General features: G+C 69.8%; 56 protein-coding genes, 1 pseudogene and 1 riboswitch (1 of these 58 running past the window's edge). Of the genes and pseudogenes, 30 read left to right on the top strand and 27 right to left on the bottom strand.

All coding sequences use genetic code 11. From position 1 onward, the window contains the following. On the bottom strand, positions 1-456 hold the start of the coding sequence (locus tag VKV26_18505; GenBank protein HLZ71899.1) for a glucosidase. 2217 nt of this gene lie to the left of the window's left edge; the window shows 456 of its 2673 coding nt (coding positions 1-456); it begins with the start codon at positions 454-456; its stop codon lies off the left edge, out of view. Between the two features lie 288 nt (positions 457-744). Between VKV26_18505 and VKV26_18500 the strand changes: the two genes are divergently transcribed. From VKV26_18500 to VKV26_18490, 3 genes are read left to right on the top strand one after another with little or no spacing between them, the layout of a single operon-like run. Beyond that, positions 745-1104 carry a hypothetical protein gene (locus VKV26_18500; protein HLZ71898.1) on the top strand — a complete coding sequence of 120 codons (360 nt, stop codon included), beginning with the start codon at positions 745-747 and terminating at the stop codon, positions 1102-1104. After that, positions 1105-1809, top strand: a complete 705-nt coding sequence (locus tag VKV26_18495; protein ID HLZ71897.1) for an RHS repeat-associated core domain-containing protein — start codon at positions 1105-1107, stop codon at positions 1807-1809. It begins immediately after the preceding gene. Continuing rightward, positions 1809-2123, top strand: a complete 315-nt coding sequence (locus VKV26_18490) for a hypothetical protein (GenBank protein HLZ71896.1) — start codon at positions 1809-1811, stop codon at positions 2121-2123. Before VKV26_18495 ends, VKV26_18490 begins: the two co-directional genes overlap by 1 nt. Before the next feature lie 174 nt (positions 2124-2297). Here the strand turns inward: VKV26_18490 and VKV26_18485 are convergent, their stop codons facing one another. From VKV26_18485 to VKV26_18475, 3 genes are all read right to left on the bottom strand, one after another. Then, entirely contained in the window at positions 2298-2690 is a 393-nt protein-coding gene (locus VKV26_18485) for a type II toxin-antitoxin system death-on-curing family toxin (GenBank protein HLZ71895.1), read from the bottom strand. Further along, a complete protein-coding gene (locus VKV26_18480; GenBank protein ID HLZ71894.1) occupies positions 2687-2980 on the bottom strand; it encodes an AbrB/MazE/SpoVT family DNA-binding domain-containing protein in 294 nt (97 codons plus the stop codon). The genes VKV26_18485 and VKV26_18480 overlap by 4 nt, the downstream gene beginning before the upstream one ends. 65 nt (positions 2981-3045) lie before the next feature. Next, positions 3046-3816, bottom strand: a complete 771-nt coding sequence (locus VKV26_18475; protein ID HLZ71893.1) for an SDR family oxidoreductase — start codon at positions 3814-3816, stop codon at positions 3046-3048. Positions 3817-4118: 302 nt separating this feature from the next. Between VKV26_18475 and VKV26_18470 the strand changes: the two genes are divergently transcribed. The 5 genes from VKV26_18470 to VKV26_18450 all read left to right on the top strand — a co-directional run bounded on the left by VKV26_18470 (position 4119) and on the right by VKV26_18450 (position 10841). After that, a complete protein-coding gene (locus VKV26_18470; GenBank protein HLZ71892.1) occupies positions 4119-5573 on the top strand; it encodes a nicotinate phosphoribosyltransferase in 1455 nt (484 codons plus the stop codon). Positions 5574-5835: 262 nt separating this feature from the next. Next, complete coding sequence (locus tag VKV26_18465) at positions 5836-6093, top strand: type II toxin-antitoxin system HicB family antitoxin (protein HLZ71891.1); 258 nt, start codon at positions 5836-5838, stop codon at positions 6091-6093. Between the two features lie 168 nt (positions 6094-6261). Then, positions 6262-7263, top strand: coding sequence for an LLM class flavin-dependent oxidoreductase (locus tag VKV26_18460; protein ID HLZ71890.1), 1002 nt, complete (start codon positions 6262-6264; stop codon positions 7261-7263). A gap of 447 nt (positions 7264-7710) precedes the next feature. Next, entirely contained in the window at positions 7711-9450 is a 1740-nt protein-coding gene (locus VKV26_18455) for an ABC transporter permease subunit (protein ID HLZ71889.1), read from the top strand. Between the two features lie 47 nt (positions 9451-9497). Next, positions 9498-10841 (top strand): nitrate/sulfonate/bicarbonate ABC transporter ATP-binding protein, encoded by a 1344-nt coding sequence (locus tag VKV26_18450; protein HLZ71888.1) that lies wholly within the window; start codon positions 9498-9500, stop codon positions 10839-10841. A gap of 41 nt (positions 10842-10882) precedes the next feature. Here VKV26_18450 and VKV26_18445 read toward each other — a convergent pair whose 3' ends face one another. Together VKV26_18445 and VKV26_18440 are read right to left on the bottom strand one after the other, a co-directional pair. Then, a complete protein-coding gene (locus tag VKV26_18445; protein HLZ71887.1) occupies positions 10883-11668 on the bottom strand; it encodes a class I SAM-dependent methyltransferase in 786 nt (261 codons plus the stop codon). 47 nt (positions 11669-11715) lie between these two features. Beyond that, positions 11716-12204, bottom strand: a complete 489-nt coding sequence (locus tag VKV26_18440; protein ID HLZ71886.1) for a hypothetical protein — start codon at positions 12202-12204, stop codon at positions 11716-11718. Positions 12205-12314: 110 nt separating this feature from the next. Here VKV26_18440 and VKV26_18435 point away from each other — a divergent pair, with 110 nt between their 5' ends. Continuing rightward, positions 12315-13151, top strand: coding sequence for a GNAT family N-acetyltransferase (locus VKV26_18435; protein HLZ71885.1), 837 nt, complete (start codon positions 12315-12317; stop codon positions 13149-13151). A 4-nt stretch (positions 13152-13155) separates the two neighbouring features. Then, positions 13156-14331 carry an FAD-dependent monooxygenase gene (locus VKV26_18430; protein HLZ71884.1) on the top strand — a complete coding sequence of 392 codons (1176 nt, stop codon included), beginning with the start codon at positions 13156-13158 and terminating at the stop codon, positions 14329-14331. Here the strand turns inward: VKV26_18430 and VKV26_18425 are convergent. The 9 genes from VKV26_18425 to VKV26_18385 form a co-directional block, all read right to left on the bottom strand. Next, positions 14328-15119 carry a CbtA family protein gene (locus tag VKV26_18425; protein HLZ71883.1) on the bottom strand — a complete coding sequence of 264 codons (792 nt, stop codon included), beginning with the start codon at positions 15117-15119 and terminating at the stop codon, positions 14328-14330. The two genes, VKV26_18430 and VKV26_18425, sit on opposite strands and share 4 nt — an antisense overlap. A gap of 72 nt (positions 15120-15191) precedes the next feature. Beyond that, positions 15192-15428 (bottom strand): CbtB domain-containing protein, encoded by a 237-nt coding sequence (locus tag VKV26_18420; GenBank protein HLZ71882.1) that lies wholly within the window; start codon positions 15426-15428, stop codon positions 15192-15194. Positions 15429-15482: 54 nt separating this feature from the next. Continuing rightward, positions 15483-15570: riboswitch (cobalamin riboswitch) on the bottom strand. A 333-nt stretch (positions 15571-15903) separates the two neighbouring features. Beyond that, positions 15904-17664, bottom strand: a complete 1761-nt coding sequence (locus VKV26_18415; GenBank protein HLZ71881.1) for an ABC transporter substrate-binding protein — start codon at positions 17662-17664, stop codon at positions 15904-15906. A gap of 183 nt (positions 17665-17847) precedes the next feature. Beyond that, positions 17848-18750, bottom strand: a complete 903-nt coding sequence (locus VKV26_18410; protein HLZ71880.1) for an ABC transporter permease — start codon at positions 18748-18750, stop codon at positions 17848-17850. Further along, the gene (locus VKV26_18405) at positions 18750-19697 is read right to left on the bottom strand and encodes an ABC transporter permease (GenBank protein ID HLZ71879.1); all 948 of its coding nucleotides are present in this window, start codon (positions 19695-19697) and stop codon (positions 18750-18752) included. The genes VKV26_18410 and VKV26_18405 overlap by 1 nt, the downstream gene beginning before the upstream one ends. A 271-nt stretch (positions 19698-19968) precedes the next feature. Further along, the gene (locus VKV26_18400) at positions 19969-20898 is read right to left on the bottom strand and encodes an ABC transporter permease (GenBank protein ID HLZ71878.1); all 930 of its coding nucleotides are present in this window, start codon (positions 20896-20898) and stop codon (positions 19969-19971) included. A gap of 48 nt (positions 20899-20946) precedes the next feature. Then, positions 20947-21897, bottom strand: a complete 951-nt coding sequence (locus VKV26_18395) for an ABC transporter permease (protein ID HLZ71877.1) — start codon at positions 21895-21897, stop codon at positions 20947-20949. A gap of 51 nt (positions 21898-21948) precedes the next feature. Beyond that, on the bottom strand, positions 21949-23733 hold the full coding sequence (locus VKV26_18390) for an ABC transporter substrate-binding protein (protein ID HLZ71876.1): 1785 nt from the start codon (positions 23731-23733) through the stop codon (positions 21949-21951). 150 nt (positions 23734-23883) lie between these two features. Next, entirely contained in the window at positions 23884-25623 is a 1740-nt protein-coding gene (locus VKV26_18385) for an ABC transporter substrate-binding protein (GenBank protein ID HLZ71875.1), read from the bottom strand. 513 nt (positions 25624-26136) lie between these two features. Between VKV26_18385 and VKV26_18380 the strand changes: the two genes are divergently transcribed. The 3 genes from VKV26_18380 (at position 26137) to VKV26_18370 (ending at position 29880) form a co-directional block, all read left to right on the top strand. Further along, positions 26137-28770, top strand: coding sequence for a LuxR C-terminal-related transcriptional regulator (locus tag VKV26_18380; protein HLZ71874.1), 2634 nt, complete (start codon positions 26137-26139; stop codon positions 28768-28770). A 154-nt stretch (positions 28771-28924) separates the two neighbouring features. After that, the gene (locus tag VKV26_18375) at positions 28925-29137 is read left to right on the top strand and encodes a hypothetical protein (GenBank protein HLZ71873.1); all 213 of its coding nucleotides are present in this window, start codon (positions 28925-28927) and stop codon (positions 29135-29137) included. A 149-nt stretch (positions 29138-29286) separates the two neighbouring features. Beyond that, positions 29287-29880: a hypothetical protein gene (locus VKV26_18370; GenBank protein HLZ71872.1), complete on the top strand. Its 594-nt coding sequence runs from the start codon at positions 29287-29289 to the stop codon at positions 29878-29880. A 109-nt stretch (positions 29881-29989) separates the two neighbouring features. Here VKV26_18370 and VKV26_18365 read toward each other — a convergent pair whose 3' ends face one another. The 4 genes and pseudogenes from VKV26_18365 to VKV26_18350 all read right to left on the bottom strand — a co-directional run bounded on the left by VKV26_18365 (position 29990) and on the right by VKV26_18350 (position 32895). Then, on the bottom strand, positions 29990-30844 hold the full coding sequence (locus VKV26_18365) for an SDR family oxidoreductase (protein HLZ71871.1): 855 nt from the start codon (positions 30842-30844) through the stop codon (positions 29990-29992). A gap of 87 nt (positions 30845-30931) precedes the next feature. Continuing rightward, positions 30932-31912: a hypothetical protein gene (locus tag VKV26_18360; protein HLZ71870.1), complete on the bottom strand. Its 981-nt coding sequence runs from the start codon at positions 31910-31912 to the stop codon at positions 30932-30934. 232 nt (positions 31913-32144) lie between these two features. After that, positions 32145-32594: a nitroreductase/quinone reductase family protein gene (locus VKV26_18355; GenBank protein ID HLZ71869.1), complete on the bottom strand. Its 450-nt coding sequence runs from the start codon at positions 32592-32594 to the stop codon at positions 32145-32147. A 149-nt stretch (positions 32595-32743) separates the two neighbouring features. Continuing rightward, positions 32744-32895 (bottom strand): annotated as a pseudogene (locus VKV26_18350) (transcriptional repressor). Between the two features lie 768 nt (positions 32896-33663). On the opposite strand from VKV26_18350, the gene VKV26_18345 reads away from it, so the two are divergent. The 4 genes from VKV26_18345 (at position 33664) to VKV26_18330 (ending at position 38318) form a co-directional block, all read left to right on the top strand. Continuing rightward, complete coding sequence (locus VKV26_18345) at positions 33664-34194, top strand: DinB family protein (protein HLZ71868.1); 531 nt, start codon at positions 33664-33666, stop codon at positions 34192-34194. Between the two features lie 38 nt (positions 34195-34232). Beyond that, positions 34233-35873, top strand: a complete 1641-nt coding sequence (locus VKV26_18340) for a thiamine pyrophosphate-binding protein (GenBank protein HLZ71867.1) — start codon at positions 34233-34235, stop codon at positions 35871-35873. 109 nt (positions 35874-35982) lie between these two features. Then, positions 35983-36717 carry a GNAT family N-acetyltransferase gene (locus VKV26_18335; protein ID HLZ71866.1) on the top strand — a complete coding sequence of 245 codons (735 nt, stop codon included), beginning with the start codon at positions 35983-35985 and terminating at the stop codon, positions 36715-36717. Between the two features lie 647 nt (positions 36718-37364). Next, positions 37365-38318, top strand: a complete 954-nt coding sequence (locus VKV26_18330) for an alpha/beta hydrolase (GenBank protein HLZ71865.1) — start codon at positions 37365-37367, stop codon at positions 38316-38318. Between the two features lie 118 nt (positions 38319-38436). Here VKV26_18330 and VKV26_18325 read toward each other — a convergent pair whose 3' ends face one another. From VKV26_18325 to VKV26_18300, 6 genes are all read right to left on the bottom strand, one after another. Next, the gene (locus VKV26_18325) at positions 38437-38586 is read right to left on the bottom strand and encodes a hypothetical protein (GenBank protein ID HLZ71864.1); all 150 of its coding nucleotides are present in this window, start codon (positions 38584-38586) and stop codon (positions 38437-38439) included. 125 nt (positions 38587-38711) lie between these two features. After that, positions 38712-39374 (bottom strand): HNH endonuclease, encoded by a 663-nt coding sequence (locus tag VKV26_18320; protein ID HLZ71863.1) that lies wholly within the window; start codon positions 39372-39374, stop codon positions 38712-38714. Then, positions 39374-39733, bottom strand: a complete 360-nt coding sequence (locus VKV26_18315) for a hypothetical protein (GenBank protein ID HLZ71862.1) — start codon at positions 39731-39733, stop codon at positions 39374-39376. Before VKV26_18315 ends, VKV26_18320 begins: the two co-directional genes overlap by 1 nt. A 192-nt stretch (positions 39734-39925) precedes the next feature. Beyond that, complete coding sequence (locus VKV26_18310; protein ID HLZ71861.1) at positions 39926-40681, bottom strand: hypothetical protein; 756 nt, start codon at positions 40679-40681, stop codon at positions 39926-39928. 44 nt (positions 40682-40725) lie between these two features. Further along, positions 40726-41478, bottom strand: a complete 753-nt coding sequence (locus tag VKV26_18305; GenBank protein HLZ71860.1) for a hypothetical protein — start codon at positions 41476-41478, stop codon at positions 40726-40728. A gap of 91 nt (positions 41479-41569) precedes the next feature. Then, positions 41570-42595 (bottom strand): M48 family metalloprotease, encoded by a 1026-nt coding sequence (locus VKV26_18300; GenBank protein ID HLZ71859.1) that lies wholly within the window; start codon positions 42593-42595, stop codon positions 41570-41572. 177 nt (positions 42596-42772) lie between these two features. Here VKV26_18300 and VKV26_18295 point away from each other — a divergent pair, with 177 nt between their 5' ends. From VKV26_18295 to VKV26_18285, 3 genes are all read left to right on the top strand, one after another. Beyond that, positions 42773-44062 carry an LLM class flavin-dependent oxidoreductase gene (locus VKV26_18295; protein ID HLZ71858.1) on the top strand — a complete coding sequence of 430 codons (1290 nt, stop codon included), beginning with the start codon at positions 42773-42775 and terminating at the stop codon, positions 44060-44062. 376 nt (positions 44063-44438) lie between these two features. Then, positions 44439-44660 (top strand): DUF951 domain-containing protein, encoded by a 222-nt coding sequence (locus VKV26_18290; GenBank protein ID HLZ71857.1) that lies wholly within the window; start codon positions 44439-44441, stop codon positions 44658-44660. Positions 44661-44815: 155 nt separating this feature from the next. Beyond that, positions 44816-45346, top strand: coding sequence for a bifunctional nuclease family protein (locus tag VKV26_18285; protein ID HLZ71856.1), 531 nt, complete (start codon positions 44816-44818; stop codon positions 45344-45346). A 293-nt stretch (positions 45347-45639) separates the two neighbouring features. Here the strand turns inward: VKV26_18285 and VKV26_18280 are convergent, their stop codons facing one another. Both VKV26_18280 and VKV26_18275 read right to left on the bottom strand, forming a co-directional pair. Beyond that, positions 45640-46113 (bottom strand): SRPBCC domain-containing protein, encoded by a 474-nt coding sequence (locus VKV26_18280; GenBank protein ID HLZ71855.1) that lies wholly within the window; start codon positions 46111-46113, stop codon positions 45640-45642. Between the two features lie 94 nt (positions 46114-46207). Continuing rightward, a complete protein-coding gene (locus tag VKV26_18275; GenBank protein ID HLZ71854.1) occupies positions 46208-46933 on the bottom strand; it encodes an SDR family NAD(P)-dependent oxidoreductase in 726 nt (241 codons plus the stop codon). Positions 46934-47072: 139 nt separating this feature from the next. On the opposite strand from VKV26_18275, the gene VKV26_18270 reads away from it, so the two are divergent. The 10 genes from VKV26_18270 (at position 47073) to VKV26_18225 (ending at position 56017) form a co-directional block, all read left to right on the top strand. Beyond that, on the top strand, positions 47073-47531 hold the full coding sequence (locus VKV26_18270) for a helix-turn-helix domain-containing protein (GenBank protein ID HLZ71853.1): 459 nt from the start codon (positions 47073-47075) through the stop codon (positions 47529-47531). Between the two features lie 392 nt (positions 47532-47923). Next, on the top strand, positions 47924-48922 hold the full coding sequence (locus VKV26_18265) for a F0F1 ATP synthase subunit A (protein ID HLZ71852.1): 999 nt from the start codon (positions 47924-47926) through the stop codon (positions 48920-48922). 166 nt (positions 48923-49088) lie between these two features. Continuing rightward, positions 49089-49316, top strand: a complete 228-nt coding sequence (gene atpE / locus VKV26_18260; protein ID HLZ71851.1) for an ATP synthase F0 subunit C — start codon at positions 49089-49091, stop codon at positions 49314-49316. 110 nt (positions 49317-49426) lie between these two features. Then, a complete protein-coding gene (gene atpF / locus VKV26_18255; protein ID HLZ71850.1) occupies positions 49427-49945 on the top strand; it encodes a F0F1 ATP synthase subunit B in 519 nt (172 codons plus the stop codon). A gap of 30 nt (positions 49946-49975) precedes the next feature. After that, positions 49976-50521 (top strand): ATP synthase F1 subunit delta, encoded by a 546-nt coding sequence (gene atpH / locus VKV26_18250; protein HLZ71849.1) that lies wholly within the window; start codon positions 49976-49978, stop codon positions 50519-50521. A gap of 151 nt (positions 50522-50672) precedes the next feature. Then, positions 50673-52196, top strand: a complete 1524-nt coding sequence (gene atpA / locus VKV26_18245) for a F0F1 ATP synthase subunit alpha (GenBank protein ID HLZ71848.1) — start codon at positions 50673-50675, stop codon at positions 52194-52196. A gap of 81 nt (positions 52197-52277) precedes the next feature. Further along, positions 52278-53162, top strand: a complete 885-nt coding sequence (gene atpG, locus VKV26_18240; GenBank protein HLZ71847.1) for an ATP synthase F1 subunit gamma — start codon at positions 52278-52280, stop codon at positions 53160-53162. A gap of 7 nt (positions 53163-53169) precedes the next feature. Continuing rightward, complete coding sequence (locus tag VKV26_18235) at positions 53170-53847, top strand: HAD family phosphatase (protein ID HLZ71846.1); 678 nt, start codon at positions 53170-53172, stop codon at positions 53845-53847. Positions 53848-54121: 274 nt separating this feature from the next. Further along, the gene (atpD, locus tag VKV26_18230; GenBank protein ID HLZ71845.1) at positions 54122-55567 is read left to right on the top strand and encodes a F0F1 ATP synthase subunit beta; all 1446 of its coding nucleotides are present in this window, start codon (positions 54122-54124) and stop codon (positions 55565-55567) included. Between the two features lie 3 nt (positions 55568-55570). Further along, positions 55571-56017 carry a F0F1 ATP synthase subunit epsilon gene (locus VKV26_18225; GenBank protein ID HLZ71844.1) on the top strand — a complete coding sequence of 149 codons (447 nt, stop codon included), beginning with the start codon at positions 55571-55573 and terminating at the stop codon, positions 56015-56017. Positions 56018-56159 lie beyond the last annotated feature (142 nt).

Below are 56159 nucleotides of genomic sequence, written 5' to 3'. Positions count from 1 at the left end.
GTACTCGGGCGCGGCGCGGCCGCGGCGGCGGTTCTCCTCGAGCAGGTCGGTGTAGGGGAAGGCGCGTTGTGGGTACTTGTACAGCGCCTTCATGTAGGAGTGCGTGGGCGTGCTGTCGAGGAAGAAGTAGCACTCCTTCACGTCTTCGCCGTGGTTGCCCTCCGGCCCGCTGAGGCCGAACAGCCGCTCCTTGAGGATCGGGTCGGCGCCGTTCCAGAGGGCGAGGGCGAAGCAGAGCAGGCCGTGGTCGTCGCAGATGCCGAGCAGGCCGTCCTCGCCCCAGCGGTAGGCGCGCGAGCGGGCGTGGTCGTGGGGCAGGTAGTCCCAGGCGGCGCCGAACTCGGAGTAGTCCTCGCGCACCGTGCCCCACTGGCGCTCGGCAAGATACGGCCCCCAGCGCTTCCACGGCGCCGTGTGCTGGCGCGACTCTTCCAGCCGGTCGTGCTCCGCCATCATTGGACTCTCCTGCCGCCGCCTCGATCGCGTGTGCCCGGCGCCGCGCCCGCCCGCGGGCTGGCGTGCCGCGCGAGCGCCGTGTCCAGTCCATAGTAGCCGCTCGGCCGCCGGGCGTGACGCGGAGCCGCGTCGCGAGCCGGCAAGCGAACGGCTTTCAGAGAACGTCGCCGCCGGCCGCGCATGACAACTCTGTTGCATTTTCTGATGCGTTCCCGTCGCCGCGTGCACGATTTTGCGGGGGTAGGCTTCCCGGCAACGGTCGCGTTGAGAAGTGTTCGAGGGGGTGCGATGCCGCTGCCCCGCCGGCGCATAGTCCTGATCCTCGCCGCGGGCGCCGCCCTCCCCGACGGCGCCGCGGTGGCCGTCTCCGCGGCCCATCAGGGGGCGGCGACGTCGGCCGCGCCGCACCGCTCGCCCACCGTGCCGCCGCACGGCCTTCCCGGCCTGGTCGAACGCATCACGCCCGCCGGCACGTACTTCTCCCTCACCGACAGCCAGGGCTCGGTGCTGGCGATCGTGAACAGCAGCGGCGCGGTGGTGCAGAACTACGCCTACGACGTCTTCGGCGCGGTGACCAGCCAGAGCGGCGGCCTGGGCAGCGAGCCGCAGTTCGCCGGGCAAGAGACCGACCCCGACGGCCTGCAGTAGCTGCGGGCGCGGTACTATGACCCCGCCACCGGGCGGTTCTTGAGTCGCGACGCGTGGAGCGTCTCAGACACGACCGTCTACCACCCCTACGTCTACGCCCGCAACAACCCGGCGAGCGTCATCGACCCGTCCGGGCATTCGGGCTGCCAGGATCCTGATGATCCCAACGACGCCCTGGACTGCCCGCAGCTGGTCGGGCCAGGCAACGCGTCGATCGAGGACACGGCCGGCCAGGGTCCCACGGAGGCCCAGATCGCTGCGGCGAACGCGGCCGAGACGGACGCCGCCGCAGCCGGCGAGAGCGGCGTCGAGCGGCCCGGGTCCACGAGCGCAGAGGGCACGGAAACCGCGACGCTCGACCTGAGCAGCGCCACGCGTCTCACGCCCAACGAGATTTCAACAGCTGAGCGGCTGGCCGCGCTTCCGCAAATGGCGGGAAGAACCCTCACAGAAAGCCCGCACGAGGGCGCCGAGTTGGCCGACGATCAGGGCCGCAGTTACGACCTGATGGGTCAACCACAGGCCTCGAAGCACTGGAACGAATCGGAATTCTTGGGCTCGATCAACAGCCGCCTCTTGAAAGAGAACGATTTCTCCGTTATAGATCTGACAGGATTCACAGCCGACCAAGTAGACACCGTCCGAGACTATGTGGACTCGCTTCCGCAAGAGGATCAGGACAAAATCATCAGGATTGGCTTCTGATGGCCGGCGTTATAGCGACGCCTCAACGAGATCCATGGAAGGTCGCGAATTGGGCGTTTCAACTGCTGCTCACGCGCGTGTCGGATGAATCTGACGACGAAAGCGATCGTTTTGTCCTTCAAAGAGCGATGATTTTTCAAACACTGGACTTAGGGCGTTTCGATCCAGTTCAGCGGACGCGGCTGGCTCGAGCAGTCGCTCGCAGCGCTGAGAAGCTGCGCCCGGAACTCCTGCTGAGTGATGACCCTCGCGACCAAGGATTTGCCACCCGGCTTACCACTCTTGCACTGGCTCTAAACGAAGACTTCGGGTGATCGGTCGCCGCAGAAGCCGCAGCGAACGACGCGCCGAAGTCATTTCACAAAGGGCCCAGCGCGTTGGAAAAGCCGGAGCAGTTCTGGTCGCCGGCCAGAACCAGACAAACGTCTATAACGGCGACGGCCTGCGCCAGAGCTGGACGGCAGGTGGCCAGGGCCTGTCGCGGGCGCTCAGCGGGCGGGCGCGAGGCAGGCGCGGATGCGCTCGGCCAGCGCCGCGGCCGTGGCGCCTTCGGCCAGGCTCAGCATCCACTCCATGCGCTCCTGCTGTGAGGCGGTTACCCGGTAGCCGTTCAGGTCCAGGAAGAGCGCGAGGCACGCGAGGGCAGTGCGCTTGTTTCCCTCGATGAAGGGCTGTGTTTCGGCGATGCCCTGTGCCAGCACCGCGGCTTGCATCGCCAGGTCGGCATCCTCGTAGTGGCCGTAGAACTGCGCACGTGCGAGGGCGGACTCAAGCCCGGCTCGGCTGCGGAGTTGGTGGGCCGCCTGCTGCTGCGTACACTCGAAGATCGCGCTGTAGAGTGTGAATACTTGCTCGGTGGTCAGGTAGACCACTTCGCTCATGATCGAGCCTTGCGTTTCGCCGATGTCACGGTGGAACCATCGTGCCGCACCTGTTCGCCCCGGTCATACGCCGCGAGCAGATCAAGCGCCTCCCGATTTTCCGCCACCACACGCCGGGCACGGGCCTGAAAGTCCTCCTGAACGGGACGCGCCGGCAGAATGTGTAGACCGCCATCCGCCGTTCGATCCAGCACCACCTCGTCACCCGCCGAAAAGCCCAGTTCCTCGAATTCGCGCGGCAGTGTGATCACGTTGCTGTTGCCCACGCGGCGAATCTTGACGATCTTCATTGCACACCTTCACGTAGCTACGAGTATATACGATGGACGGGGAGGCTGCCAACCCCCGCTGCCACTCAGCGCCGCGGCGCCAGGCCCACGCCGCCGTCCACCGAGTAGAGCATGCCCGTCACCCAGGCCGCCTCGTCGCTCGCCAGGTGCACCGCCGCCTTCGCCACGTCCTCCGGCTGGCCCACGCGGCCCAGCGGCGTGGCGCGGGCATAGCGGCCCTTCATCTCCTCCTCGCGCCCCGGCCCCGCCATCGCGTAGATCGCCTGCGCCAGCGCCGTGTCGATCAGGCCGGGGCAGAGCGCGTTCACGCGGATGCCCTGCTGCGCGTGGTCCAGCGCCATCGCCTTCGTCATGCCCGCCACCGCATGCTTGCTCGCCGTGTACAGCACCGCACCGGCCGTCGCCGTGATGCCGGCCAGCGAGCAGAGGTGGATGATGCTGCCGCCGCCCGCCGCCGCGATCGCCGGCACCGCGAACTTGCTGCACAGAAAGACGCCCTTGACGTTTACGGCCATCAGCGCGTCCCAGTCCGCTTCGCTCGTCTCCTCGATCGTGCCGCTGCGCCAGATGCCGGCGTTGTTCACCAGCACGTGCAACGCGCCGAAGCGCCGCACCGCCGTCTGCACGAGCCGCCGGCAGTCCTCGGCGCGGCTCACGTCCGCGCTCAGCGCCACGGCCCGCTCGCCGATCAGCCCCGCCGTCGCGCGCGCGGCGGCCTCGTCGATGTCGCTCACCACCACGCTTGCGCCCTCCGCCGCGAAGGCGCGGGCGATCGCGCGGCCGTTCCCCGCACCCGCGCCGGTGACGATCGCGACCTTGTCGCTCAACCGTGTCATGGGTTTTGGCCTCCATCTATTTCGTGCTTCGAATAGTGCCGCCATTCTGTCGGGTGTGCCGCTTATCGTCACTGCTGCCGGTGAGAGCAGGCCTTACTATCTGGCTCCATGAGGCGTCGTCGCCTCATGGAGCGCGGCTGGCCGGCAAGATGCCGCCGCGTCATTTCCGCTTTCGAAAGTCTTATGCGACGGTTGAAGCCGGCGCAGATCGCGGCGCCTTGTCAGCCTGCCGGCCGGCCGAAGGGCGCGCGCACGGACGATATACTGATCAGCAGTCTCACGCGGGGGGGGGCGAGTGCGTGGTGCGCAGCCTACTGACCTATCATCCCGGCCTCAGCACCGATCTCTATCATCCCGACGCCGCCTACGTCGCCTGGCGCACGGGCCATCGCGGCCTGGCCACCTTCGACCTCTACAGCCGGCGGGCGCCTTTCGGCGGCGCCTACATGCTCACCGCCGGGCTGGAGCCGGCGCTCGAGTTCCTGCAGGCCTTCCGCTACGCGGCCGACGACCTCGCCTATTTGGAGCAGATCCGTGACTACGACCCCGCTTTCCTCTCCTACCTCGCCAACCTGCGCTTCAGCGGCGAAGTGCTGGCGATGCGCGAGGGCACCGTCGCCTTCCCCAACGAGCCGATTCTGCGCGTCACCGCGCCCTACGTCGAGGCGCTGCTGATGGAGAGCGGCCTGCTGCAGGCGGTGAACGGCGGCACGGTAGTCGCGACGAAGGCGGCGCGCATCGTCTACGCCGCCCGCGGCAAGCGCGTGGCGGAGTTCGCGCTGCGCCGGGCGCTGGAGCCGTTCACGGTGGCGCGCTCGTCGTTCATCGGTGGCTGCACCTCGACCTCGTTCCTGGCCGGCGCCTTCCGCTTTCGCCTGCCCGCCACCGGCTCGATTCCGCACGCCCTCGTCCAGCTCTTCGACACCGAGGAAGAAGCGTTCCGCGCCGTGGCCGAGACCTTCTCGCGCTACACGCTGCTGCTCGACACCTACGACCCGCGCCGCGCCGTGCACACGGCCGTGCAGGTGGCGCACTGGGCGCAGGAGACGCTCGGGCACAGCCTCGCGGCCGTGCGCATCGACGCGGGCGACTTCCTGGCGCTCTCGCAGGAGGTGCGCCGCGTGCTGGACGCGGGCGGCCTGATGGAGACGCGCATCCTCGTCTCCGGCGACATGGACGAGTACAAGATCGCGGAGCTCTTGGAGCAGGGCGCGCCGATCGATGCCTTCGGCGTGGGCACGGCGCTGGGCGCGGCCAGCGGCTCGCTGGAGCACGGCGTCGAGGGCGGCGCCCTGGGCGGCATCTACAAGCTGGTCTGGTACGAGGAGAACGGCGAAGGCCGGCCCGCGGTGAAGATCGCCGGCGACAAGAGCACCTGGCCGGGCAAGAAGCGCGTCTACCGCGCCGGCGCCTACGAGCGCGACATCATTACCCTGGAGAACGAGCCGGCGCCGGCCGGCGCCCATCGCCTGCTGATCCCCGTGGTGCGCGGCGGGCAGGTGCTGCCCGGCAGCCTGCCGCCGATCGGCGAGGTCTGGGAGCACGCCCGCGAGAGCCTGGCCGACCTGCCCGAGATCTTTCAGCAGCTTTCCGGCGCCCCGGCCTACCCGGTGGAGATGAGCCACGCACTGCAGGAGCTGCGCCGCCAGGCGATCGACGGCGAGCAGGCCGGTAACGGCGCCCACCCTCCTGCGGCTCCGGCAGAGCAAGACATAGCCATTCAGGCGAGAGAAGCCACGCGATCGCTGGAAACGTAGCGCGGCGCTATCTCCAGGGCGATGTGGAGAAGGCGTGCTGATGTGGCTCCGCGGCGGCGGCGGGCGCAACGGCCGAACGCCGTGCGCTTCGAGGAACTGCGGCGCTACCTGGAGTTGTGCGGCTACAACCTCCAACGAGTGAGCGGGAGTCACTATATCTTCCGCCGTGGGCAACGCGGTATTGTGATTCCCTACCGCCGGCCACATGTCCTCGCGAACTACGTACGCGAAGCGCTCGCGGAGACGCGTGAGGAAGACGACGATGACTGAAGAGGAGATCAAGCGTACAGCACAGGAGCTGTTGAAGCGGCCGTATGTCATGGTTATCCGCGGCGACCCGACGGATGGATACCTGGCGAAGTCCCCTGAGTTGCCCGGATGGTTCACCGCGGGCGAGACGCCCGAGGAAGCCCTTGAACTGCTACGCGACGCGATGGCTCTCTGGTTCGAATCGATGCTGGAAACGGGTGATTCGATTCCCGAACCGGAGGCGTGGTCCGAGGCGCGCAAGGCGGGCTGAGCTCGCGCACAATGCCGCGCCTGGAGTGCCGGCGCCGCTTTGGGTGGCTTGACCCCTCGCTGCTTACCGGTTGCAGGGCGCCATGTGTGCTGCGTACGCTGGCGGCGCTGACCACCGTGCGCGCCACGACGCACATGCGACGCCGCCCGTCGCCGCTGGAGGAGAGCCATGGCGGTGCGTTTCGGCCTGGTCTACGACTTCCGCAACCCGGCCCGCTGGCAGCGCCCCTGGCCGGAGCTGTTCGCCGCGCTGCTCGATCAGATCGTCTACGCCGAGCAGCTGGGCTTCGACTCGATCTGGATCACCGAGCACCACCTGGTTGAGGACGGCTACACGCCCGCGCCGCTGACACTGCTCACCGCGATCGCCATGCGCACGCAGCGCATGCAGCTCAGCACCGATATCCTCCTGCTGCCGCTCTACAACGCCCTGCGTCTGGCCGAAGAGGCCGCGACGCTCGACATCCTCTCCGGCGGGCGGCTGATGCTCGGTCTGGGCATGGGCTACCGCGACGAAGAGTTCGCCGCCTTCGGCACCAGCCGGCGCGAGCGCGTGCGCCGCACGGAAGAAGGGATCGATGTGCTGCGCGGCGCCTGGGGCGACGAGCCGTTCAGCTACGAGGGCCGCCACTACAAGCTGGACCACGTGAACGTCACGCCGAAGCCGGTGCAGCGGCCGCACCCGCCGCTCTGGCTGGCCGCCACCTCGGAGCCGGCGGCACGCCGCGCCGCGCGCCTGGGCCTGCACCTGCTGCCGCAGCACGACCGCCGCCTCGCCTACGAGCCCTGGCTGGACGAACTGGCCCGCCTCGGCAAGAAGCCGTCGGACTACCGCATCGGCCTGATCAAGCCCTGCTTTATCGCCGACGGCCGCGAAGACCCGGTCTGGCTGCAGGCGCGCGAGGGCGAACGCTACCGCGCCGCCGTCTACGCGCCCTGGATCCGCGCCGGCAGCTTCCCGGCGCCCGCGGGCGAGGCCGCGCCGATCGACCAGAGCTATCTCGTCGGCTCGCCGAACGAGGTCGCGGAGCGGCTGCACGCCCTGCGCGAGACGCTGCCGGTCACGGACTTCATCAGCTGGGGCACGCCCGTGGGCATGGACCCGGCCGACTCCGGCGTGCGCCGCTCGCTCGAGCGCTTCGCCGGCGAGGTTATCCCGCAGTTCCGCTGAGCGGCGCGGCCGCTTCCGCGGGAAACGGTTGACAGGCGACACCGTGCGGCGCGATCCTGTGTGCAGAAGTGTGCGCCCGCTGTGAGGCGCTCAAAGACTGCCATGGACTGTGACCGCCGCCGGCAAGAAACCCGCGGGTCTAGTTGCCTCAGGTTCTTTTGTCCCTAATCGGGCGCGCTGTTGTGCGCAGACGCGATGCCGGACCGGCCGCGGGTGTCTCTGCGGGCCGGCCTTTTTTCTCGGCTGCGCACGGCACCGGAAGGAGGGATGTTCTCGTGGACCCGGATGGTAGTTGCTGCTCGTTCTCGCTTATGAACATCGCTTTCCGAGGGAGCCCCGGCGCGTGAGTCCGCGCGCTTGACCCCGCGCCGCCGCGCACCGGCCCCTCGGACCACGAGGGGTTGTTTCTTGCCGTCTGCCTCGCGAGGACGGCAACGGAGGTGCGCCATGCAGGTGCGTGTCTTCCCCGCCCGCCAGGCGCGCCGCCGGCGCCGCGCGCCGCTGGCCGATCTCGCCGTCGCCCTCGGCGTGCTCGTACTGCTCGCCCTCGTGGCACGCGTCGGCGCCGATGCCTTCGTCCACTTCTCACCGCCGAACGACGTGCCGCGGATCAGCCTCGATCCGCTGAATCTGCCCTACTACGCGGCGCGTTCCACGCTGCGCATGTTCGTGGCGCTCGGCTGCTCGCTCGGCTTCACCCTGCTCTACGGCTACGCTGCGGCGCGCAGTCGGCGCGCCGAGCGCGTGCTGCTGCCGCTGCTGGACATCCTCCAGTCCGTGCCGGTGCTCGGCTTTCTCTCGATCACGGTCACGGCCTTCATCGCCCTCTTTCCCGGCAGCCTGCTGGGGCTGGAGCTGGCGTCGGTTTTCGCCATCTTCACCAGCCAGGCCTGGAACATGACCTTCTCCTTCTACCAGTCGCTGATCACGCTGCCGCATGACCTCGACGAAGCGGCGCGGCTCTACCGGCTCCCCGCCTGGCAGCGCTTCACCCGCCTGGAAGTGCCGGCGGCGACGGTGAACCTGATCTGGAACATGATGATGAGCTTCGGCGGCGGCTGGTTCTTCGTGGCCGCCAGCGAGGCGATCAGCGTGCTTAACAAGAACTACCAGTTGCCGGGCATCGGCTCCTACGTCGCGATCGCGATCGAGCGGCAGGATCTGGGCGCGCTCGCCTGGGCGCTCGCCATGATGGCGCTGGTGATCGTGACGGTCGATCAGCTCTTCTGGCGGCCGCTCGCGGCCTGGGCGGACAGGTTCAAGCTGGAGCGCAGCAGCGCCGCCGAGGCGCCGCGCTCGTGGCTGCTCGATCTGCTGCGCACAGCCCGCCTGCCGCAGCTGCTGGGCGGGGCGCTGGCGCCGATCGGCGATCGCCTCGACGCGCTGCTTTCCCGTGTGCAGCGTCCCGCCGCGGCGTCCGGCGAGAACCCCGGCCGCGAGCGCCTGATCGATGGCCTCTACACCGCCGTGCTACTGTTGCTGATCGCTGCCCTGGCGGCGACCGGCGTGCGCGCCGCGATCAGCAATGGCGTCGATGTCGCCGAAGTGGGGCATGTGGCGCTGCTCGGCCTGGCCACGTTTGCGCGGGTGCTCGTCCTGCTCGTGGCCGCCACGCTGATCTGGACGCCGGTCGGCGTCGCCATCGGCTTTAATCCGCGGCTGGCGCGGCTGGCGCAGCCCGTGGCCCTGCTGCTGGCCTCGTTCCCGGCGAACTTTCTCTTTCCGCTGGCGGCGGTGCTGTTCATCCACGCCGGCATCAGCCTCAACTGGGGCGGCATCCTGCTGATGGCGCTCGGCGCTCAGTGGTACATCCTCTTCAACACGATCGCCGGCGCGATGAGCATTCCCGCCGACCTGCGCGACATGGCGACGAGCATGCGGCTGCGCGGCTGGCGGCTGTGGCGCGACCTGATTATTCCCGGCATCTTTCCGTCCTGGGTGACGGGCGGCATCACCGCGGCCGGCGGCGCCTGGAACGCCAGCATCGTGGCCGAGGTCGTCTCCTGGGGCGACACGACGCTGACAGCGACGGGCCTCGGCGCCTACATCGCGGACGCGACCGGGCGCGGCGACTGGCCGCAGATCGTGCTCGGCGTGGCGATGATGAGCGCCTACGTCGTCGGACTGAACCGGCTGGTCTGGCGACGCCTGTACCGGCTGGCTGAGTCCCGCTACCGGCTGAGCTGACATCAATGACGCGTTGATTCAATGCTGCGATGCAAGGAAGAGAGACAATGACGGCGATGACCACACCGCAGACCGCAACCGCGCCGGCGCTGATCGCGGCGGAGCGGGTGAGCAAGACCTTTCCCCTGCCGCAGGACCACGGCGGCGTCTTCACCGTGCTCGACGAGGTGAGCTGCGCCGTCGCACCGGGCGAGGTCGTGGCGCTGCTCGGCCGCAGCGGCAGCGGCAAAAGCACGCTGCTGCGCATCATGGCCGGCCTGATTCCGGCGAGCGGCGGCCGCGTGCTGAGCCGCGGTGCGCCGCTGCACGGCCCCAACCCGGACGTGGCGATGGTGTTCCAGAGCTTCGCCCTGCTGCCTTGGCTGACGGTGCAGGACAACGTCGAGCTGGGCCTCAAGGCGCGCGGCGTTCCGCGCGAGGAGCGGCGCAAGCGGGCGCTCGCGGCGATCGACATGGTGGGGCTGGACGGCTTCGAGAGCGCCTACCCGAAGGAGCTTTCCGGCGGCATGCAGCAGCGGGTCGGCTTCGCCCGCGCCTTCGTCGTGCGGCCGCGGGTGCTGATGATGGACGAGCCGTGCAGTGCCCTCGATGTGCTCACGGCCGAGAACCTGCGCGGCGAGATCAGCGACCTCTGGCAGGCGGGTGACTTCCCGGCGCGGAGCATCCTGCTGGTGACGCACAACATCGAGGAGGCCGTGCTGCTCGCCGACCGCGTGCTGGTGCTCGGCAGCAATCCGGGGCGGATTCGTGGCGAGGTGCAGATCGATCTGGTGCGTCCGCGAGACCGCGAGCAGCCGCGCTTCAAGTCGCTGGTGGCGCACATCTATACCGTGATGACCCATCCCGAGGCGGACGTGACGCCGGTGCTGGCCGAAGACAACGCCGAGGCCGAGCGCTTCCGTCCGCTGCCCCACGCCCGCGCGGGCGGCATCAGCGGCCTGCTGGAGCTGGTCGTGGATCAGGGCGGCATGGTGGATATTCCCCGGCTGGCGCAGCGGCTGCGGCTCGACGTCGACGACCTGCTGCCGATCCTGGACGCCGCCGTGCTGCTCGGCTTCGCCAAAACCGTGGAAGGCCACGTGACCCTGACCGACGACGGCCGGGCCTTCGCCGAGGCCGACATCCTGCGCAGCAAGGATCTGTTTCGGCAACAGGTGCTAGCGCACGCGCCACTGGTCGCCGCCATTGCCGACACGCTGCGGCAGAAGCGCGACGGCACGATGCGCGCCGGCTTCTTCCTCGACCTGCTGGACGAGCACTATCCACCGGCCGAGGCCGAGCGCCAGTTTGCCACCGCCGTCGACTGGGGCCGCTACGGCGAGCTGTTCGAGTACGACGCCGGCCAGGAGCGGCTGCGTCTGCCCGATCCGGAGCCCGCCGGCGCGTCGTAGGGGCGTGGCCGTGGCGGGCGGCAACGCTCGCCGGCAGCCAGTCAGGGGCGCAGGGGCCGGCCCCAGTCCAGCCCGTCCACTACCTGCAGCACGACCTCGCGCTCGGTGTAGCGGGAGGCCAGGTCGTGCAGCGCCGCGTCGAACTCGGCCGCCCGCTCGTCGCCCATGTGCTCCGGCGTGAACGACGAGCGCCCGTGGAAGGAGGCGATGTACTCATCGATCGTCTGCACGAAGGGCACCGGCGCCGTCCGTACGCGGCCCTCAAGCCGAAACAGGCCGCGCTGCTCCAGTTCGGCGACGATATCTAGCGGGCGGAACTCCTGGTTGGTCGAGTAGGCGCGGATCAGCGTGCTCAGCTCCGCCTCCCAGGGCAGCGGCTCCTGGCCGTCGCTGACGATTACCAGCCGCCCGCGCGGGGTGAGCACGTCGTGCAGGCGTGGCAGCACGGCGTGCCAGTCCAGCCAGTGCAGGCTGGCGCCCGCGGTGACCATGCCGTAGGGCGGCTCCAGCGCGGCGCTCTCGGCGGGCGCGACGATCCAGCGTAGTGTGGGATGATCGCCACCGGGCAGGGCGCGGCCTTCTTCCACCATCGCCGCCGAGATGTCCACCGCATCGACCCGCTCGACCAGCGGCGCCAGCACGCGGGCGATCGCGCCGCTGCCGCAGCCGAGATCGAGCACGCGGCGCGGCTCCTCGCCGAGCAGCTCCAGCAGGCGGGAGAAGACCTCCGCCGCCCAGGGCGGGCGGAAGCGGTACGCCTGCGCGACGCTCCTGAACTGAAACGCGCCGGCGTGGAAGGCGCTGGTTATGGTTGGCCGCGGTTGCATGGCTGCCATCCTGCCGCCCGAACGGGCAGCGGCCGCGCGCTCCTCGCTCAAACGGAGACCAGCCCCGCCGTCGCCTCGCGCCAGGCGGTGAGGCGCAGGCGCTGCTGGCGCATCTCCTCCCACACGACCTCCGGGCTGAGCAGCGCCTGCATACGGCGCTCCGTGGCGGGGTCGGCGTCGGGCTGGCGCAGCGCGTCGGCCAGCCAGCGCCGCCGCCGGCGCAGCACCTTGGCGTGGTCCTCGGAAAGGCTCTCAAGCTGCGCCTCGACGCCGCGCACCAGTTGCGGGATCAGCGTCTCCTCGGCCAGCTCGCCGCGCAGGCTGAGGGCGGCGAGGCAGCGGCGCATGCCCGCCGTGGTGGGCAGCTCCTGCAGTTCGTTCTCCACCAGCTTGCGCCAGACCGGCCGCTCCAGCAGATAGCCGAGCACGTACCAGGCGCCGCTCTCCTCGCTCTGACCGCCCTCGGGCACGCCGGTCAGCGCGTCCCAGCGCCGCACCGCCGCGCACAGTTGCTCCAGGATCACCCCCATCGACACCGCGTCCCTTCCGTCGCCCGCCGTCGCTCGCTCGAAGCCGCGGCGGCAAGCCGTCCTTCTACTATATGGCGAGACGCGGCAAGGGGCGCAGCGCGGCTATACTTCCTCGCATGGACGCGCTGATCGCCGCCGCCCTCTCGACCAATCAGGACAACCTGGCGCTGGGCAACGAGCTCTTCGCGGCCGAGGGCGCCCGCTTCATCCGCAACGCCGCCGCGCCGGACGTCCGTGACGCCAACCTGATCGATAGCATCACCGCCGCCTCGCCCGCGCAGATCGAGGCGCTGCTGGCCCGCGCCGCGCGCGCGTACGTCCACTGCCGCCACCTGCGCTGCGATGTGGACCCGCGCACGCCGCCGCAGTTCGAAGCGCGGCTGCGGCTCGATCCGGCCTGGTCGTGGTCTGAGGTGCTGCTGCTCGTGCTGGACGGCGAGCTTGGTGCCAAGCCGCCGCCGTTCGACGTGCGCCGCATCGACGGCGAGGCGGGCTGGCAGGCGTTCGCCGCGCTGCACGCGTTGAACTGGCAGGAGCACGCGGAGCGGGGCGACGAAGCCGGCGCGGCGATCGCTGCGATCATGCGGGGCAAGGCGCCGCCGCGCCGTTTCTGGCTGGGCTGCATCGACGGCATGCCGCGCGGCTACCTGAGTTCGTGGGAGGGCACGAACGGCGTGGGGCAGGTCGAGAGCCTGTTCGTGCAGCGCGAGTTTCGCCACCGCGGCCTGGCCACGGCGCTGCTGGCCCGCGGCCTGCGCGACTGCCGCGAACACGGCGCCGGCCCGATCGTGATCACCACCGACGCCTCCGACACGCCGAAGCAGCTGTACGCCGCACTGGGCTGGCGGCCGCTCGCCCTGAAGCGCAGCTACCTGAAGCCGCTGCCGAAGCGATCCGCGGCCGGGGCCCGCGCTCCGGCCGAATCAGGGCAGGCGGGCGGGGAGAAGGTGTAGAGCGATGAACGCAAGCCCCCTGCGCGTGGCGATCGTGGGCGGCGGCATCGGCGGTCTTGCCGCCGCCACGGCCTTGCTCCAGCGCGGCATCGACGTGCGCGTCTTCGAGCAGGCGCCGGCGCTGGCAGAGGTCGGCGCGGGGCTGGCGCTGGCGCCCAACGGCCTGCGCCAGCTACGGGGGCTGGGGCTGGGCGACGCGCTCGCCCGCGTCGGCGCCCGCTGGCAAGACACGCGCTTTCTCCAGGCCGACGGCCGCTTCGTCGCGCCGATGCTGGCGGAAGGCCCGGACGGGCAGGTCGAATACCTCGGCATGCACCGCGCCGACCTGCTCGACCTGCTGGGCGCGAATCTGCCTGACGGCGTCGTGCACACGTGCCACCGCTGCAGCGGCTTCGCGCAGGACGGGGAGCAGGCTGCCATCAGCTTCGAGAACGGCGCGCGGATCACGGCCGACCTCGTCATCGCGGCGGACGGCATTCACTCGGTCTTGCAGCAGTACGTGGTGGCGCCCGCCGCGCCGCGTTACTCCGGCTCGATCGCCTACCGCGGCGTGGTGCCGGCGGCCGGCGTGCCCTGGCCCGCCGGACAGGCCCGCCTCTGGCTGGGCGAGGGCCGCCACTTCATGGCCTACCCCGTGCGCGGCCATCAGCTCGTCAACTACGTCGGCTTCGTGCCCAGCGACGAGCGCCTGAAGGAGTCGTGGTCGGCGCCGGGCGATCCCGCCGCCCTGGCCGCGGAGTTCGCCGGCTGGGATCCGCCGATCGCGGCGATCATCGCGCGCATCGAGCAGACCTTCCGCTGGGGCCTCTACGACCGCGAGCCATTGCCGCGCTGGACCAAGGGCCGGCTGGCGCTGCTCGGCGACGCCGCCCACCCGATGCTGCCGCACGCCGGCCAGGGCGCCAACCAGGCGATCGAGGACGGCGTGGCGCTCGCCGTGTTGCTGGACGGCGCCGACCGCACGAGCGCGCCCAACCGACTGCTGGCCTACGAGGCGCTGCGCCGCGAGCGCACGGCGCGGGTGCAACTCGGCTCGCGCCAGAGCGGCGCCCGCTACGAAGCGCCGGCGCCGGCGCACGAGCTGCGCGATCGCCAGCTCGCCACGCAGTCGCGCGACCGTGCCTGGATCTTCGACTATGACGTCGCCCGCGAAGCGGCCGCGGCGCTTGCTGCGCTTTAGTCCCCGGCCGGTTGCGTGCGCGACGGTGCGGCCGGGGACGCCCGCACACCCGGCCGTGACGCGGAGCCGGCGCGGAGCGATCGCCGCAGGCTCCGCTCGGTCAGGGCGCCGAAGAGCAGCCCCATCGCCGTCCAGAGCACGAGCTGGGTGCCCAGCGAGGCGAGGCGGAAACGCCAGAGCGCCGAGGCCGGGAAGCCGGGCGGCACCTCGTCGACCGTGGGCAGGGCGAGCTGCACGATCGCGATCGTCACGACGAAGGCCGCGGCGGCGAGCACGGCGGCGTTCCAGGCGCCGGCGCGCGGCAGCAGCCGCCGGCCCAGCACGACGGCGCCGATCGCGGCCAGCAGCGAGCAGCCCAGCACCAGGAAGTAGAGCGCGGTACGCCGGTCGATCGTGGCCGGGTTGCCGATCGCCGGCGGGTTGGCCGGATACTTCAGGAACGGCGCCAGCACGATGGCGACGAAGCCGCCGCCGGCGAGCAGCGCCGCGCAGGCCCGCGGCCCGAAGCGGCCGATGCGCCCGTAGGCGACGGCGAAGGCGAGCGCGAACAGCCCGCCGAAGGCCGTGGCGTAAAGCGCGACCGCCACGGCCAGACCGGCGCTCTTCTGCACGTCGCGGCTCACCAGCTGCGGCCCGAGCGCCTCGTGGTTGAGGCGGGCCTCCTGCTGCTCAAAGGTGATCGCGCGATCGACCTGCGGCTCGCCGAAGACCTCGGCGAAGGCCAGCGCCAGCATACCCGCCAGCAGCCCGGCGAGCATGCCGCGCAGCAACAGCGAGCGCACCGTCACCGGCCGCGCTCCTCCCTGCGCACCTCTGTCCCGCGGCGGACGGACATCTGGTGGCAGGCGATCACGGTGGCGCTAGTGGCAGGGGAAGCCGAAGAGATGGCGGCCATCATGCACGAATTCATGCACATACGAGTTGGAGAAGATCGAGAGCGCCCCCTGCTCCACGCCGACGAAGTAGACGAGCACGAGCATGAGCAGGCCGCCGAACAGCAGCCAGGGCCACAGCTCGGCGACGGGGATGGGGCGGATCTCCGGCAGCGCCGGGACTTCGATTGCGGGCGGGGCGGGCAGCGGCAGCGCCTGATCCATGAACGAACCTCCTCGGAGTGCGCGTCCGAATTGGGGTGCCCGGGATGGCGGAAGGTCTGACTCCCGGCCGGGATGCCGCCGGCGGCGGCAGGCAACTCGCCGGATACAGTGGCGCGACCGTGCCGGGCTTACACCGGCTTCCTCACGCCGTCCCGCGGGTGCGTCGATCGTAGGGAGCCGCACCCTGAGTGTCAACGAAGCGCTGTGTTTTGCGTCTCGGCACCGGCGCCGCCAGGGAGAGGCTGGTTGCCTCGGAACGGTGTTGCTGAACACCCGCAGAGGCAGCATGACCCGCACCGGCATGCATGCGTACGCCGCGGCGGGCCGCCCCGCGCTGCCAGCAGGCCGGAAGGGGAGCGCGGCCGGCTGCTGCATGGCGTTGTGTGCCAGTACGGGCTTTTACGGGGAAGCCGCGGGCCGGATGGAGCATGCCCCATCCGGCCCGCGTACCGTGCATCGGCCTCCCGGCCGTGTCTCAGTGGTCCTTCCAGGTCTTCATCAGGTGGGTGTAGGGGAAGAAGGCCGTAGGGCGGTAGTTCTCGATGTCCGGGTTCCAGAAATACGTTCGCGTGTCCGTGCTCCAGTAGATCTGGTACTGCTGGTCGGCCAGCAGGTCTTCGATCTGCGTGAAGGTCTTCTTGCGCTCGTTCAGGTCGAACTGGCCGCGCTGCTTTTGCAGCAGATCGTTGAGCGTCTGGTCGTTCACGTAGCTCAGGTTGATGCGTGCCCGCTTGCCGTCGGCCGACATGAAGAACTGCTCGTACAGGTGGTCGAGGAAGTAGGGCACGGCGCGCGGGCTGTGCCCCACGCCCTCGTAGTTGCCCTGGTACGTCGTGCTGATGTACTGCGAGTAGGGCTGCTGCTTATCGTTGACGGTGATGCCCAGGTCCTTCTTCCACTGCGCCTGTGTCAGCGACGAGGTATCGACGTACGCCTGCGTGTACACCGAGGCGTCGGCGTGGTTCCAGTCGAAGCTCAGGTTCGAGACGCCGGCCGCGGTCATGAGTTGCTTCGCCGCCTGCGGATCGTGCGTCCAGAACTTGGCGGAGGCGCCCAGGTCCTTTACCTGCCGCGCGATGCCGACGAGACCCACGAATAACGCCTGGTCCTCGACGCCCTCGCCGTTGGTGATCGCGTCGCGGATCGCCTTGCGGTCGATCGCCATCGAGAGCGCCTGCCGCACGCGCTTGTCGTTGAAGGGCGGCTTGTCCGTGCGCAGGTAGATATAGCCGCCGATGCCCTGCTGCTCGTCGTGCTTGGCATCGGGCCGCTGCTTCAAGAGCTGGTCGCGCTCCGGCGGCAGGAAGAGCCAGCTAAGGTCCACCGACTTGGCCGAGAAGTCGGCCACGCGCTTGGCCGTGTCCGTGACGATGAAGGTCTTGACGTCGTCCAGATACGGATAGGGCTTGTCGTAGTAATCGGGGTTTTTCTTGTAGCTGAGGCTGACGCCGGTCTGGTACTCGCTGTGGATGAAGGGGCCGCTGCCCACCATCTTCGTCGCGGCGGCGTCGGTCTCGGCGTGCTCCTTGGGCGAGATGTAGGCGCCCAGGTTGCCGCCGGCGATCTGCACGAAGTCGGCGTAGGGGAAGGCCAGCTTGAAGGTGATCGTCTGGGCGTCCGGCTGCTCGGTGTGGTCGAGGAAGGCCCAGGTGGACTTGTGCACCGACTTATCGAAGTTCTTGTAGCGGTCGATCGCGTAGCGGATGTCATCGCTGGTCAGGGCGCGGCCGTTGACCGGGGCCACGTTCTGCCACTTCAGCCCCGGCTTCAGCTTCACCGTCAGTGTCATGGGATCGACGACTTCGGGCATGGCGACGGCCAGGTCGTTCTCCATCGTGATGTCGGTGGGCGCCACGTCGGGCGTGCCGGCCTTGAAGCGGTACAGCTTGCTGTAGGTCAGGCCGTTCATATACGAGTTGAGGTAGCTGGTCTGCGTGTAGGGGTCGAGCGAGGGCGGCGGCGAGCTGATCTGGAACGAAAGCGAGCCGCCTGGCTGCGCCTGCTTGGTCACGGCGGTGCCGGCCTGGGCCGTGGGCAGCAGCGTCACCTGGGTGCCGCTCTTCGGCGGCTGCGAGGAGCCGCTGTTGCCCCCGCCGGCATTGCCGCCCTTGTTGTTGTTGCTGCCGCCACAGGCCGCCAGGAAGAGGGCGGTCATGCCCGCGCCGGCCGCGCCCGTGCGCAGGGCCGCGCGCCGGCTCAGCCGTGCCCGCAGCCAGTAGTTGCGTTCAGGTTCCATGTGTCTGGGTTCTCCTCCTCCGCGCGCCGTGCGTGATCGCGCCGCCGGCAGCAACGGGCTGCCTTGAAAAGCGCGCGCCTGGCGCAAGCGGGTCGCACCGGTGCGGCCCGCTGAATCCCCGTGAATGTACCGCCCGCGGCCGTAGTGAAACCAGCGCGGCCGGCCGCGCCGCCGGCGCGTTCGTTACGATCCGCGCAGCCGCGGATCGAGCGCGTCGCGCAGCGCGTCGCCGAACATGTTGAAGGCGAGCACCGCGATGCTGATCGCGACGCCCGGAATCACCGCCGTCCACCACGCCTGTTCCCAGACCGAGCGCGAATCCTGCAGCATCTTCCCCCAGCTTGGGTGCGCATCGGTGGCGATGCCCAGGCTGAGGAAGCTGAGCGCGGCTTCGGCCAGGATGGCGTTGCCGATCTGAATGCTGGCGATCACGATGATCGGCGCGGAGACGTTGGGCAGCACGTGGCGGAACATGAGGCGCGTATGCGAGCTGCCCAGCGCCCGCGCCGCCTCGATGTACTGCAGGTTCACCACGCTCAGCACCGCGCCGCGCACGATGCGTGCCGTCACCGGCGCGATGATGATGCCGATCGCCATGCTGACCGTGAAGAACGTCGCGTGGAAGATGCTGAGGAAAAAGATCGCCAGCACCAGCGGCGGGAAGGCCATCACCGTATCGATCACGCGGTTGATCGCCATATCGGCCCAGCCGCGCGCGTAGCCGCCGACCAGCCCGAAGAGGGTGCCGAGCAGCGTGCCGACGAAGACCGAGGCGAAGCCCACGCCGAGGGAGATCTGGCTGCCGATCAGGATGCGGCTGAACATGTCGCGGAAGAGGTTGTCGGTGCCGAAGGGATGCGCGGCCGAGGGCGGCTTCAGCTTCGCCGTGGGAAAGAGCGCGTCGGGCGCCGAGGGCGCGAGCTGGTGGGCGAAGATGGCGACGAAGATCAGCAGGATGCAGATCAGGCCGGCGGCGGCGCCCACCGGCCGCCGCGCCGTGAACCGCCACAGCCCGCGCCAGAGATTGCGGCGCTCGGTCAGCGCCGACGGCGCCATCGGTGGCTGCGCGATCGTCGTTGTCGTCATCACGCGTACCTGATGCGCGGATCAAACCACGCGTAGCTGATATCGACGAGCAGATTGATCAGGATCAGCACGATGGCGAAGAACAGCACCAGCCCCTGCACCACCGGGTAGTCCTTGATCAGCACCGATGAGAGCGTGAGCAGGCCCAGCCCGGGCAGGCTGAAGATCGACTCCAGCACGACCGTGCCGCCCAGCAGAAAGCCGAACTGCACGGCGAACAGCGTGATCACCGGGATCATCGCGTTCTTCAGCGCGTGCCGCGTGACCACCACGCGGCCGACGAGCCCTTTCGCCCGCGCCGTGCGCACGTAGTCCTGGCGCAGCACCTCGAGCATCGACGAGCGCGTGATGCGGGCCAGGCTCGCGCTCAGCGCCAGGCCCAGGGCGATCGCGGGTAAGTATAGCTGCTGCAGGTTCTTCAGCGGGTCGTTCCAGATGTCGGTGTAGCCCGGCGGCGGGCTGTAGCCCCACCACTTGGCCGGATAGATGATCAGCATCGTGCCCAGCCAGAAGCCGGGAATGCTGAGCCAACCGATCGTCAGCAGCCGCAGGCCGTAGTCCGCGGGGCCGTCGCGCTTGACGGCAGAGATGATGCCGATCGGCAGCGCCAGCGCCATCGCAAAGATCGTGGCGATCAGCGACAGCTCCAGCGTCAGCGGAATGCGGGTGCGGATCTCCGGCCAGACCTTGCGCTTGCTGATCAGCGCCGTGCCGAAGTCGCCGTGGAAGATGCCGCCCATGTAGCTCAGGTATTGCGTGACCACCGGCTTGTCCAGGCCGAGGCCGTGCTTGATCGAGGCGCACTGTTTGGCATCGACATCCGGCGCCGCCGTCACGATCTTGCAGATGTCACCGGGAATCACGCGCACGGCGGAGAAGACGATCACGCTCACGATCCAGAGCACGAGCACCGCGAGCAGCAACCGCTTGATGATGTACTGGGTCACCGCGCGCCTCTCCGCTCACCCGGGCAGGGCGGGGCTGTTGCAGGGACTCGTCTCCGCCCGGACCCGTCCGGCTGAACGCCGCCAAACCGTGAGCAAGCGATGACCCAGCATAGCCGGGGCCAACTCGCGCCGTCAATGAAACGTTTTCAGAACGGGAGATATCGCTGCCTCTGCCTGCATCCGCTCAGGATCCGTGAGGCGCAGGCGGCACAGCTCTTCAGCGGTTACGAACGAGTTGCGTTGGGAGAGACAGCGCCGCCGGCCGCCGTGCTCAGGAGGCGCCGCGCAGCCGCGGGTCGAGGATATCGCGCAGGGCGTCGCCGAGCATGTTGAAGGCGAGCACGACGATGCTGATCGCCAGGCCGGGAAAGATCGAGACCCAGACGGCGATCGTGACGATCGTACGCGCTGCCGCAAGATCGGCGCCCCAGGACGGGTTCGGCGCCTGCGTGCCCAGCCCCAGAAAGCTGAGCGCCGCCTCGGCCAGGATGGCCACGCCGATCTGAATGCTGGCGATCACGATGATCGGCGCCATCACGTTCGGCAGCACGTGGCGCCAGATGATGCGCAGGTCGCTTGCGCCGACCGCCTGCACGGCCTCGATGTAGGTGTTGGCGCGCACGGTCAGCGCCGCGCTGCGCACGATGCGCGCCGAGGCCGGCGTGATCACGATCGCGATCGCGATAATCACGTTGCGCAGGCCAATGCCCAGCACGGCCGCCACCGCGATCGCCAGGATCAGGGGTGGAATGCTGAGGATCGCGTCCATTACGCGCTGGATCACAAAGTCCGTCACGCCGCCGAAGTAGCCGCTGACCACGCCGAAGGCCGCGCCGATCAGCGTGCCGAAGGCGACGGAAAGCAGCCCGACCTCAAGCGACGGCCGCGCCCCCGCGATCACGCGGCTGAGAATGTCGCGCCCGATCTGGTCCGTGCCGAAGGGATGTGCCGCCGACGGCGCCTGCCTCGTGATCAGGCCGTTCGGCTTGATCGGGTCGTAGGGACTGATCGCCGGGCCGATGATCGCCATCACCACCAGCAGCAGGACGATCAGCGCCGAGATCGCGCCCAGCGGCTTGCCGCGCGCCGTTCTGCCCAGCCGGCGCAGCAGATCCTGGCCGCCGCGGCGTTGCCGCGCCAGCTCGGGCAGCGCCGACGCCGGCAACGCTGCCGCGGAGGCCGGGGTCCGATCACGCGCCATGCTGTCCCCTCGTTGCTCCGCGGCGGTGCCGCCGCCGTCGGCCGCTGCTCAGGCGTAGCGGATCCGCGGGTCCAGATAGCCGTACGAGAGATCGACGATCAGGTTGATCAGCAGAAAGCCCACGGCGAAGACCAGCACAATCCCCTGCAGCATCGGATAGTCGCGCTGCGAGATCGCGTTGAAGGTGTACTGGCCAAGTCCCGGAAAGCGAAAGATCGTCTCGATAATCACCGTGCCGCCGAGAATAAGGCCGAGCTGGATGCCGAACAGCGTCACCACCGGGATCAGCGCATTGCGCAGCGCATGGCGCGTGACGACCGAGAGCTCGCGCAGTCCCTTCGCCTTCGCCGTGCGGATGTAGTCCTGGCGCAGCACGTCGAGCATCGAGGAACGCACGAAGCGCGTCATGCTGGCCGAGAACGCCAGGCCGAGCGCGATCGACGGCAGGAAGAACTGCTGGAAGTTCACCCATGGATCACGCAGCAGCGGCACGTAGCCGCGCCCCGGCGGCGCCCATTTGAACCAGATCGCCGGCAGCGCGATAAACAGCTCGGCGATGAAGAAGCTTGGCACCGCCAGCCCCGCGACCGAGAACAGCCGCAGAGCGTAGTCGAGCCAGCTCTCCTGCCGCGCCGCGCTGACGATGCCGGAGGGCACGGCGATCAGCGTCGCAATCAGCATCGAGAGCACGGCCAACTCCACGCTGACCGGCAGCGCCTGCTTGATCGTGTCCATCACCGGCCGCTTGGAGTAGAACGAGGCGCCGAGATCCCCGGTGGCGACGTGGCCCAGCCAGCGGAAATACTCCGTGTACCAGGGCCGGTCCAGGCGCAGCTCATGCCGAACCGCCTTGAGCTGCGCCGGCGAGGTCTGTAACTGGCCCTGCACGACCTGCGCCGCGTCGCCGGGGATGATGCGCACCAGCCCGAAGACGATGAACGTCGTCAGGATCACGCCGATGACCGTGAAGACGAAGCGCTTGACGATGTAATCGAGCATGGCGCAGCGGTCCTGTGCGCACCCACGGCCGGACGGCGCCGGGCGTAGGCTCTACTTGGAGAACCAGGTCGTCTCGAACTCCGAGTACGGGAACCAGGACGAGGCGCGGTAGTTCATCACGTTCTTGGCCCGCGCCCAGTAGCGGTCCACCGAGACGTCGTAGACGCGGTACATCTGGTCCGAGAGATACTTCTGGATGTCGTAGAAGATGTTGATCCGCGCCTGCTTGTCCAGCTCCTGCCGCTCTTTGGCGATCATCGCCTGCAGATCTTTGTCATCCGAGTGGTCCTGGTAGTAGATCGAGCCCGGCGTGTAGAAGTAGCCGACGAACGGGTCAGGGTCGTCGAACAGGCCGCGCGGCCCGTAGGTGATGCCGTCGAAGTCACCCTTGAAGACCGAGGTCAAATACGGCGCGTACTCGACCTGCCGCGCCGTCGCGTCGATGCCGATCTCCTTCAAGTAGCTTTGCACGAGCTGGAACGCCTGCACGAAGGCGGCGCCGTAGACAGCGGTGTAGTTGAACGTGGTCTTGATGCCGTCGGCGTGACCAGCCGCCGCCATCAGCTGCTTTGCCGCCTGAAGGTCGCGCTTGTAATACTTGGCCAGGTCGCCCAGCTTGTCCAGCCCAAGCGAAAAGTCCTTGAAGTAGGTCGGGATTGGCAGGTCGGAGTCGCCCTTGCCTTTGCCGATCGCCTGGATCAGCGCCGGCCGGTCGATCGCCATCGACATCGCCTGGCGCACGCGCTTGTCGTTGAACGGCGGCTGGTCGAGCCGCATATAGATGTAGTCGGAGATGCCGGGTGTGTCGTCGAAGTTGTAGTCGCTACCGTTGCTGCTCTTGAGTTGGTCGTACTCATCGGCGATCAGGATCCAGGAGATGTTTGCCTGCCGCGACTGCACCGCCTGCAGGCGGGCGCCGGTATCGACGATGATCAGCCAGTCCACTTCGTCGACAAAGGGCAACTGCTGGCCGAACGAGTTCTTCTTCCAGTAGGCGGGGTTCTTCTTGAAGACGGCCCGCACGTTCTGCTCGTGGCTGCTGAGCATGAACGGCCCCGTGCCGATCAACGTCGTCTTCAGATTTCCCGCCTCGCCGACCTCTCTGGGCTCGATGTAGCGGTTGAAGCCGCCGACGATCAGCGTGAGGAAGTTGGCGCTCGGATTTTTCAGCGTCATCTTGACCGTCTGTTGATCCGGCGTCTCGATTTTGTCGATCACGTTGAAGTCGGCCTTGTCCAGCGACTTCGGATCGGTCGTGGCGTAGTCGTAGAACCACTTGATGTCGTCGGCCGTGAGCGCGCGGCCGTTCATCGGCGCGACGTTCTGCCACTTCACGTCGGGCCGCAGCTTGAAGATGTACGTCTTGTTGTCCGGCTGCTCCGGCGCCGCGGTGACGAGATCGGGCACCACCGTGTTATCGACCGAGTCGGGATACTGCGCCGTGCCGTTGCGGAAGGTCAGCAAGCCGTTGTAGACGAGGCTGATGAAGCCGCTGATCGAGTAGGACTGAAACTGGACGAGGTCATAGTTCGGCGGGTTGGCGTTGAAGGCGAAGGAGATCGTGCCGCCGGGCTTGCCGTTGCCCTCGCCGGCGTTGGCCGCCGCGGGCGAGGCGCCGGCCGGCGCCGCAGCGCCCGAAGGCGTGCCCGCGGCTGGCGCGTTGCCGCTCGGCGCCGCGCCGCCGGTCTTCGCCGGCGCCTTGTTATTGTTGCTGCTGCTGCACGCCAGCCCGTAGGCCGCGGCCATCCCCAGGCCGCCCAGCGCGCCGGCCCGCAGCGCCACACGCCGGGACGTCCGCCGCCCGGCGAGTCGTTGCCAGTAGCCGCCTTCCTCCATGTCCCAAACTCCTTCGGCACGGCGGGGTCATCGGCGTGGCCGGGAATCGATCTGGTAGCGGCGCCCAGACACGGCGCCCCGGCGCCTCGCGGAAAGACAATAGCACGTTCGGCTTCGTTCGGCGCAGCGGCGCCTGCCCATCGGAGGCGCCTATGCCTGCAGCCAGGCGGCTTCCAGCGCGGCGGCGGGCCATTCGCTGCCGCGCCAGTTACGCATAGCCTTCGCCCGCGCGTAGCCGTGGCCGATCGCCGGCGGATAGACACGGTAGGCGGCGTCGGCCAGGTAACCCTGGATCTGCCCCAGCAGCGCCAGCCGCGCCGCGCCATCCAGCTCCGCCCGCTGCCTGGCGATCAGGGCCTGCAACGCGGCGTCGTTCGAGCCGTCCTGATAGCCGATGGCGCCGGGCACGTAGACGTCGCTCAGGTACGGGTCGGCGTCGGCGTGCGGCTGCCGCTGGCCCAGGGCCAGCCCCTCGAACCTGCCGACGAAGGCCGTGCTGAGATACGCGGCGTAGTCGACCTGGTGCGGTGTCGCCTCGATGCCGATTTCGTGCAGGTAGCCGCGCAGCAGCGACGCCTCCTGCACAAAGGTGGCGCCGTACTGCGGTGTGAAGGTGAGCGTCGTTTGCAGGCCGCTCGGCACGCCCGCCGCCGCCAGCAGTTGCCGCGCCGCCTGGATGTCGCGTGTGAACAGCCGGCCAGGCTGGCCCGGCCCGTCGGGCAGCGGCGGCAGGCGCAGCAGGGCAGGGATCGGCAGGTCTGTCACGCCGTGGCCCTTGCCCAGCGCCTGGATCAGCGCCGGACGGTCGATCGCCAGCGAGAGCGCCTGGCGCACGCGCTTGTCGTTGAACGGTGGCCGGTCCACGCGCATGAACAGCGCGTCGGCGACGCCCGGCGCCTCCTCAAAGTCGAAGTCGTTGGCGTTGCTGGCGCGGAGCTGGTCGAAGGCGGCCGGCTCCAGTGCGGCGCTGACGAGCGCCTGCCGCGCCTGCAACGCCTGCACGCGGGCGGCGGCGTCCGGCAGCGAAAGCCAGCTCAGGCCGTCGAGATAGGGCAGCGCCGTGCCGCGGGCATCGCGCTTCCAGTACGCCGCATTCCGGCTGAAGATGTCCGGCTGTCCCGGCGTGTGCTGTGCCAGCAGGAAGGGCCCCGTGCCGATCAGCAGGGTGCGCGAGGTGCCGGCCTGCGCCGTCTCGCGCGGCAGAATGAAGCGATCGGGGCCGCCGGCGATCAGCGCCAGGAACGGCGCGTAGGCCGCCTTCAGCACGAAGCGCACGGTGTGATCGTCCACCGCCTCCACCCGCTCCAGCGGCGCCAGCGCCAGCTTCAGCGCCGAACGCTCGCCCAGGGCGCGGCTGAAGTGCGCCTGCACGTCCGTGGCGATGAACGGCCGGCCGCCCACGGGCGCCGTCTGCTGCCAGCGCGCCTCGGGCCGCAGGTGGAAGAGGTACGTCGTCGCGTCCGGCTGCTCCGGCATGGCGGCGGCGAGGTCCGGTACGAGCGCCGTGTCCGCCGGATCGGGAACGCGCGCGTTGCCGTTGCGCGGCGCCAGCAGGCCGTTGCAGGCGAGCGCCACGAACGCGGGGGTGAGCGCCGCATTCTGCGCCACCGGGTCGAAGCCGGCCGGCACACCCGGCATCGCCAGCGCCAACGTGCCGCCGGGCCGGCCATTCGTCTCGGCGGCGGAGCCTCGGCCGGGCGTGGTTTCGCCGGGCGGCAGCGTGGGGCTCGGCGTGCCGCCGCGGCCCGCCGTGGGCGTGGCCGGGCCGCCGGCGCGCTTGCCGCCGCTGCAGGCCGGTACGAAGCTGAGCGCCAGCCCGCCCAGCGCCGCCGCGCGCAGCGCCTCGCGCCGCGCCAGGCGCCGCGGCTGCCGGGACCGGGTCTGGAACATGTGTCTGCCTCGCCGTGCACGGTTCGCCGGGGTACCGCGACCTTCGACTCTACTGGACGTGCGTTGCGAGCACGATCTATCGCTGGGGCGCGGCGGGCGCTTACTCCCCGTACCCAGCTCTCCTATCCACACGGCTGCTGGCAATCCGCGGCTGCTAAGCAGCCTATCGGAGAGGGGCGAGCCCGTGTAGGGCAGTGCGATTGGTGTCGAACCAGCCGTCGCACTGCCGGTTGCGCCCGCGGCGTGCCGGGCGAATCACGAACCGGCTCTACCACAGTTTGGAAGCCTCACGTCGTCTGGAACACTCCAACCCGGGATCGCCCCTCTCCTTCTCTCCAGTATTGGGAGAAGGACCAGAGGAATGAGAAGGGGGTGAGGATGAGGGTCGCCCCGCGGGCCAGTGCTCCAAAACCGCCGACCGCCGCGTTGATCATGCCGACTGACGATCTCGACATCCCGGAGTTTGCGGGAAAGAATGAATCGCAGCATCGAGCGCCCGTGGAGCGCCGCGCGATGGCCAAGCCCGAGCGTCTTCGCCACGACCCGATCCCGCTGCGGCCGGCCGCGGCGGCGCGGCACAACCTGCCCGCGCCGGCCACACCGCTGCTGGGCCGCGCCCCCGAAGTAGAGCAGGCGGCCGCCCTGCTGCGCCGGCCAGACACGCGGCTGCTGACGCTCACTGGCGCGGGCGGCTCGGGCAAGACGCGCGTCGGCCTCGCCGTGGCGGAGGCGCTGCTGCCGGACTTCCCCGCCGGCGCCTGGTTCGTGCCGCTGGCCGCGGTGGCCGATGCGGGCTTCGTACCGGCGGCGATCGCGGCGGTGCTGGGCGTGCGCGAGGCGCAGGGGCAGCCGCTGACCGAGACCATCGCGAACGTCCTGCGCCTGCGCGGAGAGCCACTGCTGCTCGTGCTGGACAACGTCGAGCACCTGCTCGCCGCCGCGCCGCTGGTGGCCGAGCTGCTGGCGCGTTGTCCGCGGCTGACGGTGCTGGCCACCAGCCGGGCGCCGCTGCGCCTTTCCGGCGAGCGCGAGGTCCCCGTGCCGCCGCTGGCGCTGCCCGCCGAGTCGGAGACGGCGGTCGACGCGCTGGCGGAGTCGCCCGCGGTGGCGCTGTTCTGTGCGCGGGCGGCAGCGGTGAATCCGGCCTTCGCACTCGATGTGGGGAACGCCGCGGCGGTGGCGGCGATCTGCCGGCGGCTGGACGGCCTGCCGCTGGCGATCGAGCTGGCGGCGGCGCGCGTGCGCGTGCTCTCGCCGGCGGCGCTGCTGGCGCGGCTGCAGCACCGCCTCGATCTGCTCAGCGGCGGCCTGCGCGACCTGCCCGCCCGCCAGCGCACCCTGCGCGACACGATCGCCTGGAGCCACGCGCTCCTGAGCGAGCCGGAGCGCGTGCTCTTCCGTCGCCTGGCCATCTTCGCCGGCGGCTGCACGCTGGAAGCGGCCGAAGCCGTCTGCAACCCGGACGATGAACTGAGCGCGGACACGCTCGACCTGCTCACGGCGCTTGTAGAGCACAGCCTGTTGGTGCAACGCACGGGCGCGGACGGTGCGCCGCGCTTCGGCATGCTGGAGACGGTGCGCGCGTTCGCGTTGGCGCAGCTTGCGGCGAGCGGCGAGGCAGAGGATCTGTGCGGTCGTCTCATGCGCTGCTTGATTGCGCTGGCAGAGGAAGCCTCTCCGCGGATCGAGCGCGGCGCTCGCGACTGGCTGGCGCGCGTCGTCGCCGAACACAACAATATTCGGGCGATGCTTACCTGGGTGCTGGAGCAAGGTCAGCCGGAGGACGGACTTCGCCTCGCCTCGGCGCTTGGTTGGTACTGGCCGTACGGCGACCATGGCGCCGAAGGCTGGCGATGGATCGAGCGGCTTCTGCCCTTGTCTGGCCCGGTCGAACCGTCGAGGGATCGAGCACGTGCGCTGCTCGTCGCCGGTTGGTTGGCACATGGCTATCAAGCTCACCGGGGCGACACCGCCGCGCGCCGGCGCGCGGGACGACTTCTTGAGGAGAGCATTGCGCTGTCCAGGAGGCTTGGGGACTGGCGCACACTGGGGGAGGCGTTGCGTATCTGGGGAGAGAACCACGGCAATGCCCTGGCTGGCGACCGTCTGCTCGAGGAGTGCTGTTCTGTGGCTTCGGAGCATGGTGACACGGTGATGCTCGCCAGGGCGCTTGAAAGCCTCGGATCACGTGCGCTGATCGCTGGCGATGCGGCCGCTGCTCGCCGACTCTACCAGCAATCACTTGCGCTTCATCGGCAGATGCACAACCCGCCGGGCATCGCCAATTGCTCGTTCATGCTCGGTCAGATCGCGATTAGCGAGCGAGAGTACGCGGAGGCGCGTCGCCTCCTCGAGGAGGCGCGGACGCTGCGGCCGGCCACGGATCTGTTCGGCCAGGGTGGCGATGCCCACTTCCTCGGCTGGGCAGTTCTTGCCGCGGGGGACGAGGAGCGCGCGGAGGCGCTGTTCCGAGAAAGCGGCGAGTTGGCGCGCAGGCGAGGAGGCACCGTGGCCGAAGCGGACCCGGATGTCCCCCACGCCATGGCCGCGTTAGATCTCGGAGATCCTGCTCGGGCGTTCGCGCTGCTTACCGATGCGCTGCGTCTTGCTCAGAGCGAGGTGCAGACGGAGATGGTCGCCGTCTGTCTGGAAGCGATGGCGCTGGTTCTCGAGCAACGCTCATGGCGGAGCGAAGCCGCCCATCTCGCCGGCGCTGCCGCTGCGGTATGGCAGGCCGGGGGCGCACGCCGGCCCTGGTACAGACACCTGTACGAACGCCGTATGGAAGCGATGCAGGCGGCTCTCGCTGAGGCAGAGCCAGACGCCTACCGCGCGGGCGCGGCGATGTCCATCGATCAGGCCGCTGATGCAGCCTTGAGGCTGGCTGACCAGTTCCATCGCGATTCGGCTGTCCACCTGGCGCCCGCACCAGCCTATCCCAGTGGTCTCAGCGCCCGCGAAGTCGACGTCTTGCGCCTGATCGCGGCCGGCCGCAGCACGCGCGAAATCGCCGAGACGTTGACCATTGCCGAGGGCACGGTTGAGCGGCACGTCACCAACCTCTACGGCAAGATCGGCGTCCGCAACCGCGCCGAGGCCACGAGCTTCGCGCACCGCCGCGGTCTCAGCGATTCGCACACCCCGTAGCCGCTACGGGGTTTCCCACATCCGCTCCTGATTCTGCGCACCCGCAGAAAATGTGGGGCTTCCGCGATGGCGGCCCGCGGGCCACAGGGCATGCTGCTGGCATGGGACCGGCGCGCATTCCCGCGGCTGCCGGCGCCCGCGGAAGGAGCCAGCGATGATCACGCACCCCACCGTCCTCAAGATCGACGCCGAGGCCCAGCAGTTCGCCGCGCACTATCGCCCTGCCGCGATGCCCGAGTCCTCTGAGCCTGACGCGGTGCCGCGTCAGCGTCATCATCTGCCCGCCACCGTGCTCGTTTTCCTGCGTGGCCTCGTGCAGCGCAGGGCGCGGACGCAGCATCCCGCCGCGCCGTCGAGCCGGCCGTAGCCGCCGCCTGCTTCGCGCCGATGACCACGGCCAGCGTGGCGCCGAATGCACCCGTCCGGCGCCTGCCGGCGGCCGGCTTGCGCCCGCGCGCCCACCCGCGATTGCGCATGCGCCGCACGTTCATCTGGCTAAGAAGAGGAGTGTGCGCCATGGTCAGCCCCGCGCCGCCGCACGAGATCTTGATCGCGCCGGAGGACGAGGCGCGCGCGGCCCGTTACGCGGCCTGGACTTCGTGCATCACGCTGGTCCTGGCGGTCGTCGTCGCGCTCGTCGCCTGGCACGCCTTCGCCGGCCAGCATGCTCGCGACGCCGATCAGACGAGCGCGCGTCCAGTCCCATCCGGCGCCGTTTCGGCGCAGCAGAGCGTGCCGGCCGCGAGCCAGGCAGCCGGTTCGCTGGCGGCGGCCGCGAACGCGCCGGGCGGCGCCGGGCCGGCGAACGTTCCGCAGGCCGCGGCGTCAGCCGGCGCCGCAAGCACGGCGCCGCTGCTCTTCACCGCCCTGGCGCGCATGGACCCGCAAGCGTCGAATGGCACGCTGACGGTGTTCGTCGTCGATTCCGCGCGGCAGGTAACAGAGTTGGAGCAAGGGCTGATGGCGACGAATGCCTACCGCGCCACCGGCGGCGCGCCGGCCCTGCGGGCCACCGTGGTCAGCGCGGAGGCCGATCCCGAGGGCTTCTGGCTGGCCCTCGCGCAGTCGGAGAACGAGCCGTTCACGGTCGTGGATCTGCGCCAGCCGTGACGAGGAAACGAGGAAACAGGAAATAGAAAATAGGAACGAGGAGCCAACCGCGGAGCTTCACTCGTTCCCATTTCCTCTTCTCGTGTTTCTATTTCCTCGCTCCCCGACCCTACGCCCTGCGCGTGGCGGCGATGCTGCCGCCGTCCACGGGCAGCGTCACGCCGGTGATCCAGCGCGCTTCGTCGCTGCAGAGGAAGACCGCCGCCCAGCCGATGTCCCAGGCCGTACCTTCAAGACCGACCGCGCCCAGTGGCACCGAGGCAAGGCGCGCCGCCCGCGTCTCCGGCGCCATGCCGCCGGCCACCATCGGCGTGTAGACCGGCCCCGGCGCGATGCAGTTGACGCGGATGCCCTGCGCCGCATGCTGGATCGCCAGCGTCGTGCTCAGCGCGATCACGCCGCCCTTGCTGGCGGCGTAGGGCGCGTTGCCACGGCCGCGCATGCCGGAGACGGAAGAGATATTGAGGATGGCGCCGCCGCCGTGCGCGGCCAGGCGCGGAATCGCCGCGCGGCAGCAGGCGTACATCGAGCGCAGGTTCACCGTCATCACCCGGTCCCAATCCTCGGGTGAGGTATCGAGGATGCTGCCGCGGCTCTCGATGCCGACGTTGTTGACCAGCGTGGTGAGCGGGCCGAAGCGCCGCTCCGCCTCGGCCACCAGCGCCTCGGCCTGCGCCGGGTCGGTGACGTCCGCCTCAGAGACCGCCGCGGTTTCGCCCGCGTCGCGCCCCAGCAGCACGCCCAGCGCCGTCAGCGTCTCCTCGGCCCGCGCCCGCTGCTGGTCCACGAGCAGCACGCGGGCGCCCTCGCGCGCGAAGAGCAGCGCCATCGCCTTGCCGTTGCCCGTGCCCGGCCCGCGTGAACCGGCGCCGGTGACGATCGCGACTTTGCCGGCCAGCCGCGGCTGCCCCGGCGCCGCGCCGCCCGGCCCGCCCGCGCCCGGAAGCTCGGTTGCCTCAGCCATCTGCCTGCCTCCCCGCCGCCCAGCATAGCGCAGAGGCAGTGCCCGAACGGGCGCTTTCCCGCAGCGCCTGGGTATGCGGACCGGCGCTCAGTCGTCGCGTACGCTGAGGTCCGGTTCGATGCCGGTGTCTTGCTGCTGCTGCGGCGCGCCGGTGCCGAGGACGGCGTCCACACGGCTGCGCACCTCGTCGATCGGGCGTCCGAGCTTGGTGGAAAGGATCACGGCAAGCCGATCCAGGTCGCCGTCGCACTCGACAATATCTGACCGCGACATGCCGGGGAAGGCGGCGAGCAGCTCCTCCTGGCGCAGTTGCAGGCGCGCGTTGGTTTCGGCCTGGCTCTCGCTGAAGGGAATGGGCGGGCGCTGCGCCGGCTCGGACGGCTGCGCCGGCGCCACGTCGCGGCTCTCGGCCCAGACCGTACCGGCCAGCGCCTGCTTCGGGTCCGGAGGCAGCGGCCGCGATGCTGCGCTCGCCGGCGGGCTCGCCGGAAACGGCAGTGTGGCGTCGCTCAGATCCTGCGGCCGTCCGGCGCTGGTCGGCCCCGCCGGCGGCGCGGGCTGATCGGCAGCCAGGCGCCCCGTTTGCCCCGCGGGCGCGGCCCCGGCGCCACGATGCGAGTTCTCGGGAAGCGGCGGCGGGGCGGGTGGGGGGCTCGGCGGCCGCGGCATGGCGGCGCTCGCCGTGGCCGCGCCGGCGCTGTTGCCCGCCGGCTCGGTGTTCTCCGGTGAACGCGCGCCGTTGGGCCAGCCGCTGCCCGAGCCGGCGGCGGGATAGCTGAGCGGCTCGCCCAGCGGCTCGTTCTCGTCGAACTCGTCCTCATCAATCCCCGGCGCCAGGGCGCGCTTCACGCGCAGGCCAAGCCAGAGCGCGACGGCCAGCAGCCCAACGGCCACGCCGATCACCAGCCAGCGTGGTCGGCGGCGCTTGCGTCCCAGCCGTTGCTGCACGCCGGCGGGCAGCCGCTCGACGGCGCTCTGCGGCAGCGCATCGAGCGCGTGTTGCGGCCGCCAGCCGCGCACGCGCTCGGGCAGATGCTCGAGCAGGTCACGTGCGGAGCCCGTATCCATTTCATCCTCCCCCGGCCGCCGCGGCCGGCCCGGCTGACGCGGCCTAGCGTGAGCAACCGAGCGCGGCGGCCCGGCGCCCGGCATCTCCCGCATCATACGCACGGCCCGCTCGCTCCGCGCCACACCGGGGGAGTAGGCTCAGCGGACGCCGGGCACAGAACCGGTGTCCCGCGCGGCAACGAACGAGGATCCGGAGAGCCGGTTGCCGGGATCGAGCGCGCCGGGAAGGGCCTCAGCCTTCGCGCAGCAGGCGGAAGACGGGATAGCCCGGAGCGATGCGGCGCAGCTCAGCATCGGGCGCGTCCGGCCCCACGCCCTGGAAGAAGGCGCCGACCTCCATCTTCCAGCGGCGCAGATAGGCGCGCAGTACCGGCGGCTTCTCGTCGTCGCTCAGCTCGGCCAGGTGGATCGACTCCCGGCGCCGGCCCAGACGCAGCTCGGCGGCGCCGCCGGCGCGGACGTTGCGCACCCATTGCGTCACGCCGCGCGGCGCCACCAAATAGCGTTCGCCGCCGAAGGTCAGCAGGTTGACCGGTGTGGTGCGCCATTCGCCGCTCGAGCGCCCGCGCACCGCCAGCTCGCGCGAGCCGTAAACGCTGAGCCCCAGCCGCGTGGAGAGCGCGACGATGCGGTTGAAGACGTTGGTCGTGAACCAACCCGGCCGCTGGTAGCGCTCGTCCATGCGATCGTTCTCCGAGTCCGTGGCGGCGCTGCCCTGCCGGCGCGCCGCGAGACGGCAGGCCACCGCCTGCAAATGCCGGTCGCCGGCACGCTGCCCACCATGCCCGCGACTCGTGGTTTCGCGCGGTGCAAGCGGGGTTCGGTCACGCGCCGGCGCACCAGCCCGGCCCCGGCGAAGGCGCGGAGCACAGTATAAACCGTCTGCGTGGAGACGGCGCCGCTCCGCCGTCGCACCGCCGCGGCGGTCGTGCCGGCGCCGCCGGGCGCGGAGCTGTGACATCAAGGCCGGCGTGACGAATCACCTGCGGCCGGCCGCCGGGTGTATCGCTCAGGTCCGCAGCGCGTCACATGAAGGGGAAACTTCTCAAGAAGCGTGGGCCAGCCATGTGCTATCCGCGCTGCCGGATTGGCGGCGCGGATGGATCTCGCCGCGAGGACGGGCCGCGCCGCACGGGCAAGCGTCCGCCGCCGCGCCGTGACGGCGGCGATCCGTGACAGCGGCGGCGCAGCAACAAGCCGCGGCGTACCCCTGCATCGGCGGCGGTGGGCGCGTCTTCGCTGACAGGACGCGCAGCCCGGCCGCGGCCGGCGAGCCGCCGCAGCCAGCCCGCGGCGCGGCGGAGCGGCGCCGGCAGAGCAAGGCGTGTCGTGGCGGGAACGCCTTCGTCGAGGCGCATCCGCAGATATTCGTTGTCGGTCATGGCGAGACTCGGGACGTTCTGCACGGCATACATCCGATGCGTCGCATGTATAGTATGCAGCCTACTGGGCCGGCGATCCGCCGGCCAGAGCCAATCGGCGGGCAACTGGCCCGTCCGGCAGTGTGGCAGCGCGCGGCGCTGACCGGCTGCACAGGGAGAACGGCCGGACGGCGGCCTGGTAACGCTGCTGCTTGCGGCGGCGCCGGAGGCGGGATGGCGGGCAAGGCGCGGTCTTGCCATAATGCCGGCGGGAGACATCCTCCCCTGCCCCTCCAGCGTCGCATCGGCCCGCCGCACGGCGATGGGGGAGGATTCACGCACAGCCGGCGAGCGGACGAGCCGGTCAGCCGGTCAGAAGGAGGCGGCAAGATGGGCGCTACCGATTACATGCTGCAGAGCATGAACTTCCTGCACGAGGCGTTTCGCGTGGCTACGGACGGCCTCAGCGACGAGCAACTGCACCACAGCGCGGAGGGCGAGAGCCACTCGATCGCCTGGGTGCTGTGGCACGTGGCGCGGATCGAAGACCTGTTCGTGCAGCGCGTCTTCCAGGAGAAGCCGGAGGAGTGGGCCAGCGGCGGCTGGGCGGCGAAGACGGGCCTGCCCGAAAAGGGCTTCGGCACCAACCAGCCCGCCGCCGAGGCGAAGGCGCTGCACGTGGGCGATATGGCCGCCCTGCGCCAGTACGCCCTCGCCGTGGCGAAGCGCACCGACGAGTTCTTGACGAACGCCGACGACCGCGTGCTGGACCGCGAGGTGACGCTGGGCGAGCGCAAGGAGACGATCGGCCAGGCGATCACGCTGCACTTCATCACGCACATGAACGGCCACCGCGGCGAGATCAACCAGCTGCGCGGCGAGATGGGCTACCAGCCGGTGCTGCCGGGCCGCGGCGGCTGAGGCGCAGCAGACGCCGCGCGAACCGCAAGGAGGCAGCAATGACGCAGGCAACCGGCTCGCAGCTCGTGGCCGAGCAGCTCAAGCGTGAGGGCGTCGACACGCTCTTCTTCATTATGGGCGGGCCGATCATCGACGTGGCCGGCGCCGCCGCGGCCAACGGCATCCGTATCGTCGACGTGCGCCACGAGCAGGCCGCGGCGATGGCCGCCCACGCCTACGCCCGCGCCACCGGCCGGCCGGGCGTCTGCCTCGCCGCCTCCGGCCCCGCCACGACGAACCTGCTCACGGGCATCACCAACGCCTTCACCGACGCCGCGCCGGTGATCGCGCTGGGCGGCGCCTCGCCCACCAACCAGTTCGGCATGGACGCCTTCCAGGAGTTCGACCAGGTCTCGTGCTTCCGCTCCGTCACGCGCTGGGCCGAGCGCGCCCTGCACGCCGCGCGCCTGCCGGAGCTGGTGAACACCGCCTTCCGCAACGCCACCGGCCAGAAGCCCGGCCCGGTCTACCTGGACCTGCCCGGCGACGTGCTCTACAGCAAGGTCGAGCACGAGCGCGTGCCCTTCCCCGAGCCGGTGCAGCACGTGCGCACCGCCGGCGATCCGCGGCAGATCGAGCGGGCACTGGCCGTGCTGCGCGCCGCCGAGCGGCCGATCGTGCTTTCGGGCAGCGGCGTGCTCTGGTCCGGGGCCGAGAACGAGCTGGCCGCGTTCGTGGAGCGCAGCGGCATCCCCTTCTACACGACGCCGCAGTCGCGCGGCGTGATTGCCGAAGACCACGACCTCGCCCTGCTCGGCGCCCGCAGCACGGCCTTCTCGCAGGCCGACGCGGTGCTGCTGGTGGGCACCCGCCCGAATTTCATCATCGGCTACGGCCAGGCGCCGCGCTTCGCCCCCGACGCGAAGTTCGTGATGATCAACTCCGACGCGGCCGAGGTCGGGCACAACCGCCGCGTCGACGCCGGCATCGTCGGCGACGCGAAGCTCGTGCTGCGGCAACTGCTGGACGGCCTGGATGGTTTCGCCAGCCGGCGTGACAGCGACTGGGTGCAGACGCTGCGCAAGGCCGACGCCGCCCGCCGCGACCGTTCAGAAGCGGAGATGGGCACCGATCAGACGCCGATCCACCCGCTGCGCCTCTGCCGCGAGGTGCGCGACGTGCTGCCGCGCGACGGCGTGCTGATCGAGGACGGGCACGAGATCCTCAACCTGGCGCGGCAGTCGATCCCGTCCTACGTGCCGCGGTCGCGGCTGAACGCGGGGCCGAACGGCTGCATGGGCGTCTGCCTGCCCTTCGCCGTGGGCGCGCAGGCGGCGAACCCGGGCAGGCAGGTCGTGGCGCTGTGCGGCGACGGCTCCTTCGGCATGAACGTGCAGGAGCTGGACACGGCGGTGCGCCACAACCTGCCCTTCGTCGCGGTGATCTCGCACAACGGCGGCTGGACCGGCGCGATCCAGGGGCGCAAAGTCCCCGGCCGCGACCTGCTGATGACGCGCTACGACAAGGTGGCCGAGGCGTTCGGCTGCCACGGCGAGTACGTGGAGAAACCGGAGGAGATCCGCCCCGCGATCGAGCGTAGCTTCGCCAGCGGCAAGCCGAGCGTGGTGAACGTCGTGGTCGATCCGTTCGTGAAGGCGAAGACGCAGCCCTTCGGCAGTTACTCGTCGCGGCTGGACTGAGCCGAGAGCAGCGGCGAAAGCTTCTGGCCGGCAAACTGTCGCTCGCCACTGTAACGCCGGCCCGCCGCCGCGCGACAGAACGCTATGATGCCGATCGAACTCGCTCCGGATGCGCGCGGCGCTGCGGCCGCTCTTCCAAAACTATCCGTATCTGCACGGCTGCGTGGCGGGCGTGATCGAGGGTGGCATGGGCCGCGCCTTCGCCGACGGCCGCGAGGCGCCCGCCGCCGCCCTGTTAGCGCTCGACTTCAGCCTCTTCGGCGGCGACGCGGCGGCGCCCGGCGCGCCAGAGCTGGTGCGGCTGCTGAAACCAGGGCCGGGCTCGGCGATCGTGCCGGACGAGGCGTGGCACAGGCTGCTGGCGGCGCACTACGGCGGCGAGCTGCACGACGATCCGCGCGAGGCGTTCAAGGCCGGCCGCTTCGACCGCCAGGCGCTGCGCCGCTTTCGGGAGGCGCTGCCGCCCGGTTTCGAGCTGGTGCGCGTGCAGCCCGACCAGGTCGCGGCCTTCGCGGATCTGGAAGTCGACCTGGTGCACAACTTCGCCTCGCACGCCGAGTTCAGCGAGCGCGGCACCGGCTTCGGCGTGCAGCACGAGGGCCGCTTCGTCGCCGGTTGTTCATCCTTCGCCATCGGCGGCGGCACGCTGGAGATCGAGATCGACACGCACCCGGACTTCCGCCGCCGCGGCCTGGCGCGCATCCTCGGCGCGGCGATGATCCTCTGGTGCCTCGAAAACGGCCTGGAGCCGTGCTGGGACGCGGCGAACCCCATGTCATCCGCCCTCGCCTGCCAGCTCGGCTTCGTCTCCACCGGGCAGTACACCGCCTACCGCCTGCATTAGCGCTTCCCCCTCTCCATGAATCCCCCCTCTCCATTTCATGGAGAGGGGGCCAGGGGGTGAGGCGAGGCTCCGCCACGCGAACCAGCAGCGTCCAGGCGTTCAGCACCGAGCGCAACAGGGAGATCAGCACGATTGGCGTGAGCCAGTAGAGCCCGCCGAAGTGGCCCGCCAGCAGGCTCGCGCCGGCGACCGGCACGGCGAGCGTGGCGAGGTTGAAGGGCAAGATGCGTGCGGCCCACTCCAGCCGCTGTCCGCCGCCCAGGCGGCCCAGGGTTCGGCTTTGCAGGCGCACGCTGAGCGCAACCAGAACGCCGCCGAGCAGCAGCTCGACGCCCAGCACCCGTCGGTCCTGGCCGGGAATCAACACAATCACGGCCAGCAGAGAGGATCAGCAGGCCGCCAGGCGCCTCGCGCGCCCGTGCCGCGTGGGCGGGGCACACCTCGTCAAGTGATGGTACCCGCCGGTGGGTCGTTCGCCTGACCGATGACCGGCTGTACTCACCGAGCGCGCTTGCCCCCAGCCCAGGACCCAGCCGGGTCCGGCACGGCCCCGCTTCCCCACTTCAGTGCCGTGCGGTGCCGTGCGGCCTTTCGCGGCTCTGCACAGCGGCGTAGACTACGGCCGAAACGGGGCGGGGGTGAACGCGATGCCGTCCGTGCTGATCGACCCGGAGCTTGCCGAGGCCCGCGCGGGCATTGCCGGCGCCCTCAGCCTGCTCAACTTTGACGACCTGGCGGCCAGCCGTGCCGCGCTGGCCGGCGCCTTCCCGGTGCTGCCGCCGAGCGAGCACGTGGCGGCGCAGGACCGCATGGTGCCCGGCCCGGCCGGTGCGCCCGCGGTCAAGGTCCGCATCTACCGTCCGAAGGGCATCCCGACCAGCACCCGGCTGCCCGGCCTGTACTTTATGCATGGCGGCGGCATGATCATGGGCAACCTGGATGCCGACAACGCGCGGTTGAGCCAGTACGTCGAGCAGATCGGCTGTGTGGTGGTGTCGGTAGAATACCGGCTGGCGCCTGAGAACCCACACCCGGCACCGGTCGAAGACTGCTACGCGGGCCTGGTCTGGACGGCCGCGCACGCGGGCGAGCTCGGCATTGACGCTACTCGGCTCGCCATCGGCGGCGGGAGCGCGGGCGGCGGGCTGGCGGCAGGGACCGCGCTGCTGGCCCGCGACCGCGGTGGACCGGCGCTCTGCTACCAGATGCTCATCTATCCGATGCTCGACGACCGCAACACGACCCCCTCCAGTTATGCGATCACCGACGTGGGCATCTGGGACCGTGCCACCAGCCTCAACGCCTGGCAGGCGCTGCTCGGCGACCAGGCCGGCACGGAGGGCGTCTCGCCCTACGCCGCCCCCGCCCGCGCCACGGACCTGGCCCGCCTGCCCGCCGCGTACCTCGACGTGGGCACCGCCGACCTCTTCCGCGACGAGGACATCGCCTACGCGCAGCGGCTGATGCAGGCGGGCGTGCCGGTGGAACTGCACGTCTACCCCGGCGCCTACCACGCCTTCGAATTCGCGCTCTCGGCGCGCCTCACGCAAACGGCGCACACGCTGCGCATGGCGGCGCTCAAGCAGGCGCTCACCGGCTGAGGTAGCCGCCCCGGCTCTGGTCCCCGTGCAGGAGGAAGGTCAGCCACAGGACGTCGGCTGGTGCATGTGACATCTCAGCGCGTCACCGGTCAACCGAACGGCCCACCGATGGATACCATCACCTGACGAGGTGTGGGGCGGGGTCCGGCATGATCTGCCGTGGGTTGAGCGAGAGCGCGACGAAGAGCGGTCCCAGCAACGCCGCCGCGGCGCCTGCCACCGCGCCGAACAGCACCTGCCAGGCCTTCGATTGATAGGCGGTGTCCATGCGCTCCTCGTCGCGCGACGGCTGAGAGCCCGGCTTCGCGCGGTTGTCCGCCGCCGCCGCGGCGCGCGTTGGACATTCGCCGCGTGTGGCTCTGCCGCAGCGCTATGGGCCTGGTGGGGCGCGGGCTACGGCTGGCCGGCTTCCTGCCAGTATTTCAGCCAGTCCTCGGCGATGCGCCGCTGCGCCTCTTGCAGGCTGATCGCGCCGCTGCACACCTGGTCGTGCATATAGTTCTCGAAGCGGTCCTTCTGGTGAAAGCCCGGCTCCGGCGAGGCGGCTTCCGGCCAGAGGTTGGCGATCTCGTTCGAGCCGCCCAGCTCCAGGCTCACCAGGTGGTCCACCTCGTACTCACCGGGCGAGTGATGGTCGATGCCATATTCGGCGTAGACCTGGTCCTTCTCTTCGATCGGCACGTTGCGCACTCCACGGGAGTACCCGGGCACGCAGATCTGGTCCTTGGTTGCGCTGGCGATGATGGCGCCCGGTGTACAGGCGCGATCCTGCAATTTGCCGTTGGCCGTGCAGCCCTCGGTCTTTGTACGCTGACCCAACGGGGGCGGCGCGCCGCCGCTGCCCGGCGCGCTGCCGGAGCCGCCGGCTGAACCGCCGGACGAGCCTCCAGACGAACCGCCGGGCGAGCCGCTTGAGGAGGTACCGCCGCCCGGAGTATTGGCAGACGGCGGGTTTGAACCGCCGCCGCCGCTGCGGCTGACGAGCAAGATCACGATGACGATCACGAGCAGGACGATCACGGCGATGTTGATGTACCTGTTGGTGCCGCGGTACATTATTGGCCTCGCCGTTCTTTCACGGCCCGCACCAGCGTTGCTTTCTGATCGGCCAGCATCTCCTGCGCGGCGGTAGTGCTGGCGTTGGCGGCGCGGATCACGATCAGCACGCCGCCGTTGCTCAGGCCGGTGGTAACTGTCTGGCGGTCGGCATCCGCTACACCGAGCGTGCGCATGCGTTCCACGGCGGCGGCGGGCGTCAGTTGGCCCCAGTCGCCGGGCGTGTCAGTCAGGGCCGCGGTGCGCAGCGGATCGCTGGTAAGCACGGAGATCTGGCGCGACGCGAAATCGGCCTCGGCCAGGTTATTGAGCGCGATATCGGCGTCGCTGTCGTTGGGCAACAGGCCGATCACGAGCATGGCATCGTCCTGCGCTTTCTCGCCGCGCAGCCGGGCGAACCACCGGCGTATTCCATTGAACACGGCGCCGCACCGCCTTTGGCGTATCGATACCACTTCCGTTGATCTCAGTCCATGCGCGGCGGCAACGGCGGGATCCGTGCGCGGGCCGGGCGGGCGGCGATTCACGGCCACAAGACGGCAATCAGGAGTCTAGCGGCGGCGTGCTCGCCTGCGCCGGCCGGCGAGCCGCACGGCCGGAGGGTGTGCCTCCGCACGCGGCACTGGTGGCGGCCCTGGCTCTTCGTTCGTGTCCGTGCCCTCCGGGGGCTCCGGCGCGGCGAGGCGCAGCGGCGCGCCGCTGAGCGCGGCGATGGCGGCGGCAAGCTCGCGCACCTCCGCGAAGCCGCCGCGCGCGAAGGGGCGCGGCACGATCATGCCGGCGATGGGCAGCCGTTTGCCGCTCGCTTTGATCAGCACCGCCTCCCACTGCACGAACTCTTCCGTGCGCCGGCCGGCCGTGCCCTCGCCTGCGCCCGATTCGGCGACCTCGATCGCCGCGATCTTCCAGAACGGCACCAGCTCCGTCGTGCCGATGCCCATGCCCAGAAAACCCTGCTGCCAGGCGCCCGACTGCTTCGCCTTGTCGAAGACGACGTTGGCGCCGAACAGCGCATACACCAGCGTAATGCCCGCCAGCGGCACGGCGAACAGCGCGAACAGCAGCAGAAGCGCCAGCAGCCAGTAGGGCAGCGCGTCCGCGACGACGCCCCAGACGATCAGGGCGACGCAGCCGGCGCCGAGCAGAAAGCCGGCGAGCGGCGGCGCGATCGCCCCGCGCGAGGGGCGCACGTCGATGCGCTCGGCGCGGATGATCGCGCGGCGGCGGTTGAGATCGATGCGGCGCTTCTCGCCCGGCGGCGGCAACGGCCCGGCGGCTGATTCATCGGCGTGGGCGGGCGGATCCATACTCTCAGTAGGCATCAGCGGCGCGGGAACGGGCAAGCGGGCGATCAGCGCCGATCGCCGAGCGCCGCGGCCGGCCGCCAGAGCAGATAGAGGAGGGCCGCGATCACGCCGGCCGCGGCGGCGACCGCGAGCGCCGTCTCGCGCAGCGGCAGCGTCTGCCAGAACGGCTTTGCTGCCGGCGCCGCCGCGAGCCGTGGCCGGTCCAGCGTCTCCGCCAGCGCGTTGTTGGCGATGATCTCCTCAATATGCGCGGCGTCCACGGCGCCCGCGCTGCCGACATCGCGCAGCAGCTCGGCCGGCGGAATCGGCAGCAGTTGCAGCTTGCCGCCCGCCCGCTCGGGCGGCGCGATCGTGCCCCTGGCCGAGAGCTGGTAGACCCCGGCCGCGCCACCCACCAGGCTCCAGGCGGTGTTCGGTCTCTGGCCGTCGCCGGCAAGGAAGAGTACGTAATGGCCGCCGCGCGCCAGGGCCGGGGCGTCGGCGCAGCTTTGGTCCGTCGGATCGCCCAGGTCGCGCAGCAGCACCACCGGTCCCGGCGTCACTCCTTTAATCACGGCGCGCACGCGCATGCTGGCATCGAAGCCGCCCGCCGCGTTGACCGGCTCGCGGATCACGTCGGCCAGCACGGCGACCGGGGCGCTGCGGGCCACGGCGCCGAGCGGCGGCAGTTCATCGCCGCATGCCGCGCGTGCGCCCCGCGGCAGGCGAAGCAGCGCAAGCCCGCTCAGCGCGCAGGCAAGGAGCAGCGCGGCGAAGAGGCGCGCGGCGATGCAGCGAACAGTGGCGGATCGGAACACCGAGATCGCTCCGCGGGCAGGGGCGCCGGCCGCTCGCGTGGGGCAGCGCCGCGCCCATTATCGCCGAAGCGGCGACGCGACGCAGCCTCTTTCAGCCGCCGCGCCGCGCGTACTGGCCGCGCAGGATCGCGGCGAACTCGCCGCCCGCATACCACTCGCTCAGCGCCGCGGCACGCGCGGCCAGCAGCGGCGCCCCGGCCTGCAGGCTGCGCACGATCGCGCTCAGCCGCGTGCCCGCCGGCCGCTCGCCATAGAGCGCATGGCGGCCCTGTTCCACGAACGCCGCCACGTTCAGCGCGTCGATGAAGCGCTGGCCGCCCGCGGCCTGCTTCAGCAGCGCCGAGAGCGCGACCTCCAGCCGGCCCGCGGCCAGCAGCCCGGCGCGGTCGGCGCTGAACTCGGAGAACTGGTCCCAGTCGCGCAGCGGCGCCTCCAGCCCCGTCGTCACCATCGAGCCGACGTTGAGCGTGAAGGTGCCGACCGTATCGCCGATCGCGCCGATCGAGCGGGCCAGCATCTTGTAGGTCACGTGGCCGAGCAGGATGTGCCCCAGCTCGCGGCCGAAGGCGAAGACCAGCTCCTCGTCGTCCAGCAGTTCCACGTAGTCGGCGTTGACGACGATGAAGGGCCGCTCGTGGCCGATCGTCTGCATGCCGCTGTCGTAGCGGCCGAGATACAGTTCGGGCACGCGCACGTCGAGCACGCGCGCCGCGCGGTCGAGCAGCGCCCACAGCGCCGCACCCTGGCCGGCGTGGATCTGCACGGCCTGCGCCGCCGTCTCGTGCGCCATCGCCCCTTCCACGCCGAGGTTCAAAAAGCGGCTGTAGACGAAGTCCAGCCCCTTGAGCAGACGCACTCGCGTCATGCGCTCCGCGTCGCGGCGGTCGCGGAAGCTGCGCGCGTCGATGCCGGGGAAGCGGCGCTCGCTTGCGTCCGCGGCGGGCGCCTGCGGCTCGTGCGGCGCGGCGGCAGGCTCTCCCTGCGGGTCGGGAGGCAGCGGCAGCGCGCCGGGCTGTCCATCCGCTTGAGGCGCGGGCGTGGCCGCCGGTACCTGCAGGCCGCCGGACGGCGTGTACTCGATACGGCTCGGGCTCTGCGCGTCTTCCTGCGGTGTCATGCGCGTATGCTCCGTGGCGGGATTCCCCGCGGCTAGCTTGGCGCGGCCTCAGCCGGCAGACTCCGGCGATGGGCGATCGGCCGCACCGCCCTCACCGGGCAGAACGTGCGATGCCGCGCACTCTGGCGCCGGACACCCCCGGCCGCTACAGTGAGGCCGTAAAGGAGAACGCGGCGAATGAAGTTCGGGATATTTTACGAGCATCAGCTTCCCCGTCCCTGGCACGACGGCGACGAGCTCAAACTCTTCCAGGACGCCCTCTCGCAGGTCGAGCTGGCGGACAGGCTCGGCATCGACCACGCCTGGGAGGTCGAGCACCACTTCCTTGAAGAGTACAGCCATTCGTCGGCGCCGGAGGTCTTTCTCGCCGCCGCCAGCCAGCGCACCAAACGGATCCGCCTCGGCCACGGCATCGTGCTGATGCCGCCCGGCTACAACGCGCCGGCGCGCGTGGCCGAGCGCATCGCCACGCTCGACCTGGTCAGCGCCGGCCGCGCCGAGTTCGGCACGGGCGAGTCCGCCTCGCGCGCCGAGCTTGAGGGCTACGGCGTCGACCCCGCCGAGCGGCGGGCGATGTGGCGCGAGACGGTCGAGCAGGTCGCCAACATGCTGGCGATGGACCCCTATCCCGGCTTCCAGGGCAAGTACTTCTCCATGCCGGTGCGCAACGTCGTGCCGAAGCCGGTGCAGAAGCCGCACCCGCCGATCTGGGTGGCCTGCTCCAACCGCGAGACGATCCACCTGGCGGCGCAGCTCGGCATCGGTGCCCTCACCTTCGCCTTCATCGACCCGGCCGAGGCGCGGCACTGGGTGAACGACTACTACGAGACCTTCAAGCGCGAGTGCGTGCCGATCGGCCACGCCGTCAACCCCAACATCGCCATGGTCACGAGCTTTTCCGTGCACCCCGACGAAGCAGAGGCGCGGCGACGCGGACTCGACGGCTTCCGCTTCTTCCAGTTTGCGCTGGGGCACCACTACGCCTTCGGTCAGCACACGCCGGGCCGCACCAACGTCTGGGAGAAGTACATCCGCGTGCGCGACGAGATGGGCATGGAGGCGCTGGGCGACGGCACGGGCGGCATCGGCACGCCGGCGCAGCAGCGTGAGCACCTGCGCGCCTTCCAGGATGCGGGCGTCGACCAGACGGTCTTCATCCAGCAGGGCGGCAACAACAAGCACGAGCACATCTGCGAATCGCTGGAGCTGTTCGCCGCCGAGGTGATGCCGGAGTTCAAGGAGAAGGAAGAGGAGCGCGTCGCCACGAAGATGGCGGGGCTGGCGCCGTACATCGAGGCGGCGTTCAGGCGCAAGCAGTTCATGAAGGAGCTGGCGGACGACGAGATTCCGACCTACGGCGCCTACGGCCTGAGCGTGGCCGAGGTCGACGTCGCGACCCTGCCGGAGGCGAACCGCCGCCGCGCCCTCGCCATGCGCCGCCTGCGCGAGATCGCCGCGAAGGCGTAGGGGGAGCGAGCGGCCCTCACACCCCCGTACCCCTCTCTCCCATACACAAGCGAGGGAGATCCGCCGCTGTTCAAGAGCGTATGGGAGAGAGGGGCGATCGTACCGTGCGGGCACGGAGGACGCCAGGTTAGCAAGCTGATGCAGGAGCGAATGCCGTGCACCGCGCACGGTTCCCACGCTTCGGTCAGGGGCGCGTGGCGTCCGCCCGTCGCGCCCGCGGGCGCGACGCACGGTGCGCCGGCTAACCCGGCGCCCTCTGGAACACTCTACGCCGGATCGCCCCTCTCCCTCTCCCAGGATTGGGAGAGGGAGAGGGGCCGGTGGTGAGGGTGAGGGCCGAACGCCCGTGGCCCAGAAACCGATCATCGACTACCGCATGGACGACATCGTGCGGCTGCGCAAGGCACACCCTTGCGGCGGCACGGACTGGCGCGTGGTGCGGCTCGGCGCCGACATCGGCCTGCGCTGCCTCACCTGCAACCGCCGCGTGCTGCTCGATCGCAGCACGCTGGACCGGCGGCTGAAGAGCTTCGTCGAACGCGGCCCCTACGACCCGCGCGACCCCTTTAACGCCAGCGGCAAAGCCGCCGATACATAAGCAACGGCCCGCGCCGTACCGCCCGCCGGCACGCGTGCCCAGCGGCGCTCGTGGGCGTAATCGCGGCAGCGCAACCGCCGTTGGTTGCGCCGGATGGTTCGTTGACACGTTTTCGAGCGCGTGCCTACACTGAATTTGAGTCGGGAGGCGTGGCCGTGGTTGAGATGACGATCGAGAGCATCCGCGTCTCGCTGATGAACTACCAGCGCGTCGTCATCCTCAAAGAGAAGGACGCGGAACGCTACCTGCCGATCTGGATCGGCCCGGCCGAGGCCGACGCGATCGCCGTCCGCCTGCAGGACGTGCAGGTGCCACGCCCGCTCACCCACGACCTGCTGCGCTCAGTGATCGACTCGCTCGGCGCCCAGGTGTCTTCGGTCGTCGTCAACGACATCTCCAGCGACACCTACTACGCCCGCATCGTGCTCGAGGTGAACGGCAACTCCGTCGAGATCGACTCGCGCCCCAGCGACGCGATCGCCCTCGCCGTGCGCGCCCGCGTGCCGATCTACGCCGACGAGAGCGTGCTGGAGAAGGCCGGCGTCAAGATCAGCGAGGACGAGAGCGCGGCGGGCGCCCTGGAGATGACGGCGCCGGTCAAAGAGGAAGAGCTGGAGCGGATGTCCGCCTTCCGCGACTTCATCGAAGGGCTCGACCTGGACGACTTCGATAAGCGCCGGCGCTAGCGCCCGGTATCACCTTCGCCCTGCTCGCCACGCTGCAACCGACCGCTCGGCGCCACGCGCGGCCTGCCCCTGGGCCGCAGTTCAGTCGCGGCCATCGGCCGAAGCCCGCCGGGCGGTCGCCGGCGGCTGCCACACCGCCGGCGACCGCCGGTTTCGACCACACTGTAGGAACTCACGTGCAAAACAGGCGCACGCGCCTGGACGGTTGAGGCTGCGGCGAAACGCCCGTTCCGGCCCCTTTAAGGATGGTCTCCTAACCGGCGCGTCAGTCCGGAGCTGAGTGTTCAACCACTTCAGACCGCCGGTTGGGAGACCATACCTTCTTCGTTCGAGTTGAGCTGCCCTTCACCGGTCGTAATCAAGCGCCTGAGACTCCCATTGATATAGACGCCCCATGCGCTTGAACAGGAATCGAAGCATTCAAACTCCGGAACCAGGCCCAGGTGCGTGAAGCGGACCTCCGTTCGCTTCCCCTTGCGCGAGACGTCAAAGGTGATCTCCGTGCCCGTCCACTCGCCCGGGTCTTTGCTGAAGTTGAGATAGGCGTCCAACACCCGCCAAACGACCTTCTTGCCAGGGATGAGTTCCGTGATCTTTTGTTTGGTGTAGTGGACATCCTCGTACCGGTAGGTGAACTCCTCGCCCAGCCTGTCGGTACTCCCTTCAATCTCTCCCGACCACCAGCCACGAACGTTCGTGATGGCGGCGAAGGCTTCTTCCGGTGTTTGGTCCACCGAAAAGGTGGTGGTGAAGTTTTGGCTGCTCATGGTGCTCTCCCGTTCACGGTATGCGGGGTTGGTTGTGGTGTGCCGGTGCCGCCGGTCCGCCGTACCGCGGCGGACCGGCGGCACCGGCCGTTGCTCATGCGGCTTCGGGCGTCGCATTGGCGAGAGCCGCAAACTCACGCTCGAGCGCCTTGAGGGCGCCGCCACGCCAAGGCGCAGCCAGCGGCGCCGACATGGGATCCGGGAAGATCTCCTCCTCGCCGTTCGCCACGCCGTCGAGGATGGCGCGGGCGACGGACTCCGGGGGGGCCTTCGGGACGGCGAAGTCTCGGGACATCTCGGTATCCACGGCGCCGGCCAGGACGGCATGCGCCCGCACGCCCTGCCCGGCCAACACGGCCCGTAGCGACTGGGACAGCGAGAACGCGGCCGCCTTGGAGATCGAGTAGGCCGGAACGAACGGCAGCGGGGCGACGGCCGTCAGCGACAGCACGATGACGATCGCGCCGTGCGAGCGCGTAAGCAGCGGCAGGCACGCCTGGGTCATGCCATAGGCGCCGAAGAGGTTGACGGCAAGGTGCTGTTCGAGCACGGCCCGATCGCTCAAGTCATCGAAGCGGGCCACCCCGGCATTGTTGATGAGGAGGTCAAGCGTGTCGACCCGCTCGACCGCTGCCCGAATCTGTGCCGCGTTGGTCACGTCCAGCAGTAGGGGCGTGACGCGTGTGTCCGGGTGGACCAGGGGCTGACGCGTGCCGGCGTATACCCGGCGCGCACCGCGCCGCAAGGCTTCTTCGACCAGCGCTTGCCCGATGCCGCGATTGGCGCCCGTCACCAGCACGGCCCTGTCTGTGATTGTCATCGGTCCGGCTCCTCCTGGTTTGCAGGAGCCCCTCGGTGAGGGGCCCCTCGCAGCTATGTGGTTGCTTCATGCAACCACTACAACCACCGTAGCGGACGCGGTTTCATCATGCAACTAAAAAAGGTGCTACAATTGGTCCGTGCTTGGAAATACTTACGAACGCCAGAACTGCTCGGCCGCGCGGGCACTCGAGGTGGTCGGCGAGCGCTGGAGCCTGCTGATCGTCCGCGACGCGCTGTTTGGCGGGCTGACGCGCTTCACCGACTTCCTGCGCAGCCTCGGCCTCGCCCGAAACGTCCTCTCCGCCCGGCTGGACAGCCTGGTGGAGGCCGGCGTGATGGAGCGCAGCCCGGGCGAGGATTCGCCCTACGACGAGTACCACCTGACCGAGAAAGGCCGCGATCTGGCGGCCGTCGTCATTGCCCTGACCGGCTGGGGAGACCGCTGGGCGGCGCCCGATGGACCGCCGATCGTCTTCCGCCACGACAGCTGCGGCGGCGATGTCGTGCAACAGCTCGTCTGCAGCGGCTGTCAGCGGATCCTGCGCGCTGAGCAGGTCGACGCGCATCCCGGACCGGGCCTGGCGGCGGCGGGCTAGCGCCCGTCATGCGGCCAGGGCTGCACCTGGAGCAGCCGGCCGCTGCGCGATGACGAACGGCTCAGCATCACTCCGGCTGGCTTGCACGTCGTCGCTTTCGCCTGCCTGCTGCCGCACATGGCTCTCCCCGCTCCTGGCGGATCGCGCAGGACGGGCGCTGGCGCATTGTCCGCGGATTGCGTACCATGCCGCCGGAGCAACCGCCCCGGCGGTTTTTGTCGTGCCCGCGTTGCACGGGGGTTGCTCCCTACGATCGTCTGTGATAAGTTTCGCAATGCCTCGGGTCGGCCGGGAAACGGTGGCCGGCCGCTCAACATGATGCCATCCGCCAGCGCGCAGGATGGCGTCAACTGTGTCGGGGCGGCGGACGCTGCCAGCGCGGGAGTGACCCGGTGCGCAATCCGAAGGTCTGGATCATCGTCCTTTTCGTGCTGGCGACGATCGTCGTCGGCTTCCTGCTGGCGGGGCCGCAGCCGGAGATCTCGCTGAAGGCGGAGACGGTCTTTGCCGTCGGCCCCTTCAACGTGACCAACACCGTGATCGCCGCCTACATCGTCACCGCCATTCTTGTGATCACCTCGTACTTCGCCACGCGCAGGGCGGCGCTGGTGCCCTCCGGCTTCTACAACTTCGTCGAGGCGCTGGTCGAGTGGATGTACTCGGTGGTCGAGGAGATCGCCGGGCCGGAGAACGGGCGCAAGTTCTTCGTCGTCGTCGCCACGATCTTTTTGTTCGTCGTCTCCTCCAACTACTTCGGCCTGCTGCCGATCGTCAACTCGATCGGCGTGGCGCACCGCGGCGACCACCAGGAGACCGGCTTCGTCTGGAAGGACGCCGGGCCGATCAAGGTCATCGTGCCGCACGCGGCTGAGGTCAAAGAGGGCGAGCAGACGACGTCTTCACACGCGGACGACCCGAACCTGGGCGGCTTCCGCCCCTATCTGCGCAGCCCCAACAGCGATGCCAACAGCCCCCTGGCGCTGGCGATCTGGTCGGCGATCTTCGTCGAGCTGTGGGGCCTGCAGGCGCTGGGCTTCCGCTATCTCGGCAAGTTCTTCGCCTTTCCGCCCTTCGCCAGGTTCTCGCCGATTAACGTCTTCGTCGGCGCGCTGGAGTTCCTCAGCGAGCTGATCCGCATCATCAGCTTCACCTTCCGTCTCTTCGGCAACATCTTCGCCGGCGACGTGCTGATCACTTTCATCTCGTTCCTGGCCCCGTTCGTCTTTCCCGTCATCTTCTACGGACTGGAGACGTTCGTGGGCTTCATTCAGGCGGCAGTCTTTGCGCTGCTCACCCTCGTTTTCGCCGTGATGGCCGTTGAGTCGCACGACGAGGGCGAGCACGAGGCGCATCGAACACACGGGGAGCCTGCGGAGGCGGCGGCGCACTGAGTGTCCCCGGCGCGAGGCGCACCGCGCGACGGTGTGCGCGGCCCGCGTGGGGCCAGACCACGCCAGCACGATGCCCCGGTGACGCGGCCGTGGAGCGGCCGGACCGGGAGGGGGGAATATGCACCTGCTGACGGCGATGATGGCGATCCTGCTCGATACGACGCACATCTCCGACGATGGCATGAAGAACATCGGCGCCGGTATCGCCATCGGCATCGGCGCGATCGGGCCGGCGCTCGGCATCGGCAACCTGGTGGCGAAGGCGATGGAGGCGCTGGGGCGCAACCCGGAGGCGCGGCCGGCGATCCAGACCAACATGATCCTTGGCCTCGCCTTCGCGGAAGCGATCGGCATCTACGCCCTGCTGGTCGCGATCATCATCAAGTTCGTGTAGGGTTCGCCTGCCCGGCGCCGCCGCTTCGGTCTGCGACCGCGCCGGCGGCGGCGCGGGCGGCACGAACCGCGGCGCGGCGGCCGCGGCTGATCGGGGAGTGAGGAACAGACTTGAGTAAGGCATTCGACGCGCTGGGGCTGAACATCGGCACGCTGCTCGCGTTCATCATCAACTTCGGCATCCTGCTGTTCCTGCTCAAGCAGTTTCTCTATGGCCCCGTGCTGAAGATGCTGGACGAGCGGCGCCAGCGCATTCAAGAGGCGCTGGCCGCCGCCGACCGCGCGGCCGAATCGGCGCGCGAGTCGGAGACGCGCGTGCAGGAGCAGATCCGCCAGGGGCAGATCCAGGCGCAGGAGATCGTCGCCAACGCCCAGCAGATCGCCCAGCGCATCCAGGACGACGCCACGCGCCAGGGCCAGGAGCGCCAGCAGCAGCTCGTCACGCAGGCGCAGGCCACGATCCGCCAGGAGAGCGAGGCGGCCCGCGCCGATCTGCGCCGCGAGTTCGCCGACCTCACCATCCTCGCGGCCGAAAAGGTGATCAACCAGTCGCTCGACCGGCAGGCGCACCTGCGCTTGATTAATGAAGTGCTCGAATCCTCGGCCGGGCGCAACGGCAGCCAGAACTAGCGCCGGCGGGCAGGGCGGGACGGAACGACCATGCCAGGCAGCAGACGGGAGATCGCGGCCAAGCGCTACGCCGAGGCGGTGTTTCAGATCGCCCGCGACCAGGGCACGATCGACGCCTGGGCGCGCGATCTGCAGACCGTCGGCGCCGTCTTCGCTGAGCCGGAAGTGCTCGGCCTGCTGGAGAGCGCCAAGGTGCCGCAGCAGGCGAAGGACGACGTGCTCAGCCGCACCCTGGCGGGCGTCTCGCCGCTGGCGCTGAACTACGCGCGGCTGCTGGTGGAGCGGCGGCGCGTGCCGCTGGCGCCGCAGGTGACGGACTTCTTCCGCGAGCTCGCGGACGCCTACCGCGGCGTCGCGCAGGCGGAGGTCGTGACGGCGGTCGAGATCGGCGATGCGGAGAAGCAACTGATCGCGCGGCGGCTCGGCCAGATGACGGGTAAGCAGGTGCAGATCGAGACGCGCGTCGATCCGAGCATTATCGGCGGTGTGGTGGCGCGCGTGGGCGACCGGCTGATCGACGGCAGCGCCCGCACGCGGCTGCTGGCGCTGCGCCGGCGGCTGGAAGCGGCGCGCTAGCGGCCGGCAGCGGCGCAGAGCGCCGCGATTCGGTACGATGGCGGCAGCAATGCGGCACGCCGGCGCGGGCCGGACGAGGGCAGACGCGGACTCAGGCCGGTGTCCCTGCTCGTGAAGCTGCCGGAAGCGGGAAGGCGAAAGAGGTTCGAGGATGGCAGTCCGTCCGGACGAGATCGCATCGATCATCAAGAGCGAGATTCAGAGCTTCGGCACGCAGGTGCAGCAGACGGACGTCGGCACCGTGATCGAGGCCGGCGACGGTGTGGTGCGCATCCACGGCATGAGCGGCGCCCTCTACGGTGAACTGGTCGAGTTCCCGCAGCCCAACGGCGAGCCGATCTCGGGCATGGCGCTCAACCTGGAGGAGGACTCGGTCAGCGCCGTGGTGCTGGGCGACTACCGCCAGATCAAGGAAGGCGACCAGGCGCGCAGCACCGGCCGCGTGGCCGAGGTGCCCGTGGGCGAGGCGCTGATCGGCCGCGTGGTCAACTCGCTGGGCCAGCCAATCGACGGCAAGGGGCCGATCAACACGACACGCACACGCCCCGTCGAGCGCATCGCGCCCAACGTGGTCACGCGCTCCGCGGTGAACACGCCGGTGCAGACCGGCATCAAGGTGATCGACGCCACCACGCCGATCGGCCGCGGCCAGCGCGAGCTGATCATCGGCGACCGCCAGACCGGCAAGACGGCCGTGGCGCTGGACACGATCATCAACCAGAAGGGCGGCGACCTGATCTGCATCTACGTCGCCATCGGCCAGAAGGATTCCAAGGTCGCTCAGACCGTGGGCGCGCTCGAGCGGGCCGGCGCGATGGAGTACACGATCGTCGTCGTCGCCGGTGCCGCCGAATCGGCCGCCTTGCAGTACCTGGCGCCGTACGCCGGCTGCGCCATGGGCGAAGAGTTCATGGAGCAGGGCAAGGACGCGCTGATCGTCTACGACGACCTCTCCAAGCACGCCTGGGCCTACCGGCAGATGTCGTTGCTGCTGCGCCGCCCGCCGGGGCGCGAGGCGTATCCGGGCGATGTCTTCTACCTGCACAGCCGCCTGCTGGAGCGCGCCGCCAAGCTCTCATCGGAGCGGGGCGGCGGCTCGCTCACGGCGCTGCCGGTGATCGAGACGCAGGCCAACGACGTCTCCGCCTACATTCCCACCAACGTGATCTCGATCACCGACGGCCAGATCTATTTGGAGTCCGACCTGTTCAACGCCGGCCAGCGGCCCGCGATGAACATCGGCCTCTCCGTCTCGCGCGTGGGCGGCAACGCCCAGACGAAGGCGATGAAGTCGGTCGCCGGCCTGCTGAAGAGCGACCTGGCGCAGTACAACGAGCTCCAGGCGTTCGCGCAGTTCGGCACCAGCGATCTCGACGCCGCCACCCGCCGCCAGCTCGAACGTGGCCAGCGCGCCGTCGAGGTGATGAAGCAGCCGCAGTACCAGCCACTCTCGATGCCGCAGGAGGTCTCGATCCTCTTCGCCCTCAACAACGGCTATCTGGACGACGTGCCGGTAGAGAAGGTGCACGACTTCGAGGCGGCGTTCCACAAGTTCATGGGCAGCAGCCACCCGGAGATCGCCGACGCGCTGCGCTCCGAGCGGGTGCTGAGCGACGACACCGGCAAGCGGCTGCGCGACGCGGTGACCGAGTTCAAGAACACGGTGCCGTACTAGGGCGCGTGGCCTCACCCCCTGGCCCCCTCTCCATTTCATGGAGAGGGGGAAGGTGTGGAGTCGGATTGGAATAAGGCCTAGATGCCAAGCTACCGGCAGATCAAGCGGCGCATCCGCTCGGTCCAGAACACGGCGAAGATCACCAACGCGCTGCAGCTCGTGGCGGCGTCGAAGATGCGGCGCGCCCAGCTGCGGGCCGGCGCCGCCAAACCGTACGCCGAGCGGCTGCGCACCGTGCTGGCAAACCTGGCCGAGCAGGTCGATGCCGGCGGCGAAGGCGAGGCCACGCATCCGCTGCTCGAGCAGCGGCAGGGCAACCGCGTCACGCTGGTCGTCGTTTCGCCCAACCGCGGCCTCTCCGGCGGCCTGCCCGGCAATATCAACCGCCGCGTGCTGCAGACGATCCGCGAGGCCGGGACTGAGGCGCAGGTGCGCGCCATCGCCGTGGGCAAGAAGGGACGCGACTTCCTCGTCCGCGGCGGCTTTCACGTCGTGGCCGCGTACCTCGATCTGGGCGATTATCCCAGCGCGGCCGATGTCTCGCCGATCGTGCGCGAGGTGATCGACGACTTCCTTGGCGGCGAGACCGACCGCGTGCTGCTGATCTACCCGGACTTCATCAACACGGCCACGCAGCGGCCCACCGTGCGCCAGGTGCTGCCCGTGGAGCCGCCGGACGGCGGCGAGGCCGGCGAAGGCAGGCCGATCGACTACATCTACGAGCCGTCGGCGCGCGAGGTGCTGGCGCAGCTCCTGCCGCGCTACATCGAGATGCAGATCTACGAGGCGGTGCTGCAAAACGTCGCCAGCTTCTACTCGGCGCAGATGGTGGCGATGAAGAACGCCACCGACGCCGCCAACGACATGGTCGATTCGCTGACGCTGGCCGCGAACAAGGCGCGGCAGGAGCAGATCACCAAAGAGCTGCTCGACATCGTCGGCGGCGTGGCCGCGCTGGAGGGCTAGCACACGCATGGCGGGCGCGGGCCTGGCGGGCAGGAAGATCGACGCCGTCGTCTTCGACATGGACGGTGTGTTGCTGGACAGCGAGCCGCTGCACCACGAGACGGTCAACGCGCTGCTGGCCGAAGAGGGTGCAACGCTCGATCTGGAGAGCTATCTGGGCTACGTCGGCACCACGCTGGAAGACACCTGGGGCGATCTGGTGCGGCGGTTTGGCCTGAAGCGCTCGTTCGCCTATTACCGCGACCGCTACGACGCCGAGATCCTGCGCATGTACGCCGAGCACTCGGTCTTGCTACCCGGCGCGGCCTGGCTGGTGGGCGAGTTGCGGGCGCGCGGCAAGCGGCTGGCGGTCGCCTCGTCCTCGCGCACCGCCTGGGTCGAGGCCTGCCTCGCCGGGCTGGGGCTGCGCCGGCAGTTCGAGGTGATCGTGACGGGCGACATGGTGCAGCGCGGCAAGCCCGATCCGGAGATCTATCGCAAGGCGGCGGCGGCGCTGGGCATGGCGCCGGCGCGCTGCCTGGCGATCGAGGACGCGCCCAAGGGCGTGCAGTCGGCCCACCGCGCCGGCATGGCGGCAATCGCCGTGGACACGCCGTACACGGAGAAGCTGGCGATTCCCGAGGCCGACGCCCGCATCCACACCCTGGCGCAGTTCGACCTGCGCTGGCTTGAGGCGGCGGCGTGAACGGAACAAGGCATATATGCGGACTCGCCGCGGTCGGCCCTCACCCCCGTCCCCTCTCCCAATCCTGGGCGAGGGGCGATCGGGCGCAGCACGACGCGGACGGCGTCGGGTTAACCGTAGGATAGTCGGAAACGCTTCGGGCAGGATCGTCTCCTTCCCCCAGGATTGGGGGAAGGAGAGACGAGAGGATGAGGGCCGACCGCCGCGGACGGGCACAACGTCGGACGCATCGGACGAGAGTCCGGCAGGACCCAAGATCAAGGAAGCTAAGGCAATGGCAGAAGGCAAAGTAGCGCAGATCATCGGCACCGTCGTGGACCTCGAGTTTCCGCCGGAGCAGCTCCCCGACCTGTTCAACGCCGTCGATCTCTACCTCGAGGGCCAGGCGGCGGCCGAGCACGCCTCCGAGCTGGGCGAGGGCGAGCAGCAGCAGGCCAACGTGATCGTGGCCGAAGTGCAGCAGCACCTGGGCAACAACTGGGTGCGCACACTGGCGATGACCAGCACCGACGGCCTCACACGCGGCGCCCGCGCCGTGGACACCGGCGCGCCGATCTCGGTGCCTGTGGGACCGAAGACGCTGGGCCGGTTGTTCAACGTGCTGGGCGAGCCGCTGGACAGCCTGGGCGCCCTCGATGGCGTGCAGACGCTGCCGATTCACCGCGCGCCGCCCTCGTTTGAGGAGCAGGAGACCTCGGCGCAGATCCTGGAGACGGGGATCAAGGTCATCGACCTGATCGCGCCCTTCGCCCGCGGCGGCAAGATCGGCGCCTACGGCGGCGCCGGCGTGGGCAAGACCGTGACGATGACCGAGCTGATCAACAACATCGCCAAGCAGCACGGCGGCTACTCGGTCTTCGCCGGCGTGGGCGAGCGCTCGCGTGAGGGCAACGACCTCTGGCACGAGATGAGCGAGTCCGGCGTGCTCGATAAGACGGTGCTCGTCTTCGGCCAGATGAACGAGCCGCCCGGCGTGCGCCTGCGCATCGCGCTCACGGGCCTGACCATGGCCGAGTACTTCCGCGATGTCGAAGGGCGCGATGTGCTGCTCTTCATCGACAACATCTACCGCTACACGCTGGCGGGCATGGAAGTCTCGGCGTTGCTGGGCCGCATGCCCTCCGCCGTGGGCTACCAGCCGACGCTCGCGACCGAGATGGGCGACCTCGAAGAGCGCATTACCTCGACCAAGAAGGGCGCGATCACCTCGTTCCAGGCGATCTACGTGCCGGCCGACGACTACACCGACCCCGGCGTGGCCACGACCTTCGGCCACCTGGACGCCGTCGTTGCGCTCGACCGGGCAATCTTCGCCCGCGCCATTTATCCGGCGGTGGACCCGCTGACCTCCTTCTCGCGCCTGCTCGATCCGCAGGTAGTGGGGCAGGAGCACTACGACGTGGCCCGCGGCGTGCAGCAGGTCTTGCAGCGCTATAAAGACCTGCAGGACATCATCGCCATCCTCGGCATCGAGGAGCTTTCGGACGACGACAAGCAGATCGTGGGCCGGGCACGGCGCATCGAGCGCTTCCTCTCGCAGCCGATGTTCACGGCCGAGGCGTTCACCAACCTGCCCGGCCAGTACGTGCCGCTGACGGAGACGGTGCGCGGCTTCCGCGAGATCCTGGACGGCAAGCACGACGACCTGCCGGAGCAGGCGTTCTACATGGTCGGCAACATCGATATGGTCGTCGAGAAGGCGCGCACGCTGCGGGAGTAAGCCATGCCCCTGAGCCTGGATATCGTCACCGCCGAGCGCGAAGTGCTCTCGGAGGACGGCTTCGACATCATCATCGCGCCCGGCAGCGAGGGCGAGCTGGGCATTCTGCCGCGGCACGCGCCGCTGATGACGATCCTCGAGACTGGCGAGCTGCGCGCCCGCCGCGGCAACGAGGAGATCGACCTCGCCATCGCCGGCGGCTTCCTGGAAGTGCGCGACGACAAGGTCACGGTGCTGGCCGACAGCGCCGAGCGCTCGGACGAGATCGACATCGCCCGCGCCGAGGCCGCCCGCCGCCGTGCCGAAGAGGCGATGGCGACGCGCCAGGCGGACATCGACGTGGCCGCCGTCTTCGCCGCCGCCCGCCGCGCCGACGTGCGCATCCGCGTGGCCGAGCGCCGCCGCCGTCGCGGCGGCCCCGGCCAGCCCGGCCAGCCGCGCGGGGAGTAGGCGGCGCGCCTAACCCCGCTTTGCTTCAACAGCGCCGTTTCGCGGCGATCCGAAGAACGCCGCGTCCGCATGGGAAGTCTCGGTCTGACGTGGGCGCCCAGCGCCCATCGAGCACCGTTACGCTGCGCTCTGGCCCGACGCG

The organism is Dehalococcoidia bacterium, from assembly GCA_035310145.1.
Taxonomy (GTDB): Bacteria; Chloroflexota; Dehalococcoidia; order CAUJGQ01; family CAUJGQ01; genus CALFMN01.
This window is presented reverse-complemented; position numbering and strand designations above follow the sequence as displayed.

Bases quoted from the DNA above. Each gene is read 5' to 3' on its own strand.
- VKV26_18365 (HLZ71871.1), bottom strand. From the start codon at position 30,844: ATGGCTGAGGCAACCGAGCTTCCGGGCGCGGGCGGGCCGGGCGGCGCG.
- VKV26_18355 (HLZ71869.1), bottom strand. From the start codon at position 32,594: ATGGACGAGCGCTACCAGCGGCCGGGTTGGTTCACGACCAACGTCTTC.
- VKV26_18275 (HLZ71854.1), bottom strand. From the start codon at position 46,933: ATGACAATCACAGACAGGGCCGTGCTGGTGACGGGCGCCAATCGCGGC.
- VKV26_18420 (HLZ71882.1), bottom strand. From the start codon at position 15,428: ATGGATCAGGCGCTGCCGCTGCCCGCCCCGCCCGCAATCGAAGTCCCG.
- VKV26_18370 (HLZ71872.1), top strand. From the start codon at position 29,287: ATGGTCAGCCCCGCGCCGCCGCACGAGATCTTGATCGCGCCGGAGGAC.
- atpH (HLZ71849.1), top strand. From the start codon at position 49,976: ATGCCAGGCAGCAGACGGGAGATCGCGGCCAAGCGCTACGCCGAGGCG.
- VKV26_18480 (HLZ71894.1), bottom strand. From the start codon at position 2,980: ATGAAGATCGTCAAGATTCGCCGCGTGGGCAACAGCAACGTGATCACA.
- VKV26_18380 (HLZ71874.1), top strand. From the start codon at position 26,137: ATGGCCAAGCCCGAGCGTCTTCGCCACGACCCGATCCCGCTGCGGCCG.
- VKV26_18335 (HLZ71866.1), top strand. From the start codon at position 35,983: ATGCGCGCGGCGCTGCGGCCGCTCTTCCAAAACTATCCGTATCTGCAC.
- VKV26_18490 (HLZ71896.1), top strand. From the start codon at position 1,809: ATGGCCGGCGTTATAGCGACGCCTCAACGAGATCCATGGAAGGTCGCG.
- VKV26_18500 (HLZ71898.1), top strand. From the start codon at position 745: ATGCCGCTGCCCCGCCGGCGCATAGTCCTGATCCTCGCCGCGGGCGCC.
- VKV26_18385 (HLZ71875.1), bottom strand. From the start codon at position 25,623: ATGTTCCAGACCCGGTCCCGGCAGCCGCGGCGCCTGGCGCGGCGCGAG.
- VKV26_18475 (HLZ71893.1), bottom strand. From the start codon at position 3,816: ATGACACGGTTGAGCGACAAGGTCGCGATCGTCACCGGCGCGGGTGCG.
- atpG (HLZ71847.1), top strand. From the start codon at position 52,278: ATGCCAAGCTACCGGCAGATCAAGCGGCGCATCCGCTCGGTCCAGAAC.
- VKV26_18435 (HLZ71885.1), top strand. From the start codon at position 12,315: ATGGACGCGCTGATCGCCGCCGCCCTCTCGACCAATCAGGACAACCTG.
- VKV26_18295 (HLZ71858.1), top strand. From the start codon at position 42,773: ATGAAGTTCGGGATATTTTACGAGCATCAGCTTCCCCGTCCCTGGCAC.
- VKV26_18320 (HLZ71863.1), bottom strand. From the start codon at position 39,374: ATGTACCGCGGCACCAACAGGTACATCAACATCGCCGTGATCGTCCTG.
- VKV26_18310 (HLZ71861.1), bottom strand. From the start codon at position 40,681: ATGGATCCGCCCGCCCACGCCGATGAATCAGCCGCCGGGCCGTTGCCG.
- VKV26_18345 (HLZ71868.1), top strand. From the start codon at position 33,664: ATGGGCGCTACCGATTACATGCTGCAGAGCATGAACTTCCTGCACGAG.
- VKV26_18375 (HLZ71873.1), top strand. From the start codon at position 28,925: ATGATCACGCACCCCACCGTCCTCAAGATCGACGCCGAGGCCCAGCAG.
- VKV26_18460 (HLZ71890.1), top strand. From the start codon at position 6,262: ATGGCGGTGCGTTTCGGCCTGGTCTACGACTTCCGCAACCCGGCCCGC.
- VKV26_18390 (HLZ71876.1), bottom strand. From the start codon at position 23,733: ATGGAGGAAGGCGGCTACTGGCAACGACTCGCCGGGCGGCGGACGTCC.
- VKV26_18325 (HLZ71864.1), bottom strand. From the start codon at position 38,586: ATGGACACCGCCTATCAATCGAAGGCCTGGCAGGTGCTGTTCGGCGCG.
- VKV26_18280 (HLZ71855.1), bottom strand. From the start codon at position 46,113: ATGAGCAGCCAAAACTTCACCACCACCTTTTCGGTGGACCAAACACCG.
- atpA (HLZ71848.1), top strand. From the start codon at position 50,673: ATGGCAGTCCGTCCGGACGAGATCGCATCGATCATCAAGAGCGAGATT.
- VKV26_18455 (HLZ71889.1), top strand. From the start codon at position 7,711: ATGCAGGTGCGTGTCTTCCCCGCCCGCCAGGCGCGCCGCCGGCGCCGC.
- VKV26_18415 (HLZ71881.1), bottom strand. From the start codon at position 17,664: ATGGAACCTGAACGCAACTACTGGCTGCGGGCACGGCTGAGCCGGCGC.
- VKV26_18450 (HLZ71888.1), top strand. From the start codon at position 9,498: ATGACGGCGATGACCACACCGCAGACCGCAACCGCGCCGGCGCTGATC.
- VKV26_18485 (HLZ71895.1), bottom strand. From the start codon at position 2,690: ATGAGCGAAGTGGTCTACCTGACCACCGAGCAAGTATTCACACTCTAC.
- VKV26_18300 (HLZ71859.1), bottom strand. From the start codon at position 42,595: ATGACACCGCAGGAAGACGCGCAGAGCCCGAGCCGTATCGAGTACACG.
- VKV26_18235 (HLZ71846.1), top strand. From the start codon at position 53,170: ATGGCGGGCGCGGGCCTGGCGGGCAGGAAGATCGACGCCGTCGTCTTC.
- VKV26_18400 (HLZ71878.1), bottom strand. From the start codon at position 20,898: ATGGCGCGTGATCGGACCCCGGCCTCCGCGGCAGCGTTGCCGGCGTCG.
- VKV26_18225 (HLZ71844.1), top strand. From the start codon at position 55,571: ATGCCCCTGAGCCTGGATATCGTCACCGCCGAGCGCGAAGTGCTCTCG.
- VKV26_18360 (HLZ71870.1), bottom strand. From the start codon at position 31,912: ATGGATACGGGCTCCGCACGTGACCTGCTCGAGCATCTGCCCGAGCGC.
- VKV26_18340 (HLZ71867.1), top strand. From the start codon at position 34,233: ATGACGCAGGCAACCGGCTCGCAGCTCGTGGCCGAGCAGCTCAAGCGT.
- VKV26_18430 (HLZ71884.1), top strand. From the start codon at position 13,156: ATGAACGCAAGCCCCCTGCGCGTGGCGATCGTGGGCGGCGGCATCGGC.
- VKV26_18395 (HLZ71877.1), bottom strand. From the start codon at position 21,897: ATGCTCGATTACATCGTCAAGCGCTTCGTCTTCACGGTCATCGGCGTG.
- atpD (HLZ71845.1), top strand. From the start codon at position 54,122: ATGGCAGAAGGCAAAGTAGCGCAGATCATCGGCACCGTCGTGGACCTC.
- VKV26_18445 (HLZ71887.1), bottom strand. From the start codon at position 11,668: ATGCAACCGCGGCCAACCATAACCAGCGCCTTCCACGCCGGCGCGTTT.
- VKV26_18290 (HLZ71857.1), top strand. From the start codon at position 44,439: ATGGACGACATCGTGCGGCTGCGCAAGGCACACCCTTGCGGCGGCACG.
- VKV26_18465 (HLZ71891.1), top strand. From the start codon at position 5,836: ATGACTGAAGAGGAGATCAAGCGTACAGCACAGGAGCTGTTGAAGCGG.
- VKV26_18410 (HLZ71880.1), bottom strand. From the start codon at position 18,750: ATGACGACAACGACGATCGCGCAGCCACCGATGGCGCCGTCGGCGCTG.
- VKV26_18315 (HLZ71862.1), bottom strand. From the start codon at position 39,733: ATGCTCGTGATCGGCCTGTTGCCCAACGACAGCGACGCCGATATCGCG.
- VKV26_18330 (HLZ71865.1), top strand. From the start codon at position 37,365: ATGCCGTCCGTGCTGATCGACCCGGAGCTTGCCGAGGCCCGCGCGGGC.